This is a genomic window from Streptomyces yerevanensis (assembly GCF_000716805.1).
Taxonomy (GTDB): domain Bacteria; phylum Actinomycetota; class Actinomycetes; order Streptomycetales; family Streptomycetaceae; genus Streptomyces; species Streptomyces flaveus.
In genome coordinates this window covers 1-55221 of the sequence record NZ_JNWJ01000036.1, presented here as the reverse complement: position 1 = coordinate 55221, position 55221 = coordinate 1, and the positions used below count along the sequence as shown (strand labels likewise).

The window sequence follows — 55221 nt, the reverse complement described above, 5'->3', positions numbered from 1 at the left end:
GCGTTTGGGCGGCGGGCAATGCTGTGGGGTTCTCGGAGCAGGTGATCAACGCGGCTGCGTTGGGCTATCGAGCGGGGGCCATGATCAACGGGGACTTGCTGTTCGCAGACATCGTCTCCGGCGGCTGAGCAGGGGCGCCTACCGGGAAGGTGGGTTCGGTTCACGGGCGACTGCGGGTCCGTCGTGGCTGGTCGCGCCCACGCGGCGGAGCCGCAAATCGATACAGCCCCGCGCCCCTAAAAAGCCTGCGGCTCCACCCACTCCCAGCCACAACGAACCCGCAGCTTCCCTCCGGCGGGAGGGGGCGTGGGCCGGTGCGTCGTATGCCCGTCGCTTAGCTCCGGTCTCGGAGAACCCGCACCCTGTACCAGCTAAGGGTCGTATGCCCGCCCTGCGACGGGCTGACGCACCGGCCCACGACCCCGCCACCCCCCACCCACCCAGGGGCGCGGGGAACTGCGCGAGCAACCACAACGAACCCGCAGTCGCCGAACGAACCCAACCCTCCACCCCCGTAGGCGCCCCGCCCAACCGCCGGAGGCACCCCGCGGGGCTGTATCGATGTGCGGCTCCGCCGCGTGGGCGCGACCAGCCACCCACCAACCCGCACCCGAGACACAATGGCTACATGCTGTTCGCCCGGCTCGCGAATGTGTCGCAGGAGGTCGCCGCCACCCCTGCGCGATCCCGGAAGATCGGCTTACTGGCCGAGCTGTTCCGGGACGCGCAGGCCGAGGAAGCGCCGATCGTGATCCCGTACCTGGCGGGACGCCTCCCGCAGGGGCGGATCGGCATCGGCTGGAAGGTGCTCAGCCGACCAGTCGCCCCGGCCGGAGAGCCCACACTCAGCGTCCGGGACGTGGACGCAAGGCTGACCGCGCTCGCGGGCATCTCCGGCACCGGCTCGCAGGCCGAACGCCTGCGACTGGTCGGGGAGTTGATGGCGGCGGCCACCGCGGACGAGCAGCGGTTCCTGCTCGGGCTGCTCAGCGGAGAGGTGCGGCAGGGCGCCCTCGACGCCGTCGCCGTCGAAGGGCTCGCCGAGGCGACCGGGGCGCCCTCCGCGGACGTACGGCGCGCGGTGATGCTGGCCGGTTCGCTGCAGACCGTGGCGCAGCGACTGCTGGCGGACGGCCCGGAGGCGCTCGACGAGTTCCGGCTCACCGTCGGCCGTCCGGTCCTGCCCATGCTGGCGCACAGCGCCGCGTCCGTGGCGGAGGCGATCGGCAAGCTCGGCGCCTGCGCCGTCGAGGAGAAGCTGGACGGCATCCGCGTCCAGGTCCACCGCGACGGCGACGACATACGCCTCTACACGCGCACCCTGGACGACATCACCGACCGTCTGCCCGAACTCACTTCCGCAGCAAGGGAGTTGAAGGGCGAGCGGTTCATTCTGGACGGCGAGGTCATCGCGTTCGACGAGGACGGCCGGCCGAAGTCCTTCCAGGACATCTCCGGGCGGGTGGGCTCCCGTGTGGACGTCGGCACGGCGGCCGAGGCCCTGCCCGTCTCCCCCGTCTTCTTCGACGCACTTTCCGTGAACGGTCACGACCTGCTCGACCTGCCGTTCGCCGACCGCCACGCGGAGCTGGCCCGGCTGGTTCCCGAGCCGATGCGGGTGCGGCGCACGCTCGTGGCGGATCCGGCGGACAGCGAGGCGCGCGAGGCCGCGGAACGGTTCCTCGCGGACACGCTGAAGCGCGGCCATGAGGGCGTCGTACTGAAGGGCCTCGACGCCCCCTACAGCGCGGGCCGGCGCGGTGCCTCCTGGCTGAAGGTCAAACCCGTACACACGCTGGACCTGGTGGTCCTGGCCGCCGAATGGGGGCACGGGCGGCGCACCGGCAAGCTGTCCAACCTGCATCTGGGGGCGCGGAATCCGGACGGCTCGTTCGCCATGCTGGGCAAGACGTTCAAGGGCATGACGGACGCGATGCTGGTCTGGCAGACCGAGCGGCTGCGCGAGATCGCCGTCAAGGACAACGGCCATGTGGTGACCGTACGGCCCGAGCTCGTCGTCGAGATCGCCTACGACGGTCTGCAGAAGTCCACCCGCTACCCGGTCGGCGTCACGCTCCGCTTCGCCCGCGTCGTCCGTTACCGCGAGGACAAGACCCCGGCGGAGGCCGACACCGTCGAGATGCTGCTCGCCGCGCACCCGGAGGTGCCCCGGTGAAAGCCCCTCGCCGCAGCGCGGGCCTGCTGCTGTTCCACCACACCGGCGACGGCCTGGAGGTACTGCTCGGACACATGGGCGGCCCCTTCTGGGAACGTCGCGACGCCGGCGCGTGGACCGTACCGAAGGGTGAGTACGAGCCCGACGAGCCGGCCTGGGACGCGGCCCACCGGGAGTTCCGCGAGGAACTGGGCCTGGAGCCGCCCGACGGCGAGGCCGTGCCGCTCGGCGAGGTCCGGCAGGCGAACGGCAAGATCGTCACCGCGTGGGCGATCGAGGCCGACCTCGACCCGGCGACGGTGGTACCGGGGACGTTCCAGATGGAGTGGCCGAAGGGCTCGGGCCGGCTCAAGGAGTTCCCCGAACTGAGCCGGGTGGAGTGGTTCGGGCTCGACCGGGCGCGAGCCGTGATCGTCAAGGCCCAGGCGGAGTTCCTGGACCGCCTCGAGGAGCACGTCGGCTAAAGCGGCTGCGCGTGGGTACGCGGATCCGACAGACAAGCTCCGGTGCCTGTATTCAGGAGGTCGTCATGCCCATCGCGACGGTGAATCCGGCAAACGGCGAGACGCTCAAGACCTACGACGCTCTCGGCGCCGAGGAGGTCGAGCGCAGGCTCGCGACCGCCGACGCCGCGTTTCGTACGTATCGCACCACCTCGTTCGCCGAGCGCGCACGGCTGATGCGCCGGGCCGCCGATCTGTTGGAGGAGGACGCCCGGGACACCGCCCGCGTGATGACCACGGAGATGGGCAAGCCCATCAAGCAGGCCCGCGCGGAGGTCGCGAAGTGCGCGAAGGCGATGCGCTGGTACGCCGACCACGCCGAGGAACTGCTCGCCGACGAGGAGGCCCCGGAGCCGGAGGCGCGCGACTCCGGTGCCTCCCGGGTGCTCGTGCGCTACCGGCCGCTCGGCCCGGTGCTCGCGGTGATGCCCTGGAACTTCCCGCTCTGGCAGGTGATCCGGTTCGCCGCGCCCGCGCTGATGGCCGGGAACGTCGGACTGCTCAAGCACGCCTCGAACGTGCCGCAGACCGCCCTCTGCCTGGAGGAACTGTTCCACCGGGCGGGCTTCCCGGAAGGCTGTTTCCAGACGTTGCTCATCGGCTCCGGCGAGGTCGAGGGCATCTTGCGCGACGAACGGGTCAAGGCTGCGACGCTCACCGGCAGCGAACCGGCCGGCCGCGCGGTCGCCTCGGTCGCCGGTGACGAGGTCAAGAAGACGGTGCTGGAGCTGGGCGGCAGCGATCCGTACGTGGTGATGCCGTCGGCCGACCTCGACCGGGCGGCGAAGACCGCGGTGACGGCCCGTGTGCAGAACACCGGGCAGTCCTGCATCGCCGCCAAGCGGTTCATCGTGCACACGGACGTGTTCGACGCCTTCGCCGAGCGCTTCACGGCGGGCATGAAGGCGCTGAAGGTCGGCGACCCGCTGGACGAGGACACGGACGTCGGCCCGCTCTCCAGCGAGCAGGGCCGCGACGGTCTGGCGGAGCTGGTGGACGAGGCGGTGGAGAGCGGCGCGACGGTGCTGTGCGGCGGCGAACGGCCCGACCGGCCCGGCTGGTACTACCCGCCGACGGTCCTCACCGACGTCACCCCCGCCATGCGCATCCACCGCGAGGAGACCTTCGGCCCGGTCGCCACGCTCTATCGTGCCGCCGACCTCGACGAGGCGGTGGCGATCGCCAACGACTCGCCGTTCGGGCTGAGTTCCAACGTCTGGACCCGCGACGAGGCCGACATCGACCGCTTCGTACGCGATCTGGAAGCGGGCGGTGTCTATGTCAACGGGATGACGGCGTCCCATCCGGCGTTCCCCTTCGGCGGGGTCAAACGCTCCGGCTACGGACGTGAGCTGTCGGGACACGGAATCCGCGAGTTCTGCAACATCACCACCGTATGGCACGGAGCGTGAGCGTTCCGCAGTTACGATCGCCTGTGTGAACCGCGAAGTGACCCTCCCTCTGATCGTCGACGACCGCGGCACGTTGCAGGTGGCGGCCGCCGACGTCAGCAAGCTGCTGCGCACGGTCGGCGGCCGATGGCTGCATCTGGTCGAGGCCGGTCAGGAGGGCCTCGACGAGGACACGGTGGCGACCCTCACGATCGAACTCGCCAAGCTGGCCGACCGTATCGACGTGGCCTGCATCGCCCACAGCAGCGGGACGTCGTCCGACTAGGGCTCGCTAGGACTCGCCCCGGTCCAGCTCCCACAGGGTGTGCCAGAACATCTCCTCGTAGCGCTGCAACAGGCGTCCGTAGCGATGGACCGCCTCCTCGCTGATCAACTCCGCGTCCAGCCCGGCCTGTACGGCGGCCACCGCCTTCTGCTCCAGGTCGGGCGCGGGCTCGGCGAAGAGGTCGAAGAAACCGCAGGCCTCGTCGTCGAAGCCGTACTGACGGCGCAGCGCCTCGGCGATGGTGGCGCAATAGCCGCCCCAGGCCGAGAAGTTGGCGCTCAACGCGAGCACCACGTCGGCCGGTGCGCCGTTCAGGGCGAGCCAGGCGACGTACGCGGGATACGCCTGGGCCCCCGCCAGCGGCTCGTACGCCGCGATCCGCGCCTCATCGGCTCCACAGGCGGCGAGCAGCGGGCCGAGCCGGTCATGGGCCAGCGCCTCGCCCTCCGCGAGCATGGTGAAGAAGGCGGCACACTCGGGCTCGGCAGCCGAACGTTCCGCCAGATGCAGGAACGCCCGGCGGTCCGCGGCGATCACATGGCGCTGTTCCAGAGCGAGAGTGGCGAGGGTCTCGCGCCGTGCCGCGCCCCGGCCGATCAGTGGCAGCAGCCGGTTGGCACGGGGGTCGGGGGCGAGCTTTCCGGTGATGGTCTCCAGCAGTTCCCTGGCTGTCCGCGTCATCGCCGCACTCCTTCGGCTCGGCTGCGCTGCCTTCCCGTACTCCTCAGGTTCTCACGGCGCCGCCGACCGCTCAGGTGCCGTCAGCGGATCGGCATACCCGCGAGGGTGCGGGCGATCACCAGGCGCTGGATCTCGCTCGTGCCTTCGAAGATCGTGTAGATCGCGGCGTCCCTGTGCATGCGCTCGACCGGGTACTCGCGCGTGTAGCCGTTGCCTCCGAGGATCTGGATCGCCTCCGCCGTCACCTTCTTCGCGGTCTCACTCGCGAACAGCTTCGACATGGACCCCTCAGCCGCGGTGAACGGCTTCCCGTTGACCGCCATCCACGAGGCCCGCCACACCAGCAGCCGGGCCGCGTCGATCGACGTACGCATGTCGGCGAGCTGGAAGGCGACACCCTGGTTGTCGATGATCGGCCGCCCGAACTGCTCCCGCGTCTTGGCGTAGTCGAGAGCGACCTCGTACGCGGCCCGGGCCGTGCCCACGGCCATGGCACCCACGGCGGGGCGGGAGGCCTCGAACGTCGCCATCGCCGCGTTCTTCACGCGCTCACCGTCGCCCGCCTTCGCCCTCTCCCGGGCACGGGCGAGCCGCTCGTCCAGCTTCTCCTTGCCGCCGAGCAGGCAGGAGCCGGGGACGCGGGCGTCCTCCAGGACGACCTCGGCGGTGTGCGAGGCGCGGATGCCGTGCTTCTTGAACTTCTGCCCCTGGGACAGGCCCGGCGTGTTCGGCGGGACGATGAAGGAGGCGTGGCCCTTGGAGCCGAGCTCCGGGTCGACGACGGCGACCACGACGTGGACGTTGGCGATGCCGCCGTTCGTCGCCCAGGTCTTGGTGCCGTTGAGGACCCACTCGTCCTTGGCCTCGTCGTAGACGGCTCGGGTGCGCATGGAGGCCACGTCGGAGCCGGCGTCGGGCTCGGAGGAGCAGAAGGCCGCGACCTTGACGTCGCCCGCGTCGCCGTACATCTGGGGGATCCAGGTGCCGATCTGCTCCTCGGTGCCGTTGGCGAGGACGCCCACGGCGGCGAGGCCGGTGCCGACGATGGACAGGGCGATGCCCGCGTCACCCCAGAACAGTTCTTCCATGGCCATGGGGATGCCGAGGCCGGTGGGGTCGAAGTACTGCTGGGCGTAGAAGTCCAGGGAGTAGATGCCGACTTTCGCGGCCTCCTGGATGACCGGCCAGGGAGTCTCTTCGCGCTCGTCCCATTCGGCTGCCGCGGGACGGATCACATCGGCGGCGAAGCCGTGGAGCCAGTCCCGGACCTCTTTCTGTTCGTCGTTGAGCTCCATGGTGAACTCGGCCATGTCCCCTCCAGCTACAGCACTAGCCTGTTACTTGCGGTAACAGTAACCTGTTACCTGTCGGTAGGAAAAGTCAACTCCCGGTTCCCCTCCGGCAGCCCGTTCGATGCAGAATCACCGCAGGGTGTTACGTTGCGCAGGGTCACCAAATCAGCACGGGTGGGGAGAGCTCATGGACACCACACAGCGGACCGAGCAGCAGCGGTCCGCCGACCGCCGCCGGCGAGAGCTGCTGGAGGCCGCCGACCGGGTGGTGCTCCGCGACGGCCCCGGCGCCTCGATGAACGCCATCGCCGCCGAGGCGGGCATCACCAAGCCCATTCTGTACCGGCACTTCGGTGACAAGGGTGGACTGTACGCGGCCCTCGCCAAGCGCCACACGGACGCCCTGCTCGAAGCGCTGCGGGCCGCCCTGGACGCGCCGGCCGAGCGCCGCGAGCGGGTCGAGGCCACTCTCGACACGTACCTCGCGGCGATCGAGGCACGCCCGCAGGTGTACCGCTTTCTGATGCATCCGTCGGAGGGCGGCCCGCAGAGCGACCAGGGCTTCGACGTCGGCCTTCTCTCCGCTCCCCTGCTGCGCCGTATGGGCGAGGAACTCGGCAAGGTCATCGAGGAACGGGTCGACCTCGGTCCCGACAGCGCGCAGCTCGCGCGGGTGTGGGGACACGGCATCGTCGGCATGATGCACGCGGCCGGCGACTGGTGGCTCGGCGAACGCCCGTGCACACGCGCGGAGTTGGTACGCAGCCTGGCGGACCTGCTGTGGGGGCGCCTGGCGGCGGCGGGCGACAAGGTGGGCGGGCCCAGCTTCTAGCGCCCCCAGGATGCCCGCGCCACCTGCCGCATCACCCGCCGGTGACGCCACCCCGTGAGCCGGTCCACATACACCCCACCCTCAAGGTGATCGCACTCGTGCTGAAGGCATCGGGCAAACCATCCGGTGCCATGCACGCGCACCGGCTCACCGTCCAGCGTGACCCCCTCCACCACCGCATGGTCGTACCGCTCGGTCCCGGCCTCCAGCCCTGGCAACGACAAACACCCCTCGGGCCCTCGCAACACCACCCCGTCCGTCCGGACGAGCCGCGGGTTCACCACATGCCCCACATGCCGCCGGTCCTCGTCATCAGGGCAGTCGTACACAAAGACCCGCAACGACTTACCGACCTGGTTCGCGGCGAGCCCCACGCCCTCCGCCGCATACATCGTCGCGAACATGTCCTCGACGAGACGCGCCAGTTGGGGGCCGAAGTCGGTGACTTCCTCGCATGGTGTGTGCAACACGGGGTCGCCGAGGAGGGACAGAGTGAGGACGCGCCCCTGGGCGCCCGGGATCGAGCCGTGTCGCATGGCGGCAAGGGTACGGTCCTCAATGTCGCGCGGGCGCCGGGGTGGTGCCGCGAATCGGGCCGGTCGTGGATCTCGATAGGCTGAGGGCCACACGTTGCCGGAAGCAGGGCAGAGCGCGGCGTCGTACGCAAGGAGGATCGAGAACTGATGGCAGGCAACTCGGACCCGCTGTCGCCGCGGGCCAAGCTGGCCGTGACGGCGGGCAAGGCGGTCGCGGCTGCGTCGCGGGCCGCGGGCCGCGGCAGCGGATCGGTGATCGGCGGCCGGGTGGCGCTCAAACTCGACCCCGACCTGCTGGCCCGGCTCGCCCAGCACCTGGACGTCATCCTGGTGTCGGCAACCAACGGCAAGACCACCACCACGCGGCTGATCGCGGAGGCGCTGCGCGCCGCGGGCCCCGTCGTCTCGAACGCCCTGGGCGCGAACATGCCCGCCGGCATCACCTCCGCGCTGGCCGGCGGCTCGGACGCGCGGTACGCCGTTATCGAGGTCGACGAGAAGTACCTCTCCGGTGTGGCACGTGACACCGACCCGAAGTGCATCGCGCTCCTCAACCTCTCCCGCGACCAGCTCGACCGCGCCGCCGAGACCCGCATGCTCGCCGAGCACTGGCGTGAGGGCCTGGCCGGTTCGAAGTCCGTCGTGGTCGCCAACGCGGACGATCCGCTGGTCGTGTGGGCCGCCTCCTCCTCGCCGAACGTCGTGTGGGTGGCCGCCGGACAGATGTGGAAGGACGACGCCTGGTCCTGCCCGTCCTGCGGCGGTGTGATGCAGCGGCCCGGCGACGACTGGTACTGCGGCGAGTGCGGTTTCCGCCGCCCGACGCCCACTTGGGCGCTGGACGGTGACCACGTCCTGGACCCGCACGGTTCTGCCTGGCCGATCCACCTCCAGCTGCCGGGCCGCGCCAACAAGGCCAACGCCGCCTCGTCCGCGGCCGTCGCCGCCGTCTTCGGCGTGCCGCCGCAGGTCGCCCTGGAACGCATGTACCAGGTCCAGGCGGTGGCCGGACGGTACGACGTCGTGCAGTTCATGCAGCGTGACCTGCGGCTGCTGCTCGCCAAGAACCCCGCGGGCTGGCTGGAGACGTTCTCACTGATCGACCCGCCGCCGACGCCGGTCATCCTGTCCGTGAACGCGCGCGGGGCCGACGGCACCGACACCTCCTGGCTGTGGGACGTCGACTACACGCGGCTGACCGGGCACCCGATCTTCGTCATCGGCGACCGCAAGCTGGACCTCGCGGTGCGTCTGGAGGTCGCGAACCAGAGCTTCCAGGTCTGCGAGAACCTCGACCAGGCCGTACAGATCTCGCCGCCGGGGCGGATCGAGGTCATCGCGAACTACACCGCGTTCCAGGACCTGCGCCGCCGTGTCGGCAATTGATCCGCGTCGGCAACTGACCACAGAGGACGATCATCGATGAGTGACAACAGCCTGCGGCTGGTGTGGATCTACCCGGACCTGCTGAGCACGTACGGCGACCAGGGCAACGCCCTCGTGGTGGAGCGCCGGGCCCGGCAGCGCGGCCTGGACGTGGCCCGGCTCGACGTACGCAGCGACCAGCCGATCCCCACCTCCGGTGACATCTACCTGATCGGCGGCGGCGAGGACCGGCCGCAGCGGCTCGCGGCCGAGCGGCTGCGCCGCGACGGCGGTCTGTATCGCGCGGTCGGTAACGGCGCGATCGTCTTCTCCGTGTGCGCCGGCTACCAGATCCTCGGCCACGAGTTCATCAACGACCTCGGGCAGCGCGAGCCGGGCCTCGGCCTGCTCGATGTGATCTCCACGCGCGGCGAGGGCGAGCGCTGCGTCGGTGACGTACTCGGGGACATCGACGCACCCCTCGGCCTGCCGCAGCTGACGGGCTTCGAGAACCACCAGGGCATCACCCATCTCGGCCCCACCGCGCGCCCGTTCGCGCAGGTCAGGCTCGGGAAGGGCAACGGCACGGGCGACGGCACGGAGGGCGCGTACAACGACACGGTCTTCGGGACGTACATGCACGGGCCCGTGCTCGCCCGCAACCCACTGATCGCGGACCTGCTGCTCAAGCTCGCGCTGGACGTCAACGCGCTGCCGCCGATCGACGACCGGTGGTACGAGGCGCTGCGCGCCGAGCGCATCTCCGCCGCTCAGCAGCCTGCCTGAGACACTCGAGACACACGCAGCCCACAACCCGCCCGAGACTTGGCACACAGCCCTTCTGGCAGCCCCTCCGCTCACCTGTGCGGGGGCGTCCAGCAGGCGGACGCACGATGCGGAACCGCCCCCTGCCGCCGGTAGGCTGGCCGGGTCCAACCGGACAGCGCGGTCCGGTACCCGGCCCACGTTGAGAAGGTATTTCGGGCTATGCGCATTGGTGTCCTCACGTCCGGCGGCGACTGCCCCGGCCTGAACGCCGTCATCCGGTCCGTCGTACACCGCGCCGTCGTCGACCACGGCGACGAGGTCATCGGCTTCCGGGACGGCTGGAAGGGCCTTCTGGAGTGCGACTACCTCAAGCTCGACCTCGACGCGGTGAGCGGAATCCTGGCTCGCGGCGGCACCATCCTCGGCTCCTCCCGCGTCCAGCCCGCGCATCTGCGGGACGGCGTGGAGCGTGCCAGGGGACATCTCGAGGAGCTCGGGCTCGACGCGATCATCCCGATCGGCGGTGAGGGCACGCTCAAGGCGGCCCGCCTCCTGTCGGACGGCGGCCTGCCGATCGTCGGCGTGCCGAAGACCATCGACAACGACATCGCGGTCACGGACGTCACCTTCGGCTTCGACACCGCCGTCGGTGTCGCGACCGAGGCCCTCGACCGTCTGAAGACCACCGCCGAATCCCACCAGCGCGTGCTGATCGTGGAGGTCATGGGCCGCCACACCGGCTGGATCGCGCTGCACTCGGGCATGGCGGCCGGCGCGCACGCGATCGTCGTGCCGGAGCGCCCCTTCGACATCGAGGAGCTGACCGCCAAGGTCGGCGAACGCTTCTCGGCGGGCAAGAAGTTCGCCATCGTCGTGGCCGCGGAGGGCGCGAAGCCTCGCGAGGGCACGATGGAGTACGACGAGGGCCGCAAGGACGTCTACGGGCACGAGCGCTTCGCGGGCATCGCCCGCCAGCTCTCCCTGGAGCTGGAGCACCGCCTCGGCAAGGAGGCCCGTCCGGTGATCCTCGGGCACGTCCAGCGTGGCGGCACCCCGACCGCGTACGACCGCGTCCTCGCGACCCGGTTCGGCTGGCACGCGGTGGAGGCGGTGCACCGTGGCGAGTTCGGCAGGATGACGGCGCTGCGCGGCACCGACATCGCGATGGTGCCGCTCTCGGAGGCGGTCGAGACGCTGAAGACGGTGCCGGACGAGCGGTACGCCGAAGCGGAGTGCGTCCTTTGATTCGTACGTAACCAGAGCCGCCCCCGGTCGCGACCGTGACCGGGGGCGGTTCTAGTCTGGGTGCGGACAGACAGCGCACAACCATCCCCCAGTGCCTTAAGGGCCTGGGAGGTGCCCCCAGAATCAGGAGCCGGCGGATGGATCACAGCGGGCACGGCACGACCATGGATCTGCCGCCGTTCACGCTGGGACGAGGCCTCGAGTGGTCCGCGGACCCGTTCTTCCTCGTCGCCTGCCTGGTGGGGCTCGCCCTGTATGGGTGGGGTGTCGTGCGGCTGGTGCGGCGCGGTGACAAGTGGCCGGTCGGGCGGACCGTGGCGTTCGTCGTCGGCGTACTGACCGTCCTGCTCGTGATGTGCACCGGGCTCAATGACTACGGCATGGTCATGTTCAGCGTGCACATGGTGCAGCACATGGTGATCAGCATGCTGACGCCGATCCTGATCCTGCTCGGTGCGCCGATCACGCTGGCGCTACGGGCGCTGCCGGTGGCTTCCCGCCGGGGCGACAAGGGGCCGCGTGAGCTGCTGCTGGCGCTGCTGCACAGCCGGTTCATGCGGATGATCTCGCACCCGGCGTTCACGATTCCGCTGTTCATCGCGAGCCTGTACGCGTTGTACTTCACTCCCCTCTTCGACTTCCTGATGGGTTCGAAGACGGGCCACACCGTGATGATGTGCCACTTCCTCGCCGTCGGCCTCGCCTTCTTCTGGCCGATCATGGGCGTGGATCCCGGTCCGCACCGGCCCGGCTATCTGCTGCGGATGCTGGAGCTGTTCGCTGGCATGCCGTTCCACGCGTTCTTCGGCATCGCGCTGATGATGGCGTCCGGCCCGATGGTCGAGACGTACAAGAACCCTCCCGCGTCGCTCGGCATCGACGCCCTCTCCGACCAGAACGCGGCGGGCGGCATCGCCTGGGCGTTCAGCGAGATCCCGTCCGTACTGGTGCTGCTCGCGCTGCTCTTCCAGTGGTACCGCTCCGAACAGCGGCAGGCCCGGCGCAGCGACCGGGCCGCGGACCGCGACGGGGACAAGGAGCTGGAGGCGTACAACGCCTATCTGGCCTCCCTCAACGCACGCACACGCTGAGGCATCTCAGTGCGACTACGGCCCGAGCTGCCACGAAGCGGCGGCCCGGGCCGGGGAGAGCGGCTGGAAACCGGCACCCATTTCGTCGTATGCCCCGTGAAAAGGCAGGACGGGGGCACCATGGAGAGGGACGAACCATGAGGAGGGTGTTGCGATGCCCGGTTCTACGAAGACCATGGGGGTGCTCACCGTTGGCGGCCTGGTAGTGGTCACGGCCTACACGGTGGCGCTCGGCAGCAATGGCTGGCTGTGGTTCGGCTGGGTCGTGCTCGGCCTGATCACCCTGGCGATGGTGGCCTCACGCAGCACCTGATGCACTCCGCGCCTCCTCCCCGGACAGCCGGTCCAACCCGTCCGACCGGTCCGGGGAGCTCTCATTCGCGGGACAGCCGTCCCGCCGAGTGCACGCCGGGCTGGTATTTGGGCAGCCTGGCGGTGATTTTCATGCCGGCGCCGAGGGCGGTCTCGATGACGAGGCCGTAGTCGTCTCCGTAGACCTGGCGCAGCCGGTCGTCGACGTTCGACAGGCCGATGCCGCCCGAGGGGCTGATTTCGCCTGCCAGGATGCGGCGCAGCCAGTCGGGATCCATGCCGGGACCGTCGTCCTCGATGACGACGAGGGCCTCGGCTCCGGCGTCCTGTGCGGTGATGCTGATGTGGCTCTTGTCGACCTGGCCGGTGCCGCCCTCCAGTCCGTGTTTCACGGCGTTCTCGACGAGGGGTTGCAGACACAGGAAGGGCAGGGTCACCGGGAGTACTTCGGGGGCGATCTGCAGGGTGACCGAGAGGCGGTCCCCGAAGCGGGCCCTGACCAGGGTCAAGTAGTGGTCGATGGCATGGAGTTCGTCGGCGAGCGTGGTGAAGTCGCCGTGCCTGCGGAACGAGTAGCGGGTGAAGTCGGCGAATTCCAGCAGGAGTTCGCGGGCACGCTCGGGGTCGGTGCGGACGAACGAGGCGATCACGGCGAGCGAGTTGAAGATGAAGTGCGGGGAGATCTGGGCGCGCAGGGCCTTGATCTCGGCCTCGATCAGCCGCGTACGGGACTGGTCGAGGTCGGCGAGCTCCAGCTGGACCGAGACCCAGCGGGCGACCTCTCCGGTGGCCCTGACCAGGACGGCGGACTCGCGGGGCGCGCAGGCGACGAGCGCGCCGTGTACGCGGTCGTCGACGGTGAGCGGGGCGACGACGGCCCAGCGCACCGGGCAGTCCGGTTCGACGCAGTCGAGGCGGAAGGCCTCGCCGCGGCCGTTCTCCAGCGGGCCGGCGAGCCGGTCCATGATCTGCGTCTTGTGGTGCTCTCCGATGCCCTCCCAGGCCAGGACCGAGTCCTGGTCGGTGAGGCAGAGCGCGTCGGTGCCGAGCAGGGTACGCAGCCGCCCCGCCGACTTGCGGGCCGTCTCCTCGGTCAGGCCCGCCCGCAGCGGCGGTGCGGCGAGCGAGGCGGTGTGCAGGGTCTCGAAGGTGGCGTGCTCGACGGGGGTGCCGAGTCCGCCGAGGCTCCGTGGGCGCGTGGTGCGCCTGCCGAGCCAGAAACCGGCCGCCAGCAGCGGGAGTGCGGCCACGCAGAGCCCGGCCAGGAAACCGCTCATGTCTCCACCACCCAGCTCATGCCTCTACTTCCTTGGCTTCCTTGGCTTCCTTCGCTTCCTTCGCGCTCACGGCCGTTCGCACCTGTCCGCCCGACAACTGCTCCGGCAGATGGAAGCGGGCGAGGATCGCGGCCGTGCCCGCCGGTACCCGCCCGGGCGTGGCCAGCGACACCAGCACCATGGTGAGGAAGCCCAGCGGGACGGACCACAGCGCGGGCCAGGCGAGGAGCGCGTGCAGCGAGCCCGTGCCCGGGAAGCCCGCCATGGTCGCGGCGACCGCGAGCAGCGCCGAGCCGCCGCCGACCAGCATCCCGGCCGCCGCGCCGGGCGGGGTGAGCCGGCGCCACCAGATGCCGAGGACGAGGAGCGGGCAGAACGACGAAGCGGAGACGGCGAAGGCGAGCCCCACAGCGTCCGCGACGGGCAGCCCGCCCACGATCATGCTCGCCGCCAGCGGCACGCTCATCGCGAGCGCCGTGCCCAGCCGGAAGTGCCGTACCCCGCGTGGCGGAAGCACATCCTGGGTGATCACGCCCGCCACCGCCATGGTCAGCCCGGACGCCGTGGACAGGAACGCGGCGAAGGCCCCGCCCGCCACCAGCGCGCCCAGCAGGTCCCCGCCGAGTCCGCCGATCACCCGGTCGGGCAGCAGCAGTACGGCGGCGTCGGCGTCCCCGGTGAGGGTGAGCTCGGGGGCGTACAGGCGGCCCAGTGCGCCGTAGACGGGCGGCAGCAGGTAGAAGGCGCCGATCAGGCCGAGTACGACGACGGTGGTGCGGCGGGCGGCGACGCCGTTCGGGCTGGTGTAGAAGCGGACGACCACGTGCGGCAGGCCCATGGTGCCGAGGAAGGTGGCGAGGATCAGTCCGTACGTGGCGTACAGCGGGCGTTCCTCGCGGCCCTCGGCGAGCGAGGTGGACATGCCGCCGTTGCTGCCGCGGTCGGCGACGGGGACGTGGTCGCCCTTGGTGAAGCCGAGCCGGGTGCCCTGTTCGATGCGGTGGACGCCCTCGGAGAGCCGTACCTTCTCGTCCTCGTACCGCTCGCCGTCCACCGTGCCCGTCGCCGTGACGTTCAGCGGTGCGGCGAGCTTCAGGTCGAGGCCGCTGTCGACGCGGACGACGCGGTGTTCGCGGAAGGTCGCCGGTTCGTCGAAGGCGTTCCGTGGCGATCCGTCGCCCTGCCAGGCGAGGACGAGGAACAGTGCGGGGACGAGCAGGGCGGTGAGTTTCAGCCAGTACTGGAAGGCCTGCACAAACGTGATGCTGCGCATGCCGCCGGCGGCGACGGTCGCGACCACGACGACGGCGACGATGATTCCGCCGAGGGATTTTGGGGCCCCGGTCAGCACGTTCAACGTCAGTCCGGCGCCCTGCAGCTGCGGCAGCAGGTACAGCCAGCCGACCCCGACGACGAAGGCACCGGCCAGCCGCCGCACCGACTGGGAGGCGAGCCGTGCCTCCGCGAAGTCGGGCAGCGTGTAGGCGCCGGAGCGGCGCAGCGGGGCCGCCACGAAGAGCAGCAGGACGAGATAGCCCGCCGTGTAGCCGACGGGGTACCACAGCATGTCGGGGCCCTGGACGAGGACGAGGCCCGCTATGCCGAGGAACGAGGCGGCGGACAGGTACTCGCCGCTGATGGCCGCCGCGTTCAGCCGGGGGCCGACGGTGCGCGAGGCGACGTAGAAGTCCGAGGTGGTGCGTGAGATGCGTAGGCCGAAGGCGCCGACGAAGACGGTCGCGACGACGACGAGGGCGACTGCGGGAACGGCGTAGTTCTCGTTCACGGCTCAGCGGTCCTCGTCCGGGTTCATGGGGCTACGGCTCAACGGTCCTCGACGAGGCGGACGAAGTCCCTCTCGTTGCGGTCGGCCCGGCGTACGTACCAGCGGGCGAGCAGCACCAGCGGCGGGTAGACGCAGAAGCCGAGGACGATCCATTCGAGGTTCGTGCTGTCGTTCATGAAGGTGAACACCAGCGGCAGCGGGCCCACGAGCAGCACGAGCACGGCGAACACCGTGAGTGCGGCGCGCAGCTGGCTGCGGATGAGCGAGCGGACGTAGGTGTGGCCGAGAGTCGTCTGCTCGTCGATCTCGGTGCGGGGGCGGTAGCCGTTCAGCCTGCGGGTGCGGCGGGGCGGCCCCGTGACGACCACGCGGCGATCGGCCGGATCCTGTGCCACGGGAGGCCTCCTCAGCTCGCGGTCCGGCGCATCAGCAGCTCGCGCAGTTCGCGGGCGTGTCTGCGGCTGACCTGCAGTTCGACGGGGCCGACCAGGACGCTTACGGTACCCGCGTCAAGGCGGAGCTCGCTGATGTGGCCGAGGGCGACGAGATGGCGCCGGTGGATGCGCACGAAGCCGCGTGAGCGCCAGCGTTCCTCCAGCGTGGACAGCGGGATACGCAACAGATGGCTGCCCTGCGCGGTGTGCAGCCGTGCGTAGTCGCCCTGGGCCTCGACATGGGTGATGTCCTCGACGGCCACGAAACGGGTGACCCCGCCCAGCTCGACCGGGATGTGGTCCGGGTCGGGCTCGTGCACGGGGATCAGCGGAGCCGCCTCCTTCAGCTCGGCGGCCCGGCGGACGGCCTCGGCCAGCCGTTCCCGGCGTACCGGCTTCAGGACGTAGTCGACCGCCTTGAGGTCGAAGGCCTGCACCGCGAAGCCCTCGTGGGCGGTGACGAACACGACGAGCGGAGGTTTGGCGAGTCCGGCGAGCAGCCGCGCCATGTCCAGTCCGTCGAGCCCGGGCATCTGGATGTCGAGGAAGATCACGTCGATCGCGTCCTCGCCGTCGGGACCGCACTCCAGGGCGCGGTTGATCCGGCGCAATGCCTCGGTCGCGTCGCTCGCGCCCTCGACGCTCTTCACACGTGGATCGGCCTGGAGCAGATAGAGCAGCTCTTCGAGGGACGGCGGTTCGTCGTCGACGGCGAGGGCGCGCAGCATGATGCTGGAGTCTAGGAGCAATCCGGACGTCTGCACATTGTGCGAGACGGGCCTGTGACCTCTGGGCCCCCGGAGCCGTGGGGTGTGGCCGTCACCGCTGGATACAGTGCGCGCATGAGCCCCAAGTCCGCGCCATTCGACGAGCTCGACCGCAAGATCGTCACGGCCCTGATGGCGAACGCCCGCACCAGCTTCGCCGTGATCGGCGAGGCGGTCGGCCTGTCGGCCACCGCGGTCAAGCGCCGTGTGGACCGGATGCGCGAGACCGGTGTGGTCACCGGGTTCACGGCCACGGTGAAGCCGGACGCGCTCGGCTGGCGTACGGAGGCGTATGTGGAGGTGTACTGCGAGGGCGCCGCCCCGCCGCGGCGGCTGGCGGAGGTGGTGCGCAACCATCCGGAGATCACCGCCGCGATGACGGTGACCGGGGGCGCGGACGCGCTGCTGCATGTACGGGCCCGGGACGTGGACCACTTCGAGGAGGTGCTCGAGCGAATCCGTACGGAGCCGTTCATCCGCAAGACGATCAGTTACATGGTCCTCTCGCATCTGCTCCCGGAGAGCCCGGAGGCGGGCGCGAACCAGCCCGCACCGGCCCCGGAGGAGTGAGCGGCCCGACTCGCGCACCGATCATGCGCGGAACCTCCTCAATACGCAGCATTCCTGCGCCGACGCGCAATTGTCGGTGCTTGTCGTCCCTCTCTCCCGCTTCCTACCGTTGACTCACCGCCAGTTGTCACCTCGTCACCGCAGGAAGCGGAGGAACCCCTCTGTGCCCATCAGCCGTGTGTCGCGCCCGAAGCACTTTCTGGTCTGCGAACCCAGACACTTCGCCGTGCAGTACGCCATCAACCCCTGGATGCATGAGGACGCACAGGTCGACGTCGACCTGGCCCGAGGCCAGTGGGCGGAGCTGATCCGCGCCTACCGCGCCCACGGCCACACCGTCGACAGCGTCGAGCCGGTCGCCGGTCTCCCGGACATGGTCTTCGCGGCGAACTCCGCGCTGGTCGTCCAGGGCCGGGTCTTCGGCTCGCTCTTCCACGCGCCGCAGCGGCGGCCTGAATCGACCGCGTACGAGACCTGGTTCAAGAACGCGGGCTTCGACGTCCAGCACCCCGAGTCGGTGTGCGAGGGCGAGGGCGATCTCGTCCCGGTGGGCCCGTACATCCTGGCCGGCACCGGCTTTCGTACGACGCCCGAGGCGCACCGCGAGGTGCAGGAGTTCTTCGGCGTCCCGACGATCGGCCTGCAGCTGGTGGACCCGTACTTCTACCACATGGACACCGCGCTGTTCGTCCTCGACGACGGAGGCGACGGCCCCGAGGCGAACATCGCCTACTACCCCGAGGCCTTCTCCCCGGGAAGCCGCGAGGTGCTCGGGCGGCTGTTCCCTGACGCGGTGATCGCCACGCGCCAGGACGCGATGGCGTTCGGGCTCAACTCCGTCTCGGACGGCCGCCATGTCTTCATCTCGCCCCGCGCCGAGGCCCTCTCCGACCAGCTGACCCGCCACGGCTACGTTCCCGTCCCCGTCGACCTGTCGGAGCTCCACAAGGCCGGCGGCGGCATCAAGTGCTGCACTCAGGAGATCCGTTCATGACCGCTCCCGCGCGTACGCGTACCTCCGCAGACCTGATCCGCGCCGAGGAGCCCGTCCTCGCGCACAACTACCACCCGCTGCCCGTGGTCGTCGCACGCGCCGAGGGCGTCTGGGTCGAGGACGTCGAGGGCCGCCGCTACCTCGACATGCTGGCCGGCTACTCGGCCCTCAACTTCGGCCACCGCCACCCGGCGCTGATCGAGGCCGCGCACCGCCAGCTCGACCAGCTGACGCTCACCTCGCGCGCCTTCCACAACGACAAGCTCGCCCGATTCGCCGAGTCCCTGGCGGAGTTGACCGGCCTGGACATGGTGCTGCCGATGAACACGGGCGCCGAGGCCGTGGAGAGCGGCATCAAGGTCGCCCGCAAATGGGCGTACGAGGTGAAGGGCGTCCCCGCGGACCAGGCGACCATCGTGGTGGCCGCCGACAACTTCCACGGCCGTACGACCACCATCGTCAGCTTCTCCACCGACGAGAGCGCCCGCGCGGGCTTCGGCCCGTTCACGCCCGGCTTCCGCATCGTCCCGTACAACGATCTCGCCGCGCTCGAGGCGGCGGTCGACGAGACGACGGCGGCCGTCCTCATCGAGCCGATCCAGGGCGAGGCGGGCGTCGTCATCCCGGACGACGGCTACCTCACCGGCGTACGCGAACTGACCCGGCGGGCCGGGTGCCTGTTCATCGCGGACGAGATCCAGTCGGGCCTCGGCCGTACGGGCCGCACACTGGCCGTCGAGCACGAGGCGGTCGTCCCGGACATGCTGCTGCTCGGCAAGGCGCTCGGCGGCGGCATCGTCCCCGTCTCCGCGGTCGTCGCGTCCCGCGAGGTGCTCGGGGTACTGCGGCCCGGCGAGCACGGGTCGACGTTCGGCGGCAATCCGCTGGCCGCGGCGGTGGGTTCCGCGGTCGTCGAGCTGCTCGAGACCGGTGAATTCCAGTGCAGGGCCACCGAGTTGGGTGCGACCCTGCGCGAGGGTCTGGCCGCTCTCGAGGGCAGGGGCGTACGCGGCTTCCGTGCGCGTGGTCTGTGGGCGGGCGTCGACATCGACCCTGCCATCGGCACCGGCCGAGAGATCAGCGAACGCCTCATGCGCGAGGGAATTCTCGTCAAGGACACCCACGGCTCGACGATCCGCCTCGCACCGCCGCTGACCATCACCGACGGGGAACTCCGTGCGGCTCTTGGGACACTGGAGAAGGTTCTGGCAGAAGGGGCCTGAGTGACTGGGGCCGGAACCAGGAACTGCTTTATCCTTTACGGTGATTGGTTCCGGCCAGGCGGGCTAGATTGTGCACTGTCCCAGTCAGTGATGAGCGAAAAGAGCCATAGGGATGTCCGATCTCTCGACACCAGGCACCCAGGGCACGATGCGGAATCCCAAGCTCAAGACCAATGTGTCGCACTCCGCGCGCATCTGGAACTACTGGCTGGGCGGCAGGGACAACTACCAGATCGATCAACAGGTCGGCGATCACATCCTGTCCTTCGTGCCGGAACTTTCCCGCTCGGCCGTCGCGGACCGGCAGTTCCTGGCGCGCTCCGTGCGGTTTCTTGCCGGTGAGGCGGGAATCCAGCAGTTCTTGGACATCGGCACGGGCCTGCCGATCGTCGACAACACCCACGAAGTGGCCCAACGCGTCGACCCCGGCTGCCGGATCGTCTATGTGGACAACGACCCCATCGTGCTGAGCCACGCCCGCGCCCTGCTCACCAGCACGCCGGAGGGTGCCACCGACTACATCGACGCCGACGTCCACGCCCCCGAATCGATTCTCCAGGGCGCCGCCCGGACACTGGACTTCAGCCGGCCCGTGGGGATCACGATGCTGGGCATCCTCAATTTCGTCATGGACAACGACGAGGCCCGCTCCATCGTGCGGCGGCTCATGGACGCCGTGCCCTCCGGCAGCCACCTGGTCGTCTCCCACCCGACCACGGAGGTCGACGGCCTGGCGATGGCTCAGGCGGTCCACTACTGGAACGCCCAGGGATCGGCGCCGATGACGCTGCGTACCCGCGAAGAACTCCTGGGCCTTTTCGACGGGCTGGATCTCCTCGAGCCGGGAGTCGTCTCCTGCCCGCGCTGGCGACCGGACTGCCCGCAGGAAGAGACCGTCGAGGTGACCCACTTCTGCGGAGTCGCCCGAAAGCCGTAGCGGACCCGGTTGACACTATGTCCCACCCGGTTAACACAGGCCCGCGCCTGCACATACACTGGCGTCTCTCCCGCGTACCTATTGACCTGCTAGAACACGGCGGTTGAGCCGATCCGGCGGAGTGAGGAGCGACAACCCCATGTTCTACTACGTGCTCAAGTACGTGATCCTGGGACCATTGCTGAGACTGGTCTTCCGTCCCAAGATCGAAGGGCTCGAGCACGTACCGGAGTCGGGCGCGGCCATTGTCGCCGGTAATCATCTGTCGTTCTCGGACCATTTCCTGATGCCCGCGATCCTCAAGCGGCGGATCACGTTCCTGGCGAAGGCGGAGTACTTCACGGGCCCCGGTATCAAGGGCCGTCTGACGGCCTACTTCTTCCGCAGCGCCGGGCAGATCCCGGTGGACCGCTCCGGCAAGGAAGCAGGTCAGGCGGCCATCCGCGAAGGGCTCGGCGTGCTGAGCAAGGACGAGCTCCTCGGCATCTATCCGGAGGGCACGCGCTCGCACGACGGCCGCCTCTACAAGGGAAAGGTCGGCGTCGCGGTCATGGCCCTCAAGGCCCAGGTCCCCGTCATTCCCTGCGCGATGATCGGCACCTTCGAGGCCCAGCCGCCCGGAAAGAAGATCCCGAACATCCACCCCGTGGTGATCCGCTTCGGCAAGCCCCTCGACTTCTCCCGCTACGCCGGCATGGAGAACGAGAAGGCGATCCTGCGCGCCATCACCGACGAGATCATGTACGCCATCCTCACCCTCTCCGAGCAGGAGTACGTCGACCAGTACGCGGCTGTCGTCAAGGCCGAGGAAGCCGAGAAGAAGGCGGCTGAGAAGGGGCGCAAGTTCCCGCGTATGCCGCTGAGTTGAGACTGAGAGCACGAGGAGGGGGCGGCCGGGGTTCCGGCCGCCCCCTCCTCGTGTCTGTCGTGCTTACGGACTACGGCGTGGGCGTGGCGTGCGGGGCGCACGTCACGTCGGCCGCGTCGACCTTGCCGGTGAGCAGGTAGGCGTCCACCCGCTCGTTGATGCAGGGGTTGGCGAGCCCGGTGACGCCGTGCGAGCCCGCGTTCTTCTCGGTGATCAGACGGGAGCCCTTGAACCGCTTGTGCAGCTCGACGGCGCCCTCGTACGGAGTGGCGGCGTCACGCGTGGCCTGCACGATCAGCACGGGCGGCAGGCCCTTGCCGGTCTTCACGTTCGGCGGGGTCTGCTGCTTGGCCGGCCAGGTGGCGCAGGGCAGGTTCAGCCAGGCGTTGGCCCACGTCATGAACGGGTAGTTCTTGTGCAGCTCGGTGTTGTCGCGGTCCCACTTCTTCCAGCTGGTGGGCCACTTGGCGTCGGTGCACTCGACGGCGGTGTAGACGGCGTTGCCGTTCTCCGAGGCGGCGTTGCCCGCGGTGTCCGTCAGGTCCGGAGCGGCGGCGTCGACGAGCGCCTGGGTGTCACCGGCGACGTACTTGCTCCACACCTGGGCGGTGGGCGCCCACGCGGAGTCGTAGTACGGAGCGCTCTGGAAGAAACCGACGAGCTCGGCAGGACCGACGAGTCCGCCGATCGGGTTCTTCTTGGCCGTGGCGCGCAACTTCAGCCACTGGGCCTGGACTTCGGCCCGCGTGTCGCCCAGGTGGTAGGTCGCGTCGTTCTTGGCGACCCAGTCCTGCCAGTCCTTCCAGCGCATCTCGAAGGCGACGTCCTGGTCGAGGTTGGCCTCGTACCAGATCTTCTCGCGCGACGGGTTGACGACGCTGTCGGCGACCATGCGGCGCACATGGGTCGGGAACATCGTGCCGTAGACGGCGGCGATGTACGTGCCGTACGAGACGCCGAGGAAGTTGAGCTTCTTCTCGCCGAGGGCGGCCCGGATGACGTCCAGGTCGCGCGCGGTGTTGGGCGTCGTCATGTGCGGCAGCATCTCGCCGCTGCGCTCGGCACAGCCGGCCGCGTACTCGGCGGCGAGCTTGCGCTGGGCGCGCTTGTCGGCCTCGGAGTCCGGCACCGGGTCCATCTTCGGCGCCTTCACGAACTCCTGAGGATCGGCGCAGGAGATGGGCGCCGAGTGCCCGACACCACGCGGGTCGAAGCCCACGAAGTCGTACGCCTTCGCCGTGTTGACCCACAGCGGGGCCTTGGTGGTGACCCGGCGCGGGAAGCGCAGGCCCGAGCCACCGGGGCCGCCGGGGTTGTAGATGAGGGCACCCTGGCGCTCCGCCTTGGTGCCCGTGTTGCCGATGCGGTCGACGGCGAGCTTGATCTGCTTGCCGTTCGGCTTGGCGTAGTCGAGCGGCACCGTGACCCAGCCGCACTGAATGGGCTTCTCAAGTCCCCAGTCGGCCGGACAGTCCTGCCAGTTGACGCCTGCCTTGGCGGCACGTGCCGCCGCGATCGCGGTGCCACGTGCCTCGCGGTCCTGACCGTGGCGGGTGTCCGCACTGGCGGACGGCGCCGCGACAGCGCCTGCTATCAGTGTCGCCGTGACGAACACTCCGGCCGAGCCGAGTGCTGCCGCCTTCTTCTTCGGCGGTCTCATACCCGTCAAGTGGGCCTCCCCGTACGTAGTTGTGGTCGTACGGGATCTTTCCGCCTGTGACCTCCCTGAGAACAGGGGTGACTTGGCTTCTTTGCCAATCCGATAACCGGTACATGCCTGCTCGTTGAGCGGATACGTCCGTTACTGGCCGAGTTTCTGACCGAGTGTGAGCAGGGCGTCGTCGAGGGTTCGGCGCAGGCGCAGTGCATCCGGGGCGAGTGCGGTCACGAGGACACCGGGGCCGGCGAGCGGGGTGAGCGCGGCGTGCTCACCCAGTAGCCGCGGGCCGACCGGCGCCTCGGCGAACTCTGGCCGCACGACGACGAGTTGCCCCACCGCGCGATGTCCCGCCAGCACCGCCGGACCGTCCCAGCCACCGGGTGCGCCGGGCCCGCAGGACAGTTCCTGGTCGAGCAGCGGACGCCCGCCGATACGGACGGTGAGACGGCTGGTGAGACGGCCGGGCTCCTCGTTGGCACGCCCGAGCACCTGTTCCTCACGCAGCACCAGCCGGGCACCCGTCGCGAGGTCGACGTGTGTGGTGACGTACAGATCACTGCCGTTCGCGGAGATCAACTGCTCGGGCAGCCAGCGCAGTTCGGCGTCCTGGTCGACGGTGAGGCGTACGTCGTAACGCGCCTCGCCCTTGGCCTGCCCCGGCAGGGCGATGGTGGCGGCGGCGGACCCGATGTGCAGCTCGGCGCCCTCGGCGACCGCCGCCTCGACGGTGAAGTGGTCGCCGCCCAGCGGACCGCTCATCGCCCCGACGAGCATCACGCGCGCCTCGGAGCCGCTCGCCCGTACGCGGCGCAGCGCGAGCGGACCCTCGCCGGCCAGGGTCGGCAACGCGGTGCCGCCCCGGCCGTCGGAGCGGGCGGTGATGCGTGCGGTGGCCCGTACCCCCGCTGCGCCGCCCGTCATGCCGTCCACGCAGCGAGCTGCCCCCGCACCCAGTCGGCGACGTCCGCGACCCCGCGCTCGGCCCTCAAGGACTGGAAGACGACCGGCAGTTCGCCCCGCTGAGCCTTCGCGTCGGCGGCCATCCGACCGAGGTCGGAGCCGACGAACGGCGCGAGATCCGTCTTGTTTACGACCAGCAGATCAGCTGTGGTGACACCGGGCCCGCCCTTGCGCGGAATGTCATCACCACCGGCCACGTCGATCACAAAGATCTGCGCATCGACAAGCCCCTTGGAGAAGGTCGCGGTGAGGTTGTCGCCTCCCGACTCGACGAGAACGAGATCCAACGGCCCGACCTCGTCCTCCAGATCCTCGACGGCTTCGAGGTTCGCGGAAATGTCGTCCCGGATCGCGGTGTGCGGGCATGCCCCCGTCTCGACGGCGGTGATCCGCTCGGGCGGCAACACAGCCTCGCGGAGGAGGAATTCGGCGTCTTCGCGGGTGTAGATGTCGTTGGTGACGACGGCGAGGGAGAGTTCGTCGCGAAGCTCTTGGCAGAGGGCGGCGACGGTGGCGGTCTTGCCGGAGCCTACGGGGCCGCCGAGTCCGATACGGAGGGCACGGCGGGCGCCGTCGGGGCGGTGCGCGTCGGCGCTTACGGCTCCGCCGTCGTGGGAGTGGTCGAGGTGCATGCGGGTTGCTCCTGTGGCTTTCGTGTCGGTCGGTGGTTGTTGTGCTGCCGCCGGGTCCGCGGCGGGGTTGTTTCGCCCCCTCCTACGACGCGAACAACCGAACCGCCCACGCGGCATGCACCTCCGCACTGATCTCCAGCAGCGGCGCGGAAGCCGCAGGCAGCGCGTCGACGCCCTCCTCCACGGCACAACGCGCCGCTTCGGCCGCCCGGTCGGCGACGCGGTCGAGGTCCGGGGCCAGGCGAGCCAACACCCCGGTGGCGTCGAAGGGGTCAAGACTCAGCAACCGCACCGTCGCGGAGGCAGCCCCACTGACACTCTCGTACGCGGAGCAGTACGCGGCATCCACCGCCCCCAGCCCCGCAGCCCGAGCAGCGACCCCCAGCACAACCGGCTGATGAGCCCCCTTGGGAAACTCCCGCGCCAGCGCGTCGAGCTCGGCCGACGGCCACGTGGCCCGAGCCGCCCGCATCAACTGCCGCCCGAGCTTCCGCGCGGCGACCCGCAGCGCGACCGACGGCGTACGGGCGTCCGCGCCCGCGTCGAGCACCACCGGATCAACCCCGAGCGCGGCCGCCGCGGCCAACGAGGCCGACACCAGTCCCGCCGTGTTCAACCGCCCGCGGCAGAACTCCTCCAGACTCTCCGCCCCAGTGATCCGCCCGGCCTTGACGGCAGCCTCGGCCCCGCCGGAGTGCGCGTGCCCACCGGCGGGAAAGCGGCCATCGGCCAGAACGAGAAGCGCGGCTCGCGACATGGTGACGCGTCCTTAGAAGAGGAAGTACCGCTGAGCCATGGGCAGTTCAGCAGCAGGCGTGGCCTCGACGAGTTCCCCGTCGATGTGCACGGCGAAGCTGTCCGGATCGACCCGCACCTGGGGCCGCGCATCGTTCTCCCGCATGTCCGCCTTGGTCACCCCCCGCGTCGACTCGATCGCCACGAACCGCTTCCCGAGCCCGAGCCGCTCCGGCAGCCCGCCCTCGATCGCGAGCGGCGCCACGAAGTTGAACGAGTTCGAAGCGGGCGCCCGCCCGATCGCCCCGAACATCGGCCGCGGCAGGATCGGCTGCGGCGTCGGAATGGACGCGTTGGCGTCGCCCATCTGCGCGTACGCGATCTGCCCGCCCTTGACGACAAGCTGCGGCTTGACGCCGAAGAAGGCGGGCTCCCACAGCACGAGGTCGGCGAGCTTGCCGGTCTCGACGGAACCGATCTCGCGGGCGAGCCCCTGCGCGAGGGCCGGGTTGATCGTGTACTTGGCGACATAGCGACGTACGCGGTGATTGTCGGCGCGCCCGTCACCGGGCAGCGCACCCCGCCGACGCTTCATCACATGCGCGGTCTGCCAGGTCCGCATGATGACCTCGCCCACCCGACCCATGGCCTGGGAATCGGACGAGATGATCGAGATGGCACCGAGGTCGTGCAGGATGTCCTCGGCCCCGATGGTGGAGGGCCGGATCCGGGACTCGGCGAACGCCAGGTCCTCGGGCACGGACGGGTTGAGGTGGTGGCACACCATCAGCATGTCGAGGTGTTCCTCGGCGGTGTTGACGGTGTACGGCCGGGTCGGGTTGGTGGAGCTGGGCAGGACGTGCGGCTCGGAGACCACGGTCATGATGTCCGGCGCGTGCCCGCCACCCGCGCCCTCCGTGTGGTACGCGTGGATGCCGCGCCCTGCGATCGCGGCGAGTGTGTCGCCCACGAAGCCCGCTTCGTTCAGGGTGTCCGTGTGGATCGCCACCTGGATGCCCGTCCGGTCGGCGACCGTCAGCGCGGCATCGATGGCCGCGGGCGTCGAGCCCCAGTCCTCGTGGATCTTCAGGCCCAGCGCGCCCCCTCGGATCTGCGAGAGCATCGCCTCGTGCGAGACGGTGTTGCCCTTGCCGAGCAGCCCGAAGTTGAGCGGGTACTCCTCCATCGCCTCCAGCATCCGCGCCAGATGCCAGGGACCGGGCGTGACGGTGGTGGCCTTCGAGCCCTCTGCCGGACCGGTGCCGCCGCCGACGAGGGTCGTAATGCCCGAGGCCAGTGCCTCATCGGCGATCTGCGGACAGATCAGATGGACGTGCGCATCGATGGCACCGGCCGTCAGGATGCGGCCGTTACCCGCGATGATCTCGGTCTCGGGGCCGATCACCAGATCCGGGTGCACCCCGTCCATGGTGTCCGGGTTGCCCGCCTTGCCGATGCCGGTGATCCGGCCGTCGCGGATGCCGACGTCGGCCTTGACGATGCCCCAGTGGTCGATGATCACGGCGCCGGTGATGACGGTGTCCGGGGTGCCGTCTGCGCGCGTAGCACGCGACTGGCCCATGGACTCGCGGATGACCTTGCCGCCGCCGAACACCGCCTCGTCACCGGCGAGTCCGGGCCCGCCTGAACGATCCTCCTCGATCTCGATCAGCAGATCGGTGTCGGCGAGCCTGATCCGGTCGCCGGTCGTGGGGCCGAACAGATCGGCGTACGCGGCACGCGAGAGCTCAGCCATCGAGGGCACCTCCGGTCTCACCGCGCAGTCCGGGCACCACACGGGCGCCGGCGAGCGGAACGAGTTCGACGTCTACGGGGATCCCGGGCTCGAAGCGCACGGCGGTACCGGCGGCGACGTTCAGCCGCTTGCCGCGCGCGGCGGCGCGATCGAAGTCCAGACCGGGGTTGGCCTCGGCGAAGTGGTAGTGGGAGCCGACCTGGACGGGCCGGTCGGCAGCGTTGAGGACGGTGAGACGGGTGACCTCGCGGCCTTCGTTGAAGGCGACGGGCCCGTCGGCGAACAGGAACTCTCCGGGAATCATGGTGGCCGCTCCCCCGTCAGACGATCGGGTCGTGGACGGTGACGAGCTTGGTGCCGTCCGGGAAGGTGGCCTCCACCTGGACGTCGTGGATCATCTCGGGGATGCCCTCCATGACGTCCTCGCGGGTGAGGATCTTGCGCCCGGAGTTCATGAGTTCGGCCACGGTACGGCCGTCACGCGCGCCTTCGAGGATGTGCGACGTGATGAGCGCGACGGCTTCGGGATGGTTCAGTTTCAGTCCGCGGGCCCGGCGCTTCTCGGCCACGTCGGCGGCCACATGAATGAGCAGCCTCTCCTGCTCGTGCGGGGTCAGTTGCACGGCGTCCCACCTCACAGTCCTCGCTCCGGACCGTGCGGGGTCCGGTTTCCGCAGCCGCCGGGCAAAATCCCAGGTGGCGTGGAGGCGCAGGCTAATTGGGCGGCGTTTCAGCGAAGTTAACCAGCCCTCGGCCGACTCAGGTACGCGTGTCGGGGTTCCCCATGCTCATCAGGCCCCGCAGCCCCTCCTGCAACACCTCCACGGGCGCGGTGCCGAAGATCGCCATCTGCGCCACGAAGCCCTGGGCCGTCGCGATCATGGTCCGGGCGACGCTTTCGGCCGGTACGTCGTCCCGCATCATCCCCGCGTCCTGATAGCCCTGGACGACTTTCACCCAGGCCCCCCGCACGCTGCTGTAGCCGTCGTGGATCACGGCCGAGAGCTCTTTGTTGCGCAGGACCTCCGTCCAGACCTGAATGATCAGCCGGGGGTACACGGACTCCCCGTTGTGGACCATCCCGGACCTCCCTCCGAGGACTGAGCCCATGACGCGCCCCACCAGCTCGTCGGGCGGCGGGGGCGGGCTCTGCCGGGCGGCGGCCTCGAAGCCTTCGCGAATCTCCCCCAGCACCTCGGTGACGATCGCACTGATCAGCTCGTCCTTGCCGCTGAAGTAGCGGTAGACGGCGCCCGCCGAGAGATCCACTTCCTTCAGCACGTCCTGCATGGACGTGGCGTGGAAGCCGTTGCGGGCGAAGCAGAGGGCCGCACCGTCGAGGATCTGACGGCGACGGGCGTCGAGGTGTTCCTGAGTTACGCGGGCCATGGGCAGGAACGTAAAACGAATATTCCTTCTTGACAAGCTCGCAGAGCTCGCAGGATGGTGGCATCGAACCTAAAACGAACGATCCTTCTTTTTGAGCGTCGAACTTCGAGCTGAGGGGAAACCCATGTCCGCCACCTCCGCTACCGCCCCCAGGACCGCTTCACCGCCGCCGACAGCACCCTCGCCGTCGCACGGCCGCCGTATGGTCGCCGTCGTCGTGCTGGTCCCCGTCCTGGTCGCCCTCGCACTGTGGGCGTTCGCCTGGCCCGCGGCCCGTACCGCGCCGCACGACCTGCCGCTCGGCGTGGCGGGTTCCGCCACCGCGACGGCCCAGGTGGAGCAGCGGCTCGAGGCGCGCGAAGGTGCCTTCGAGATCCACCGTTACGCCGACGAGAGTGCCGCCCGGGACGCCATCGAGGACCGGACCGTATACGGAGCGGTCGTCGCCACCGAGCGGGGGCCGAAGCTGCTCACCGCCTCGGCCGCAAGTCCGGTCGTCGCCCAGATGCTCCAGCAAGCGGTGACCCAGCAGGTGGGCGGCACCCAGGTGCAGACCGTCGATGTGGTGCCGGCCTCCGCGGACGACCCGCGCGGCGCGGCCCTGACGTCGAGCGTGCTGCCGATGGCGCTGGCCGGCATCGGCGCGGGAGCCGTCGTGACCCTGCTGGGGCTGCGTGGCCGGCGTGCGGTCGGCGCGCTGATCGGCGCGGCTGCCCTGGTCGGCGCGGTGGCCGCCGCGATCGCCGACAGCTGGTTGGGTGCGCTCACCGGGAACTGGTGGGCCGAGGCGGGCACTCTCGGGCTGTCGACGCTGGCCGTGAGCGCCGCCGTCGCGGGTCTCGCGGCCCTGTTCGGCACACCGGGCATCGGACTCGGAGCGTTCGTCATGATGCTGCTCGGCAACCCGTTCTCCGGTGCGAGCTCGGCTCCCGAGATGCTGCCGGAGCCGGTCGGCGTGATCGGCCAGTGGCTGCCGCCGGGGGCGGGTGCCTCGCTGCTGCGCTCGGTGTCGTTCTTCGACGGTGCCGCCGCGGCCGGCCCCGCGCTCACCCTGACCTGGTGGGCGGCGCTCGGCCTGGGCGCGGTCATGCTGGGCAGCGTGCTCCGGCGACGTAGGGCACCCGCCGAGCCGGTCACCGAGCGGGAACCCGCCCGGGTCGACTGACCAGCGCAACAGAACGGACCGTGCGTCCCCGCTGTAGCGGACGGGGGCGCACGGTCTTTCGCGTGCCTGAAGCTTTCGCGTGCCCGAAGTCCGGTACTCGAAGTGCCGTACGCCTACGAAGCGTTGGGCCCCCGGTGCTCCGCCGCGATACCGAAGCGCTGCTGTTCGCGGGGAGCGGACGTGACCTCGCGGACGCTGGAGACGGCGCTGATCACCTGCTCCTCGGCCGGGTCCTGAAGGTCCTCGAGTCGTTCCAGGTCAGCGGCGGAGACAAGGGCGACGAGGGGCTTTCCGTGCCGCGTCACGACGACGCGCTCGCCGCCGTACACCACTTTGTTGATCAGGTCGGCGAGCTCAGCCCTGGCTTGCGTCACCGGAATCTCATAGGCCATGCTCCCCATCGTAACGTCTGTACGTCCTGTACATTTTTTACAGGATCTCATCCAGAGGAGGCGTGTGTCATGACCCGACCGTCCGCCCGCTACGTCCTGCCCGAGTTCACCGAACGCACCAGCGCGGGGCAGCGGACCATGGATCCGTACTCGAAGCTGCTGGAGGAGCGGATCGTCTTCCTGGGAACGCCGATCGACGACACGTCGGCGAACGATGTGATGGCGCAGTTCATGCACCTCGAGTACCAGTCGCCGGACCGGGACATCTCGCTGTACATCAACTCCCCCGGCGGCTCGTTCAGCGCGATGACCGCGATCTACGACACGATGCGGTTCATCACCTGTGAGGTGGAGACGGTCTGCATGGGGCAGGCGGGGGCGTCCGCGGCGGTGCTGCTGGCGGCCGGCGCGCCGGGCAAGCGGTCCGCGCTGCCTGGCGCGCGCGTGCTGATCCACCAGCCGGCGCTGCCCGAGCCGGTGCAGGGCCAGGCGTCCGATCTGGCCATCCAGGCCGAGGAGCTGATGCGTACGCGCCGGCTCCTTGAGGAGATGCTCGCCCGGCACTCCGGCCAGAGCCAGGAGCGGATCAGCGAGGACATCGAGCGGGACAAGATCCTGGAAGCACCGCAGGCGCTGGAGTACGGGCTGATCGACCGCATCATCCCGAGCCGCAAGGCCTCACTCACCGCACCCGGCGCGAGGTGAACGGCGGATGCTCCCACCCGAATTGCCCCCGCTGCCGGCGCTGACCCGGGCGGAGGGTGAACTGATCGACCGTTATCTGGAGGTGCTCGATCTTCTCGGCCGGATCAATCCGGCGAACCGTGGCGACACCTACGGCGGGCTGCGCGCGGCACAGGCACTGGTCGCCAAGGCCGCCGCGCTGCGCGACGCGCTGACCCTGATGCACCAGCGGGGCGAGCACGAGCTGCACACACCGACCCTGACGCGGGCACTGCGGGTGCTCGACGGTGAACGCCGGGCGGCCCGCGTCACCCTGCCTCCGGGACCCTCCGGCATCTGACGCACCAACCGGTCCGGGCGTCTCGCGGACAACTGACGAGGCGTCCGGACAAGGTTGAAACGGGCCAAATGACGTACCCCTGAACGGCGTAGACAGAGCTACGTTCAAAGACCCGAATGACTTGCGCAACGCGCGTACTCCAATACCGGAATCAGACATTCCGGCGCTGGTGCGAGGCTCCTCGCCCCCTCAACTCTCGTTCGAAAGCAGGCCCGTCCACCCGAACGGCTGAGGGGTGAGTAAGCCCACAAACCACCGATTCCGTTCGGACTTTCCGACGTTCGTGCGTAAAGATCCCTTCCGACGACAAGCCCCCGCCGCAGCGGCGGGGCGGTCCGGGCGGACGCCGAGTCCTGCCGCCGCCCGGATGACGGGTCGACAGAAGTGGATCGGCAGGAGTGGAGGACCCAGGCACGACGGGCCGCCGGAGAACTTCCGAGTGGTCCTTGGGGTGAAGCCGCACACCGCGGCCGGGCAACTTCGCCAGCCCGAATCCGACAGGTCATCCTTCACAGGCGGCTGACGAAGGGTTGCGCATGTCTGCGCTCAATCGTGTCCCGTCGCTGTTGACCAGAGCCGGTACCGCATCGGCTCTCACCGTCGCCGTTGTCGGCGGCAGTGTTGTGGCCCCCGGCGTCGCATCTGACGCCGAAGCAGTCACCCCAGCGAAGAAGGCGCTTCAGGTGGCGGCCTCCAAGAAGGGCTCCCCGTACAAGTGGGGAGCCGAGGGGCCCAGGCGCTTCGACTGCTCCGGGCTGACGCTCTACGCGTTCAAGAAGGTGGGGAAGAAGCTGCCCCGCACGGCCGCGCAGCAGTACAACAAGACGCGCCATATCTCGGCTTCGAGCCGCAAGCAGGGAGACCTGGTGTTCTTCCACTCGGGCCGGAACGTGTACCACGTCGGCATCTACGCCGGGAAGGGACGGATCTGGCACTCCCCGAAGACCGGGGACGTGGTGAAGCTGCAGAAGATCTGGACGAAGAGCGTCTGGTACGGCCGGGTCAGGTGACACGCCTGGGGTGGCGGCGGTCATCGCCGCCACCCCACGGGCGTGATTCGGGCGGCTGACGGGTTACTCATTCATCCATGGCCCACCAACCGCCCAGAGACCGCGAGCCCGACGAGCGACGTCCAGGCGCCGAGCGTCCGGGCGCCGAAAGCCCGCTCGCGCGGCGCGAGACGCCGCTCGAGCGCGCCGACCGCAACTTCATCGAACTGCTCCAGGAGCTGAGGGTCACCCAGACAGGTGTGCAGATCCTCTTCGCGTTCCTGCTCAGTCTCGCGTTCACCCCGCGCTTCCCGGACCTCGACTCGGTGCAGCGCGCCACGTACATCACGACGCTGCTGCTCGCCGTGCTGTCCTCCGTACTCCTCACGGCACCGGCCGCCCTGCACCGCCGGCTGTTCCAGCAGGGCGCCAAGCCGCAGATCGTGGCGGTCTCCTCGCATCTCGCCCAGATCGGGATGGGTGTGCTGGCGTTCGCGCTCACCGGGTCGGTCCTGCTGGTCGTGGATGTGACGGCGGGCCGGCTGGAAGGGATCCTGTCCGGCGCGGCCACCATGGTGATCTGCCTCGGCCTGTGGGGGCTCGTGCCGTTCTTGATGAAACGGGCCGGCGGCAGGAACCCGAACGATTCCTGAGCCCTGCCGGCCGGCTCTCCGGCTCAGGTCGGCAGCGGTTCGAGCACGAGCCCCAGTCCCAGCGCCGTCAGTGCGGTTCCGGTGACGGCCTCGATGACCCGGGCGGTACGCGGCCTGCGCAGCCACCGGCCGAGCCGGTCCACGAGCAGCGCGAGGACCGGCGTCCGCGGCATCGCGGGACTTCCGGCCGGTACGAACTGCGGCAGCAGGCACCCGCGGCCGACGCCTTCCGTGCTCTGCTGCGCGGCGCCTTCGGCCGCGCGTCCCCACCGGGCTGACGGTCAGCGGCCCTCAGTCGGCAGGCACCGGCTGGACCGGAGTCGTCCAAGGCAGCATGACCGAGACCGTCTTGCCGCCCTCACGGGTGGGCCGGACCGTCAGCTTCCCGCCGCACTCGGCGGTGAGGAAGCGAATGATCACCATCCCCCGGCCGTTGTCCTGCTGGACGGCCGCGGGAAGCCGTTTCGGGAAGCGCGGGTGGCTGTCGGTCACGCCGATGCACAGCTGTTCGTCACGGTCGAGAGCGAGGTCCACCGTGAAGGTGGGCGACTGCCCGAGGGTGTGCTGCACGACGTTGGTGGCGAGTTCGGAGACGATGAGCCGGACGGTGTCGGCGACTTCCGTGTCCGGCGGAAGGCCCCATTCGGCAAGGACGTCGACGACGTAGGTACGAGCGGTGGAGACCGAGGCGGGATCGCTCGGCAGAGTGACGGATGCTTCCAGGTGGTCTGCCATGGCGCGGTCGTCCCTTTCCCACGGGACCGGAGTCCGACACGGAGCGGAGGTTCGAGTACGGTCCCGGACTGGTGCTGCGCGCCAGACTGCCACTACCGCGCCGGTCTCGGTGCCGATCCACCGAGATATGCATATATCTGTCCCTCGAAGCGGTGAACTCTCCGACGACCGACCGTATTTGGGTGAGGCCCAGGGTGGTCATTCGGACGAGTGACCGGGTCGTCTTCTGCCGTCGCCGTGACGCCCGACGCTATAGCGTCGGCGCGACGGTCGGAAGGAGACGACCATGCAACATGGACCCGCGGTACACCGCCGCAAGCTCGGCGCCGAGCTGCGCGCCCTGCGCACCCGCGCGGGCCTCACAAGCGGCGAGGCCGCCCGGCGTGTCGGCTGGCACCAGTCGAAGGTGAGCCGGATCGAGACCGGCCGCAGCGGGGTCAGACCTGCGGACGTACGGCGGCTCCTCGACGCGTACGACGTCCGGGACCCGGAACTGCTGGAGTTGCTCGTCGTACTCGCGGGCTCCGACGGCGACGGCCGGCACCGCTGGTGGAATGCCTACCGGGGTCTGCTGCCGCCCACGTACCGCGACTTCATCAGCCTGGAGTCGCAGGCGAGCGCGATGCGCACCCTGGAGAACTCCGTGGTCCCCGGACTGTTGCAGACCCCGGAGTACGCCCGCGAGGTGACCCGGGCCGCCCTGGACGGGCTGCCGGACGACAAGGTCGACGCGCTCGTGGAGGTGCGCCTCGCCCGCCAGGACGTGCTGCGCTCGAAAACGCCGCTGCGGCTGAGCGCGGTCCTGGATGAGGGGGTGCTACGGCGGTCGGTCGGCGGACCGGGGGTGATGGCACGGCAGTTGAGGCGTCTGCGGGACGCCGCCCGACTGCCTCATGTGCGGATCCAGGTGCTGCCGTTCGGAGTGGGGGCCCATGTCGGGGTGACCGGACCCTTCGTTATGTTTTCATTTTTGACCACTTCTGATCTGGATGTGGTTGTTCTCGACCACTTGACGAATAGCCTCTATCTCGAAAGGGAAGAGGACCTTCAGGCCTACACCGAGGCCTTCAACTCCCTTCAGATCCACGCCCTTTCGCCCAAGGAATCGTTGGATTTCATCGCCGGTCTGGCTGACGGCGAGTAAGGAGGCACCATGCCCACCCCCCTGCCTCGGTACGTACCTTCCAGCACCCGTCTGCACGGAGTGCGGTGGCAGCGCAGCAGTCGCAGCACGGGAATGAACAACTGCGTCGAGACAGCCCGTCCGGGCTCCGGCCCGTGGGCCGGACTTCTTGCGGTGCGCGACTCGAAGAACATCTCGGGTCCCGCCCTGCTCTTCGCCCCTTCGGCCTGGGAGGGCTTTATCGACGCGCTGCGCTGATCACCCGTACGGCATGGTCGAGTTGCCCGTCGGTGAGGTCCGCACGGGCGGTGAGCCGCAGCCGTGAGATGCCGTCCGGCACCGACGGGGGACGGAAGCAGCCGACGGCCAGTCCCGCCTCGCGGCAGTCCGCCGCCCAGCGCACGGCCTGCTCCGGCGAGGCTGCGCGCACGGAGACGACGGCGGCGTCCGGCCGTACCGCTTCGAGCCCCTCGGCGGTCAGGCGGGAGTGCAGGGTCGTGGCCACGGCACGCGCGCGTGCCGCTCGTTCCGGTTCCCGGCGCAGCAGGCGCAGGGCCGCGAGGGCTGCGCCCGCGGCTGCCGGGGCCAGACCGGTGTCGAAGATGAAGGTGCGGGCCGCGTTGACCAGATGGTCGATCACGCGGGCCGGGCCGAGGACGGCGCCGCCCTGGCTGCCGAACGACTTCGACAGCGTCACGGTGGTGACGACGTCGGCCGCGCCCGCGAGCCCGGCCGCGTGCGGTGTGCCCCGGCCGCCGTCGCCGAGTACGCCGAGCCCGTGCGCGTCGTCGACGAGCAGACCGGCGCCGAACTCCCGGCAGGCACCGGCGAGTTCGGCGAGCGGGGCCGCGTCGCCGTCCACCGAGAAGACCGTGTCGGACACGACGACGGCGGGTCCGGAGTGGGTGCCGAGCACCTTGCGTACGGCCTCGGGGTCGGCGTGCGCGACGACCTGCGTGGTGCCGCGCGCGAGACGGCAACCGTCGATCAGCGAGGCGTGGTTGCCCGCGTCCGACACGACGAGGGAGCCGTGCGGCGCCAGCGCGGTGACGGCCGCGAGGTTGGCGGCGTAACCCGAGGAGAAGACGAGCGCGGACTCGAAGCCACAGAACTCGGCCAGCTCACGCTCGAGTTCGGCGTGCAGCTCCGTGGAGCCGGTGACGAGCCGGGAGCCGGTGGCGCCGCCGCCCCACACCTTCGCAGCGTGCGCGGCGGCCTCGGTGATCTCGGGGTGCCGGGCCAGGCCCAGATAGTCGTTGCTCGCGAGATCGAGCAGCGGGGAGTCCGCAGGGCGGGGGCGCAGGGTGCGGACGAGTCCGGCCCGGCGCCGCGTACGCGCCTGTTCGTCGATCCATTCGAACGGCGATCCGGCCATGTGTCCTCCGGGCCTTGAAGCTCTTGCGTGAGAGTGCCTCGTACAGGCAGCGCTTGGCAGGCGTTGCTTTGTAGGCAGTCCACAGACCCTAGCCGCCCGGCCCGCCACCCATGATGTGGAAAAAACCACACCTCGAACTGACTGTGTTGTACGAACTCTCCTTGGCCCGGCCCCCTCGGATAGGCCAGGATCTGACCCCATGGACCTGCTGAACACGCTGGTGGACAAGGGGCTTCGGCGCGAACTGCCGACCCGCGACGAGGCACTGGCCGTGCTGGCCACCTCCGACGACGAACTCCTCGATGTGGTGGCCGCGGCCGGCAAGGTACGGCGACAGTGGTTCGGCCGACGGGTGAAACTCAACTATCTGGTCAACCTCAAGTCGGGCCTGTGCCCCGAGGACTGCTCCTACTGCTCCCAACGCCTCGGCTCCAAGGCGGAGATCCTCAAGTACACCTGGCTCAAGCCCGACCAGGCCTCCGAGGCGGCGGCTGCCGGGCTCGCGGGCGGCGCCAAGCGGGTCTGTCTGGTGGCGAGCGGGCGCGGGCCGACGGACCGTGACGTCGACCGGGTCTCGGACACCATCAAGGCGATCAAGGACCAGAACGAGGGCGTCGAGGTGTGCGCCTGCCTCGGTCTGCTCTCCGACGGCCAGGCCGAGCGGCTGCACGCGGCGGGCGCGGACGCCTACAACCACAACCTCAACACGTCCGAGAGTACGTACGGGGACATCACGACCACCCACACGTACGCCGACCGCGTGGACACAGTCCAGAAGGCGCACGCGGCGGGCCTGTCGGCCTGCTCCGGTCTGATCGCGGGCATGGGCGAGAGCGACGAGGACCTGGTCGACGTCGTCTACGCGCTGCGTGAGCTGGACGCGGACTCCGTGCCGGTGAACTTCCTGATCCCCTTCGAGGGCACCCCACTGGCCAAGGAGTGGCATCTCACCCCGCAGCGCTGTCTGCGCATCCTCGCGATGGTCCGCTTCGTCTGCCCGGACGTGGAGGTGCGCATCGCGGGCGGCCGCGAGGTCCATCTCCGTACGATGCAGCCGCTCGCGCTGCACCTCGCCAACTCGATCTTCCTCGGCGACTACCTCACCAGCGAGGGCCAGGCGGGCCGGGCGGACCTGGACATGATCGCGGACGCCGGCTTCGAGGTGGAGGGCACGGACGAGGTCACGCTGCCGGAGCACCGGGCGTCCGGCGGATGCGGCTCGCGGGGCGCCTGCGGTTCCGCCGACTCGGACGCGGTCCCCGAGGCGCGTACGGATCTGGTCGCCGTACGCCGTCGGGGTGCCGGAACGGATCTCGCACCCAATGCCTGACCTGCCCGTGAGCGAGCTGCTCGACCTGGACCGTCGGCACGTATGGCATCCGTACGGGCCGATGCCCGGCCGACAGGAACCGCTCGTCGTGGAGTCGGCGAGCGGAGTACGGCTGACGATCGCCGGTGAGCCGGACGAGCTGGTGGACGGCATGTCCTCCTGGTGGTCCGCCATCCACGGCTACAACCACCCCGTGCTCAACGACGCGGTGCGCGACCAGCTCGGGCGGATGAGCCACGTCATGTTCGGCGGGCTCACGCATGAGCCCGCCGTACGGCTGGCGAAGCGCCTTGTCGACATGTCACCCGAGGGCCTGGAGCATGTCTTCCTCGCCGACTCCGGGTCGGTCTCGGTCGAGGTCGCGGTCAAGATGTGCCTGCAGTACTGGCGTTCGCTCGGCCGCCCGCGCAAGCAGCGCCTGCTGACCTGGCGCGGCGGCTATCACGGCGACACCTGGCAGCCGATGTCGGTGTGCGATCCCGAGGGCGGGATGCACGAGTTGTGGCAGGGGGTACTGCCCCGGCAGGTGTTCGCGGATCCGCCTCCGGTCGCGTACGAGGAGTCGTACGCCGACCATCTGCGCTCGCTGATCGAGCGCCACGCCGACGAACTGGCCGCGGTGATCGTGGAGCCGGTGGTGCAGGGCGCGGGCGGGATGCGGTTCCACTCCCCCGGCTGTCTGCGGGTGCTGCGCGAGGCGTGCGACGCGTACGGCGTGCTGCTCGTGTTCGACGAGATCGCGACCGGGTTCGGGCGTACGGGTGCGCTGTTCGCGGCGGACCATGCGGGGGTGACGCCGGATGTGATGTGCGTGGGCAAGGCGCTGACCGGCGGCTACATGACGATGGCGGCGACGCTGTGCACGTCGCGGATCGCCGAGGGGATCTCGCGGGGCGAGGTCCCGGTGCTCGCCCATGGCCCGACTTTCATGGGCAATCCGCTCGCCGCCGCGGTGGCCTGCGCCTCCATCGACCTGCTCCTCGGCCAGGACTGGCAGACGGAGATCAAGCGCATCGAGACGGGGCTGCGGGAGGGGCTGGCACCGGCTTCGGAGCTTCCGGGAGTGCGGGACGTACGCGTGCTCGGTGCCATCGGTGTCGTGCAGTTGGATCATGCCATCGACATGACGGCGGCGACGCGGGCGGCGGTGCGCGAGGGCGTGTGGCTGCGGCCGTTCCGCGACCTCGTCTACACGATGCCGCCGTACGTGACGGGCGACGCGGACGTGGCTCGGATCGCGCGCGCGGTGTGTGCGGCGGCGCGGGAAGGGTGAGCAGGTGAGAGTGAGCGGGGAGGTGCCATGCCGGTACTGGTGATCACGGGGACGGGCACGGAGGTCGGCAAGACGGTCACGACGGCGGCCGTCGCGGCGACTGCCGTCGCCGCCGGACGGTCCGTGGCCGTGCTCAAGCCCGCGCAGACGGGCGTACGGCCGGACGAGCGCGGTGACGCCGACGAGGTGGCCCGGCTCGCGGGCTCGGTGACCACGCTCGAACTCGCCCGTTATCCCGAGCCGTTGGCGCCCGCGACGGCTGCCCGCAGAGCGGGGCTCCCGCCCGTGCGGGCACCCGAAGTGGCGGAGGCGGCGGGCAAGCTGGCCGCCGAACACGAGATCGTGCTGGTCGAGGGGGCGGGCGGGCTGCTCGTACGTTTCGACGACTCGGGCGGCACGCTGGCGGACGTGGCCCGCCTGCTGGACGCATCTGTGCTGGTGGTGGCGTCCGCCGGGCTCGGCACCCTCAACACGACGGAACTGACCGCCCGCGAACTACGCGCCCGGCAGCTCGACTTGCTCGGGGTCGTGGTGGGCAGCTGGCCGAACGAGCCGGATCTCGCGTCGCGTTGCAACCTCGCGGATCTGCCGATGGTGGCGGAGGCTCCGCTGCTGGGGGCGGTTCCCGAGGGGGTGGGGCTGCTGCGGCCCGCCGACTTCCGTGCCTCCGCGCCGAGTTGGCTGGCCCGGCCGCTGGGCGGGACATGGGATGCGGAGGAGTTCGCTGTGGCGCAGGCGGCGGAGTAGGCCGCCGGACAGCAGCTCCGTACGGGCGCGTTCGAAGTCTCGGGTGCCGTCGGCGTGTGGTGCGGGTGCGGGACGGCGGGCGCGGGCGGGTGGTGCGGATCACAGGCTTAGCGAGGCGCACGAGTGGAGACGATACGCATCGTCTTGCTACAGTGCACGCATGGCTTTCTTCTACTTTCTCTGAGTCCGGGTACGGCCGACGCCGCCGTTTCTGCTGCCCGTAGACATGTCGCATCCCCAGGGAAAGTCACATGCACGAACGCGCCCATACAGCTGTGCCCGCCGCCGTGGCACAGCTGTCCGTCAAGAACGTCACCAAGTCCTACGGCACCCGGACCGTCCTCGACCAGGTCACCTTCACCGTCCGCCCGGGTGAGAAGGCCGCCGTCATCGGCGAGAACGGCTCCGGCAAGTCGACCCTGCTGCGGCTGCTTGCCGCGGCCGAGATGCCGGACGCCGGGGAGATCACCGTCGGCTTCCCCGGCGGCACCGGCCATCTCACCCAGACCCTCGACCTCGACCCGGTCTGCACCGTGCAGGACGCCGTCGACCTCGCCCTCACCGAACTGCGCGACATGGAGCGCCGGCTGCGCGTGGCGGAAGAACGCCTCGGCGAGGCGTCGGAGGACGAACTCGCCGTATACGGCGAGCTGTTGATCGCGTACCAGGAACGCGGTGGATACGAGGCGGACGCCCGTGTGGATGCCGCCGTGCACGGGCTCGGGCTCGCCGGGATCACCCGCGACCGCGTGCTCGGCTCGCTCTCCGGCGGCGAGCAGTCCCGGCTCGCGCTCGCCTGTGTGCTGGCCGCCGCCCCCCGAACTGCTGCTCCTCGACGAGCCGACGAACCACCTCGACGCGGCGGCCGTGCGCTGGCTCGAGGAGCATCTGCGCGCGCACCGCGGCACCGTTGTCGCGGTCACCCACGACCGCGGCTTCCTGGAGCGCATCGCCACCACGATCCTGGAGGTCGACCGGGATGCGCGCACGGTGCACCGGTACGGCGACGGCTGGGCCGGCTACCGCGCCGCGAAGGCCGCTGCCCGGCGCCGCGCGGAGCAGGAGTACGCGGACTGGCTCGAGGAGGTGGCCCGTACCGAGGAGCTGCTCGAGGCCGCCGGGAAGCGGCTGGCCACCACCGGCAAGGACCCGCGGCAGGGCTTCGGCAAGCACCGCCGCTCGCACGAGGCGAAGCTCGGCGGACAAGTGCGGGCGGCCCGGGAGCGGCTGGCCCACCTGCGACGCAACCCGGTGGCGCCGCCGCCGGAACCGTTGCGGTTCACGGCGGCACTGACGGCGGCGGACGGGGAGCATCCCGTCGACCGCCCGCTCGTCGAGCTCGACAGCGTGGCCGTCGGTGAACGGCTGCGTCTGGACGGGCTGTTGACGATCACGCCCGGGCAGCGGCTGCTGGTCACGGGCGAGAACGGGGCGGGCAAGACGACGCTGCTGCGCGTCCTGGCGGGCGACCTGGAGCCGGACACGGGCGCGGTACGCCGCTCCGCCCGGATCGGGTACCTGGCGCAGGAGCTGCCCGCGCGCTCCACTCGGCTCCCGCTGCTCGCCGCCTTCGCGGCCGGACGGCCCGGGCTGCCGGAGGAGTACGCCGAACAGCTGCTGGCGCTGGGCCTGTTCCGTGAGGAGGACCTGCACGTCCCGGTCGCGGCGCTGTCCGCGGGGCAGCAGCGGCGGCTGCAGATCGCGAGCCTGGTGACCCGGCCCGCGGACCTTCTCGTACTCGACGAGCCGACGAACCACATCGCGCTCGACCTGGTCGAGGACCTGGAGGCGGCGCTCGCGGCGTACCCGGGGGCGGTGGTCGTGGTCTCGCACGACCGCGGCTTCCGCGAGCGCTTCCCAGGGGAGCGGCTGGAGCTGCGCGGCGGCCGCAGATGCTGACCTTGGCCGGGAAACCGGCTGCACGCCTCGACCTGCCCGACAGTCAGAAATTCACCTGCAACGAAACGATGGGAACGACTGAGCCATGACCGATTTCGTGACACCACAACACGTCGCCCACCGCACCTCCGCCGCAGTCGACGCGGCTGTCGGAGCAGGGCGTGATCTCGGACTCACCGTGGCTGATGCCACGGTGCTCCATGACGTCTTCTCCGTCGTTGTCCATCTTGCGCCCTCACCGGTCGTGGCCCGGATTCCCACCGTCCTGCCGCACCACGAAGGCCTCGATTCCCTTGCGCGCCGCCAGCGGGCGGAACTGGACGTGGCACGGTGGCTCGCCGACCAGGGAACCCCCGTGATCCCTCCCAGCTCTTTAGTGCCACGGGAACCCGTTCAGCGCGACGGGTTCTCGATGACGTTCTGGCAGTTCGTCGAGGAGGACCGGGACAAAGAACCCGACTACGTGGCGAACTCCGAAAGCGTTGCCGACCTGCACGCCGCTATGCGTGCATACCCGGGCCGTCTGTCGTTTCTGTCCGCGGCCGATCCGCAGTTCATTGCGGAAAGCCTTGCTCTGCTCGAAGAGCTTCCCGGCCTCATCGGTGCGAGCGAGCTGGACCGCGCACGCCGCGAGTGGCAGATCCTGGAGCCTCTCGTGCGCTCACGCACGGCGTTCGAAGAAGCGTTCCCGGGGATCGACCTCCAGCCCATCCACGGCGACTCCCCGCCCGCGAACATCTTCTACGGCGTGGAAAGGGACCTCTACTCCGACTTCGAGCTGGTTACGTTGGGCCCCGTCGAGTGGGACCTGGCCGCTCTCGGGCCCGTCCACGAATCCGCCTACAACCGCGGCGCGCAGCGAGGCGGCATGAGGCCGTTGAACGAGGATGTCCTGAGCTTCGTGAACGCCGTGGGGATGCTGCGGGCCATCGCCACCCTCACGCTCGCGCCGCAACTGCCCGAGCTGGTGGAGTACATCAAGCCGGCCGTCGACCAATGGCAGACGATGCCGTTCGCCGGCGGCATGGCCGACTGACGCCGATCCCCACACCGGCGGACCATCCGCGAACCGAGCGCCCGGCAGCTCGACTTGCTCGGCGTCGTCGGCAGCCGGCCGAACGAGCCGGATCTCGCGTCGCGTTGCAACCTCGCGGATCTGCCGATGGTGGCAGGAGCTCCGCTGCTGGGGGCGGTTCCCGAGGGGGTGGGGCTGCTGCGGCCCGCCGACTTCCGTGCCTCCGCGCCGAGTCGGTTGGCCCGGCCGCTGGGCGGGACATGGGATGCGGAGGAGTTCGCTGTGGCCCAGGCGGCGGAGTAGGCGCGCGGGCGGGACCGACACAGGGCGACCGACGGATGAAGGGGCACGTACGGGGGGACAATCGCCGTGACGCCAGTCGCCCAGGGGAGGTCTCCATGCGACCACGCGGTTCCCGGACCACCAAGTCCGGCCGGATGGCCCCGGCCCCGGTGCACCACCCGTTGTTCGCCCGCTTCTACGCCAGAATCAGTGTCGCCTCCGAGCCCGCCATCGGCCCGCACCGCGACGAGCTGCTCGCCGGGCTCTCCGGCCGGGTCATCGAGATCGGCGCCGGCAACGGACTGAACTTCGCCCACTATCCGAGCACCGTCTCGGAGGTCGTCGCCATCGAACCCGAGCGCAGCCTGCGGCAGTTGGCGGTGACCGCGGCCCTGCGCTCCGGGGTGCCCGTCGACGTGGTGCCGGGCGTCGCGGAGGGGCTGCCGGTCAAGAGCGAGGCGTTCGACGCGGCGGTCCTGTCACTGGTGCTGTGCAGCGTACGGGACGTGCCGAGGGCCCTGGCCGAGGTACGCCGCGTCCTGCGTCCGGGCGGCGAGCTGCGGTTCTTCGAGCACGGCAAGGGCGGCGGCGCGGCGATGGGCGTCACGCAGCGCGCCCTGGACCGTACCGTGTGGCCGCTGCTGTTCGGCGGCTGCCATGTGAGCCGGGACGTCCTCGGAGCGCTCCGGGACGCCGGGTACGAACTGGGGCCGTTCCGGCGGGTGTTGGTGCCCGAGAAGGGGCTGCGTATGCCGAGCTCTTACTGCGTGCTCGGCACGGCTCGCTCCGCGGGTTAGGCCGTTTGAAAGTGCGGGTTCGTTGTGGCTGGTCGCTCCCCCACTCTCGGCTCCGCTCGAGCGGGGGGACCCCCATCGCGGCGGAGCCGCAAATCGATACAGCCCCGCGCCCCTAAGGATGCCTGCGGCCTCCCAGGGGCGCGGGGCCGCACCGGACTTCGGCGAGTCCGCTCAGGGACGTGTCGAGGCCGGGACGTGTCGGGCCCGGGACTGCTCACGGTTCGAGGCTCCACTGGCGCAGCTCCTGCGTGATGTCCTGCACCGTCGCCTCGCCCGTCTTGACCAGGCGGGCCAGGTCGCGGACCTGCTCGGGTGAGGTGACGACCTTCAGGCCGCTGGCGACGAGATAGGCGTACGCGACGGCCATGGCGAACATCGCGTTGGAGCGTTCGAGCGCCGGTACGTGCAGCAGGAGCTGGAGCAGTGCGGCGGCGCGGGCGTGCGGACTGTCGTAGACGGGGACGCCGAAGATCTCCGCCTCGTGCCGGCTGACGGCGGCGACGAGGGCTCCCCAGTCCGTGACCTGGGGATCTCCCGGAGTGTTCTGTTCGGCGACCATGAGCAGCCAGGCAAGGTCGACATGGACGTTCAAGGGTTCAGCGACGGCCTTCTCGCTCCGGGCCGAACTCCTCGGCGAACACGGACTCGTACTGCTTCATGAAGTCGGCGGCGGCCTCCACGAAGGTGTGGCCCACTTCCCCGGTGTCCTGTCTGACCAGCTCTTCGATGTAGCGGTTGACGCTCATGCCGCGGGCCAGGGCTCGCTCCCGCGCGGCCCGCGCGGTGCCCTCGTCCACGCGCACGTTCAGTTGGGTCTTCGCCATGCTTCGAAGCTAGCGCCTGGGTGCTAGCAGGGGCAAGAGCGCATCCATCGGGAATCCACTAAGGGTGCCCCTTACATCGAACTCAGGGGCACCGACCTGCGCAGGAGACCGGCTCGACCTTCTGGTGGATACCAAGTGTGCGCGGGATCACACTAGGCTCGCCCGCGGGCACCGAAGTCCGACCTAGGAGGCGGCCTTGTCCACAGCAGCTGCGGAGCACGCCCTCGGGCGCACGGATGCCGAGGGGATCGCGGCCCGCGCCCGTGGTCTGACCAAGGCGTACGGCACGGGTGAGACGACCGTGCTCGCCCTCGACTCGGTCGACGTGGACATCGCGCGCGGTCGCTTCACCGCGGTCATGGGTCCTTCGGGCTCGGGGAAATCCACGCTGATGCACTGTCTGGCGGGGCTCGACACCGTGTCGGCCGGCCAGGTGTGGCTCGGTGACACCGAGATCACCGGGCTCAGGGAACGCGAGCTGACGCGGTTGCGCCGGGACCGGATCGGCTTCATGTTCCAGTCGTTCAACCTGATCCCGACGCTGAACGCGATCGAGAACATCACGCTGCCCATGGACATCGCGGGCAAGAAGCCCGACGAGAAGTGGCTGGACCAGGTCATCGACACGCTCGGACTGCGCGACCGTCTCAAGCACCGGCCCTCGCAGCTGTCCGGCGGGCAGCAGCAGCGCGTCGCCTGCGCCCGCGCGCTGGCCTCACGCCCCGAGCTGATCTTCGCCGACGAGCCGACGGGCAACCTCGACTCACGGGCCGGACTCGAAGTCCTCGGCTTTCTGCGCGAGGCCGTCGACGAGCTGGGCCAGACCGTCGTCATGGTCACGCACGACCCGGGCGCGGCGGCCCACTCCGACCTGGTGCTCTTCCTCGGCGACGGGCGGATCGTGGACGAGATGGCGCGGCCCTCGGCGGAGGCGGTGCTGGAACGCATGAAGAGGTTCGACACCATCCGCGGGACGTCAGAGGACGGCACCGCCCGCGATCAGGGCGTAGCACTCGACAAGGCCATCGCTCCCGATCAAGGCATCGCTCCCGACCAGGGCATCGCCCCCGACCAGGACTGAGGCAGACCGTCGTGCTGAAGGCGACACTGAGGAGTTTCCTCGCGCACAAGGGGCGGCTGCTGCTCTCGGCGCTGGCCGTCCTGCTGTCCGTGGCGTTCGTCGCGGGCAGCCTGATCTTCTCGGACACGGTCACCCGTACCTTCGACCGGCTCTTCGCGTCCACGTCGGCCGATGTGACCGTGCTGCCGCGCGAGGATCTGGACTCGCAGCTGCCCTCCGGGGCCGTCCAGACCGTGGACGCGAGCATCGAGGACCGTATCGCCCGGGTCGACGGCGTCGCCGACACGCATCTGGACGTCTCCGTCGAGGGTGTCACCGTCGTCAACAGCGAGAACGAGTCCGTGGGCCCGACCACCGGCGCGCCCACCATCGCCGCCGGCTGGTACGTCACCGACCGCAGCCCCGTGGAGCTGACGTCCGGCCACGAGCCGCGCGGGCCCGGCGAGGCGCTGATCGACGCGGACACGGCCGACAACAAGGACGTACGCATCGGTGACACGCTCACCGTGATCGCGCAGCCGGGTTCGTTCAAGGTGGAGATCGTCGGCATCGCGACCTTCACCACCACCAACCCCGGCGCGGCGCTCGTCTTCCTCGACATCCCGACCGCGCAGACCGAGCTGCTGGGCAAGAGGGGTGTTGCCACCAGCGTCGCGGTGACCGCGCAGGAGGGCGTGAGCGACGCCGCTCTCAAGGAGCGCATCTCGCGCGCGATCGGCACCGAGACCTACGAGGTGGAGACCGCCGACGAGCAGGCCGAGTCCGCCGCCGCCGAACTCGGCGGCTTCCTCGACGTGATCAAGTACGTGATGCTCGGCTTCGCAGGGATCGCCGTACTGGTCGGCGTGTTCCTGATCGTCAACACGTTCTCCATGCTGATCGCCCAACGCACCCGCGAACTGGGCCTGTTGCGCGCCCTGGGCGCCGACCGGCGGCAGGTGCGCCGGTCCGTGCTCCTGGAAGCGGCCCTGCTGGGCCTGGTGGGCTCCACGCTCGGCCTGGCCACGGGGATCGGGCTCGCGTTCGGGCTGATCGAGCTGATGGGCCTGCTCGGCATGAACCTCAAGTCCACCGAGATGGTCATCGGCTGGGCGACCCCTGTCTCGGCGTACGTCGTCGGCGTCGGCGTCACCTTCGTCGCCGCGTATCTGCCGGCGCGACGGGCCGCCGGGGTGTCGCCGATGGCCGCGCTCGCCGACGCCGAAATCGCCGGTGTGGGTCGGCCGTTGCGGGTACGGGCCGTGGTGGGGACGGTCGTCGGAGCACTCGGCGCCGCCGCGCTCGTGGGGTGTGTGACCGCGACGGAGACGGGCTCCGCGGCTTCCCTACTGGCGCTCGGCGTCGTCCTGACCCTCATCGCGACCGTGATCGCCGGACCGCTTCTCGTACGGCCCGTGATCCGTGTCCTCGGTGGAGCGTTCCCGGCCCTGTTCGGCTCGGTCGGGCGGATGAGCCAGCGCAACGCGCTGCGCAATCCGCGACGTACGGGTGCCACCGCGGCGGCGCTGATGGTCGGTCTCGCCCTGGTCGGCGGGATGTCCGTGGCGAGCGCGTCCATGACCGAGTCCTTCGACCAGCAGATCGACGAGACGCTCGGCGCCGACTTCGTGATCCAGAACAACAACTTCCAGCCGTTCCCGCAGGAGATCACCGAGAAGGTGAACGAAACGGACGGCGTCGGAACCGTCGTACGCCAGCGGTTCGCAGCCATCGCGGCACGGCTGCCCAACGGCGACCGCGTCGAGACGGGCGCGGCAGGCTACGGCGACCAGCTCGACGAGGTCGCCAACATCACGTACGCGCAGGGCGGCACGGCGGCGGCGCTGGCGCCCGGGAACATGGCCATGGACGTCGACTACGCCAAGGACCACGACGTACGCATCGGCAGTGTCATCCCCGTCGAGTTCCCGGCCGGCCGGCAGACCGAACTGCGGGTGGCCGCGCTCACCGACCAGGAGGGCGGCGAGGGCTTCGGCGCGCAGGGAGCGATGTACTTCGGACTCGAGACGCTGGAGCGGTACGTGCCCGGCGGTCAGGACTCGACGCTGTACGTGAACGCGGCCTCGGGCACCTCCGCCGACACGCTGCGCGAGCGCCTGGAGCAGACGCTCGACCCGTATCCGCAGGTGCAGGTGCGCGACCAGGCCGACTACAAGCAGCTGGTCCGCGACCAGATCGCCGTACTGCTCTATCTCGTCTACGCCCTGTTGGGCCTGGCGATCGTCATCGCGGTGCTCGGCGTGGTCAACACCCTTGCCCTGTCGGTCGTGGAGCGCACGCGCGAGATCGGGCTGCTGCGCGCGATCGGGCTTGCCCGGCGGCAGTTGCGGCGGATGATCCGCCTGGAGTCGGTGGTGATCGCCGTGTTCGGCGCGGTCCTCGGGCTCGCGCTGGGTCTTGTGTGGGGCGTGTGCGTGCAGCAGGTCCTGGCGCTCCAGGGCATGACGGCGCTGGCGATTCCGTGGGTCACCATCGTCGCGGTCGTGGTGGGCTCGGCGATCGTGGGCATCGTGGCGGCGCTGCTGCCGGCGTTGCGTGCCTCGCGGATGAACGTGCTGGCGGCGATCGCGCACGAGTGAGTCACTCGCTTTCCTTTCAAGTGGCCTCTGAGCCAAGAGAGTTCGCTTCGGGGCTGGCGGCCGGTCGTCCTCGGGAGTCCCTTGGACGGCCGGTCCATCCGTATGACGCACTGCGCGTGCCAGGGAACGCAAAGTACGCAAGTACCTCGGATCGTTGCCGTTCACGCCCTTGTCGGCCCCGTGATCACTGCGGCACGGTTGGCGCCGATGAAGCGAGGACGCCGGATGGGGCTGACACGGCTCGGTCGGTGAACCGAGCGCATCGTTCGCGGCAGGTCCGGTCCGTTTCGGTGTCATTCCCTGTCGAGCGTCTTCGTCACTGACACCGGCCCTCCATCAGCGGGCCCGGAGAACGCGTGCGGCCACAAGCCCTCGTATGCCGCGCTCTCCTCCCTTCCACGCCACTCCTTGCCGAGGTGGACTCATGGATTCCCGCACGCCTTTCACGGATCAAGACCCTCCCGCCGCTGCCGCCCTCTACCTCAGTGCTCTCGACCACGAGAACCTCTACTCCGATGCGGAGTTGCGGCATGTCGTCTCCCGGGCCTACGAGTCCGTCGGCCGGCCGGCCACACTCCTGGACCTGTACCGGCGGTCCGTGCAGGGGGCACCTGTCACCGCTCAGGGTGTCCGGGACCGACGAAGATCCTGGGCGCTTCAGCAGGCCCGGCACCTGGGCCTGGACGACGGCCGGCCCATGGCGCCGCCTCCGGCGTGGGCGGCCTGGGAAGAGCCGGTCACAGCCACCATCGAGCTGTCCCCGCACAGGCATGAGACCTCACCGTCCGATCCGGCAGCCCCGCTGACGCCGGGTCGCCGTCAGACCGTGACGCTGCGCGAACTGCGTGCCGCACGCCGCCGCCCGGCACGGGTCGCCGCTTCGGTCCTCGGAGCCCAGATGACCGGCGTCGTCCTGGCCAACGAGGCGCCCGGTGTCATGGCGGTCTCCCTGGCGGGTCCGCTGAACATCGGACTCACGCTGGTCCTGGTCCAGTTGGTGATCACCGGCTGGGCGGTCCTGTGGTACTCGCGGTATGCGAGGAACACGCTCGAGCCGCTGGCCGAGCGCCACAACGCCCCCCTCGCACACCTGGAGAGCCACCGGTGAACTACGTCCTCGCGCTCTCCGGTTCCGGCAGCGCCTTCCCCGTCCTCGCCGCCTTCGGCCTCTGCGTCGTCCTGACGCTGTTCCTCTCGATCGGGTCGATGCTCCCCGAGGAGAACGAACTCAGCGGGTTCTATCTCGGTCAACGGCGGCTGTCGTCGCTGGTCAACGGGCTGGCGATCTTCGGCAGTTACATGTCCGCGGCGGGGATGCTGGGCAATCCCGGCCTGATCTCCCTCACCGGTTACGACGGCATCGCCTACGTACTGGCGCCGATGGTGGCGTGGTCCGTACTGGTACTGCTGGTCGCCCAGCCCTACCACAGCACCTCCAAGTTCACCATCGGCGACTCGCTCGCCCGGCGGCTGCACGCCCGGCCCGTGCACCTGGCGGCCGGCATCGCCGGCGTGGTCGTCTGCCTGCTGTATCTGACCGCCCAGCTCATCGGCGCCGGAGCGCTCGCCGGCACCGTCCTGGGCCTGGACAAAGACGGCGCCCAACGAGCCGTCGTGGCCGGCCTCGGCCTGCTGATGGTCCTCTACGTCATCATCGGCGGCATGCGGGCGGCGACCCTGGTGCAGAACATCAAGGCCGTGCTCCTCCTCGCCACGGGGCTGTTCGTCGTCCTGGCCGTCCTGGCGGAGTTCGGCTGGAATCCGTCGCGCCTGCTGGACGCGGCCGTCGACAAGAGCGGCTTCGGCGGACGTTTCCTGGAACCCGGCATCCGGTTCCACGACCGCACCACCAAGATCGACCAGATCAGCCTGCAACTGGCGTTCATCCTCGGGGCGGCCGCCCTGCCGCATGTCCTGATGCGCATCGGAACGGTCTCCAGCGGACGCAGAGCCCGCAAATCGGCGGCGTGGGCGGCCGCACTGGTCATCGCCTTCACCTTCTTCGAGGTGGTGCTGGGCCTGGGCGCCGCGGCACTCATCGGTACGAAGGCCGTCGCCGCGGACGCCGCCTCCGGCAACACGGCCGTGCTTTTGCTGTCGGAGCGCCTGGGCGGATCGGTCCTGCTGACCGTGGTCTCCTGCGTCGCCTTCATCACGATCGTGGCCGTCGTCGCCGCTCTCACACTCACCGCGGCGGCGTCCCTGGCCCACGACATCTACGGCAAGACGATCATGCGGGGCCAAGCGTCCGAGAAGAACGAACTCCTCGTGGCTCGGCTGGGCGTGGGCGCGGTCGGTGTGGCGGCGATCGCCCTCTCGATGATCGCCCAGCACCTCAACATCGCCTTCCTGGTCAGCCTCGCCTTCGCCATCGCGGCCTCCGCGATCCTGCCGTCTCTGCTGTTCAACCTGTGGTGGAAGGGCTTCACGACCAGGGGCGCGGTCTGGAGCATGTACGGCGGCCTGATCGTCGCCATCCTGCTCACGGCGCTGTCCCCGGCGGTCTCGGGCAACCCGACGGCGCTGCTGCCGGACATGGACTTCGCGTTGTTCCCCTTGCGCAACCCCGGTCTCATCTCCATTCCCTTGGGATTCCTGCTCGCCTGGGCCGGCTCGGCACTCGACCGGAGCCAGCCGGACGGGGCCGACTACACGGAAACCGAAATCCGCGTCCTCACCGGCGCAGGCACGGGACCTCACGACAACTGACCCAGTGGACGGGCCGGGGCCCGGGTTTCCCGGGCTCCTCGGCACGGAAACCGTTCGCCAGACAGGCCGGCGCTCTGCTTGGCTCGCCCCATGAGTGATCTCCACATCCGTTGTGCCACCTCTGACGACCTCGACACCGTCCTCGCCTTCTGGAAGGTGGCCGCCGAGGGCACGAGCATCAGTGACGACCGGGAGGGCGTGGAGCGGCTCGTCGCCCGTGATCCCGAGGCGCTCGTCCTCGCCGAGTACGACGGGGAGCTGGTGGGCACGGTCATCGCCGGCTTCGACGGGTCACCATGTCAACTCCGAGCCGAGTGAAAGCAGTTCGTACGACACCTCACCGTCCTGCGAGGAGTCACAACTACTGGTACGGCACCTGGCACCACAGCCAGACCGCAGTCCTCATCGACTCTCCGAGGGGTCACAGCTGGAAGCGGCCCTGTGATCCTCACCTGCGAGGGTGTTCCGCCAGCCCCGCGGTTGGTGACGATGCGGGTGGTGTGCTCCCCACACCGACCACGATTCCCCGGTGTGTCCCCCCGCACCCCGGAGGACAGCGCTGCGGTCTACCCACCACCGCCCTCGACGAGCGCGTGACCGGGACCTACGGGAGTCGGCCCGAGGGACGGGCGGGCAGACCATCCCGCCGGCCGCCAGCCTGGGCCGGCAGCGACCAGGTGTAGACCTCCGGGTCGAAGGCGTGCAGGCGCTTGACGAGCCTGGCGGTCGACCAGGGCCAGCAGAAGGTGTTGATGCCTGGGAGACCGAAGTAGTAACCGGTGCCGTCGGCGGCGTTGTAGACGGTGTCGCGTAGCGCCTCGCGCAGGGCCTGCTGGTGGGCTGCTTCGGCATCGGGCTTGACATCCAGTGCGGACGACCCGCCAGCACGCAGCTGGTCGAGGGCGGCGGTGACGTAGCGGAGTTGGGCTTCGAGGACGGTGGGGACGGCGGTGGTGCCGGTGAGCAGATTCGGGCCGATGAGCAGGAAGAGGTTGGGGAATTTGCTGACGCTGGTGCCCAGGTAGGCACGGCGGCTGTCGGCCCAGGACTGGGCCAATGTGCCCTCGGTGCCGTGCAGATGGGGGGCCAGCGGGATGTCCCCGATGTGATACCCGGTCGCGAGGACGATGATGTCGGCGCGGGTGCGGGTGCCGTCGGCGCCGATGACGTCGGTGCCCTCCACAGCGGTCACGCGCGTGGGGTGCAGCCGCACGTTGGGCCGGGTGAGGGCAGCGTAGTAGGTACCGGATGTGATCAGGCGGCGGCCGCCGAAGCGGTAGTCAGGAGTAAGGGCCCGGCGCAGGGCGGGGTCCCGTACCGAGGTACGCAGATGGAAGCGGGCCAGGGCCTCCAAGGGCCGCAGCAGGCGGGGGTGACGCAGGGGTACTCCGATGGCTTCCTGAGTCCAGTGGTGCAGGCCGCGTAGTCCGCGGCGCACTGCCGGGTGGTGCTCGAAGAAGCGGTGGAGCCCCGGCGGGAGCGGGTAGTCAGGTTTCGGAAGTACCCACTGCGGTGTGCTCTGGAAAACGTCGACATGAGCCGCCTTCGGCTGGATCTCGGGCAGGAACTGGACGGTGGACGCTCCGGTGCCCACCACTGCCACGCGCTGTCCGGTCAGGTCGGCTTCGTGGTTCCAGCGGGCGGAGTGGAAGGCGGTGCCGGGGAAGGTGCCGAGGCCGGGGATGTCGGGATGTCGGGGCCGGTGCCAGGGGCCGGTGGCGACGATCACCGCGCGGGCGGTGTACGTGCCCGACGTGGTCCGCAGGTTCCAGCGGTGCGCTGCCGGCTCCCAGCGGCCGCTCAGTACCTCGGTGTCGTAGCGGATCGCTTTGTGCGCGCCGTGCGTTGCCGCGGTGGTGTCGAGGTAGTCGAGGATTTCGGACCGGTCAGCGAAGCCCCGGCTCCACGTGTGGGGTGCGAAGGAGTATTCGTACAGCACCGACGGTACGTCGCAGCCGCATCCTGGGTAGGTGTTGTCGCGCCAAGTCCCGCCGAGGCGACCGGACTTCTCCAACACGACGACGTCGTCGAAGCCGGCACGGCGCAGCGCGATCACTGCGGCCACACCGGAGAGGCCAGCCCCGATGACGACGACTTCCGCTTCATGACGATGGTTGTCGATACTGTCGTCGGCCACCAGCGCCGCCCCCTGTCTGCCTCGTGGGCATCCCGGCGCTGATGCCGAACCGCCCCTGACCACTTACTCAGAGCGACCGATCGTAGGATCACCCGCGATCACCTGTGGTGATATGGCCGGTAGATACCTCATAAGGGTGATCTTGCTGGGTGGGCTGCATGCGGTGCGTTTCCCTGTGTTTGGCTGCCAGTCATGACGACGAGGGACGAACTGCCCAGGTCTCCCGGTCCGCACGCCGCCGTCGACGAGCCGGGGCGGCATCTTCCCTACCCCAGTGGCTGGTTCTGCCTGGCGCGTTCACGAGAACTGGCCCCCGGCAATGTCCTGACCCGCCGTTTCATGGACGAGGACATCGTCCTCTACCGCACCCGCGACGGCCGGCCCCTCGCGGTGCATCCCTACTGCCCGCACCTGGGCGCTCATCTGGGGGCGGGCGGCACCGTGGAGGGACAGAACCTGGTATGCCCCTTCCATCGCTTCGCCTTCGCCCCCGACGGCACCTGCGTCGGCACGCCCGCTGGCCCGCCCCCGCGCGCCCGCCTGCAGCACCACACCATCAGCGAGCGCAACGGCTTCCTCTTCGCCTGGTACGAACCGGATGGTGCTCCACCCGCCTGGGAAGTCCCCGGCACCGCCCAGGCGGGGGTCGTTCCGACGGCCGCCTGGAGCACGGAAGTGCACACCTACGCCCAGGAGATCATCGAGAACACCCTCGACTACCGGCATCTCCCGGTCCTGCACCAGGTGTCCGTGCAGGAACTCGGCCCGCCGACGGCCCATGGCCCGCTCCTGCGCATGCGTCTGCGCCTTGGGCCGGACCGGCCTCCCGCCCTCAAGCAGAAGATCCAGGCCGACCATACGTTCCTCCTGGCCGGGCTGGGATATCTCCGCGTCGAGCTCCCGCTGCCCTCGCTCGGACTCGTCAGCTACCTGTGGGCGATGCACACACCGACCGGCCCGCGACGCAGCCACATGCTGGTCGCGACGGCCTGTGCAGACATCCACAAGCAGGACGCCACTGAAGCGTCGCTCCCACGGCGTGGCCTGCACCGGGCCTTCGCCCACGCGATGCTGCGCACCGCGGTCAGCAAGGTCCATCAGGACCTGAGGATCTGGAACACCAAACGCTACGAGCCACGCCCCCGCCTCGCCGCGAGCGACGAGGCCATCGGCTTGTTCCGCCACTGGGCCCGCCAGTTCTACCCGGCGCCCTGAGGAAACGTGATGGTGCTGCTGATCCCGCCGAGAGTGACCGCGCAGCCCAGGAGAGGCGAGTTACTCCGATGCGGGTCGGCGGCGGGTGGCGCGCTTCGTGGGGGCTTTGGTCGGCGAGAAGTAGCCCGCCAGGAGCGACTCCCCAGCGGTTGGGGCCCTTCGGTGTGCGTGATGCAGCCGACCCGTCTCAAGGGTGATTGACGTCCTCGCACACGGCGAGCAACCCGCACACCGCCCCGCCGACGTGCGTCATTTCAGCGTCAAAACATCGCTCGTAACGCCCACACCGGGCATCGCCTAGATGATCTATTCCAAGGGGTCAGTGATCGTAGGCGATCAGTGAGCGTAGGACGGTTTGTCCGGTGGCGTCGTTGTGCCAGATCGCGGCGGTCAGCGCGAGGACGCGTTGCATGACGCGGGCTATGGCACCTCCGGGTGTGCGCCCTCGGTGCCGTTCGAGGTCAAGCTGCCCCTTGAAGGTCTCGTTGATCGATTCGATGACCTGCCGCAGCGGCTTGAACAGGGCTGCGCCAGGCCGTTCCCGTTCACCTTTACGGGCAGGCCGCAGCAACTGGACTCCATGCTCGGACAGTTCGCGTTCGAAACCACGGCCGAAGTAGTTCTTGTCGCCGATGAGAGTCTGTCGGGGGCGCTCTCGCAGAAGCTCGCATTCGGCGGCCAGGAGGTCGAGGAGGGTCTCGCGTTCGTCGGCCTTGGCCCCGGTCAGGACGAAGGCGATGGGCAGGCCCTGAAGGGTGCACACCAGGTGCAGGCCCCAGAAGAAGCGGCTGTGGCTGGTGCAGTAGCCGTATTCGGCCCAGCCTGCCAGGCCGGAGCGTTTGACGGTCTCGCGGGAGCGGCCGCATTCCACCGGGGTGGAGTCCACGATCCATACGTCGTCGCTCCACACCGAGGTGGTGGCGGCCAGGACCCGGTTGACGCTTCGCATCAGACCGGCGGCCTTGCGCAGCCGCTTGGTGTAGCTGGGCTTCTGGGGCAGGTAGGGAAAGAGGTGGCGCAGGTGGGCACGGGCATGGCGGAGCCATTTGGCCTCGGAGGTGAAGCCGAGTATGGCCTGCATCGTGGCGAGGGTGACCAGTTCGGCATCGCTCAGGCGGGGCGTAATGCCGACCGGCGGGCGCCACGGCGCCAGCTCGGGATGCTCCTTCAGCATGTCGTCGGTCGGCGCATAGAGTGCTGTCGCGAGGATGTCCACGTCGTTCGTCACAAAACGATCTTGGACACCCTCGTTTTCGTCTCCGCAGGCACCCCTTGGACCACACCACCAGGAGGAACCAGTGTCATACCCGCAACTAGGACTTGTCCGGTCGATCATGTGACGACTCCGTTCCCAAGTCGTTGATATGGACATGGGACGGGGTGATCTGACGGATGCCGAGTGGGAACGACT

Annotated in this window: 55 protein-coding genes, 4 pseudogenes and 1 riboswitch (1 of these 60 only partly in view); of the genes and pseudogenes, 36 read left to right on the top strand and 23 right to left on the bottom strand. The window is 69.7% G+C overall.

Features of this window, described 5'->3' with window-relative positions:
- From OP79_RS31390 to OP79_RS31370, 5 genes are all read left to right on the top strand, one after another.
- Positions 1 to 128: the end of an NAD(P)/FAD-dependent oxidoreductase gene (locus tag OP79_RS31390; RefSeq protein ID WP_033325025.1), read on the top strand. The gene continues 802 nt to the left of window position 1, outside the view; 128 of the gene's 930 nt are visible here — the last part of the coding sequence; the start codon falls outside the window, past its left edge; it ends in the stop codon at positions 126 to 128.
- A 500-nt stretch (positions 129 to 628) separates the two neighbouring features.
- Positions 629 to 2176 (top strand): ATP-dependent DNA ligase, encoded by a 1548-nt coding sequence (locus OP79_RS31385; protein WP_033325023.1) that lies wholly within the window; start codon positions 629 to 631, stop codon positions 2174 to 2176.
- Positions 2173 to 2640 carry an NUDIX hydrolase gene (locus tag OP79_RS31380; protein WP_033325022.1) on the top strand — a complete coding sequence of 156 codons (468 nt, stop codon included), beginning with the start codon at positions 2173 to 2175 and terminating at the stop codon, positions 2638 to 2640. The genes OP79_RS31385 and OP79_RS31380 overlap by 4 nt, the downstream gene beginning before the upstream one ends.
- Positions 2641 to 2705: 65 nt before the next feature.
- Positions 2706 to 4091, top strand: a complete 1386-nt coding sequence (locus tag OP79_RS31375) for an NADP-dependent succinic semialdehyde dehydrogenase (RefSeq protein WP_033325020.1) — start codon at positions 2706 to 2708, stop codon at positions 4089 to 4091.
- Positions 4092 to 4116: 25 nt separating this feature from the next.
- The gene (locus OP79_RS31370) at positions 4117 to 4356 is read left to right on the top strand and encodes a DUF6213 family protein (protein ID WP_033325019.1); all 240 of its coding nucleotides are present in this window, start codon (positions 4117 to 4119) and stop codon (positions 4354 to 4356) included.
- 6 nt (positions 4357 to 4362) lie between these two features.
- On the opposite strand, the gene OP79_RS31365 is transcribed toward OP79_RS31370, so the two are convergent.
- Positions 4363 to 5037, bottom strand: a complete 675-nt coding sequence (locus tag OP79_RS31365; RefSeq protein WP_033325018.1) for a transcriptional regulator — start codon at positions 5035 to 5037, stop codon at positions 4363 to 4365.
- Positions 5038 to 5117: 80 nt separating this feature from the next.
- Entirely contained in the window at positions 5118 to 6347 is a 1230-nt protein-coding gene (locus OP79_RS31360) for an acyl-CoA dehydrogenase family protein (RefSeq protein WP_033325017.1), read from the bottom strand.
- Between the two features lie 169 nt (positions 6348 to 6516).
- Between OP79_RS31360 and OP79_RS31355 the strand changes: the two genes are divergently transcribed.
- Positions 6517 to 7161: a TetR/AcrR family transcriptional regulator gene (locus OP79_RS31355; protein WP_033325016.1), complete on the top strand. Its 645-nt coding sequence runs from the start codon at positions 6517 to 6519 to the stop codon at positions 7159 to 7161.
- Here OP79_RS31355 and def read toward each other — a convergent pair.
- Entirely contained in the window at positions 7158 to 7697 is a 540-nt protein-coding gene (gene def / locus OP79_RS31350) for a peptide deformylase (RefSeq protein WP_033325015.1), read from the bottom strand. The two genes, OP79_RS31355 and def, sit on opposite strands and share 4 nt — an antisense overlap.
- 147 nt (positions 7698 to 7844) lie before the next feature.
- On the opposite strand from def, the gene OP79_RS31345 reads away from it, so the two are divergent.
- The 5 genes from OP79_RS31345 (at position 7845) to OP79_RS54275 (ending at position 12479) form a co-directional block, all read left to right on the top strand.
- Complete coding sequence (locus OP79_RS31345; protein ID WP_033325013.1) at positions 7845 to 9083, top strand: MurT ligase domain-containing protein; 1239 nt, start codon at positions 7845 to 7847, stop codon at positions 9081 to 9083.
- A 36-nt stretch (positions 9084 to 9119) separates the two neighbouring features.
- Positions 9120 to 9848 (top strand): type 1 glutamine amidotransferase, encoded by a 729-nt coding sequence (locus tag OP79_RS31340; RefSeq protein ID WP_033325011.1) that lies wholly within the window; start codon positions 9120 to 9122, stop codon positions 9846 to 9848.
- Positions 9849 to 10049: 201 nt separating this feature from the next.
- Positions 10050 to 11075, top strand: coding sequence for a 6-phosphofructokinase (locus OP79_RS31335; RefSeq protein WP_033325009.1), 1026 nt, complete (start codon positions 10050 to 10052; stop codon positions 11073 to 11075).
- Positions 11076 to 11212: 137 nt separating this feature from the next.
- On the top strand, positions 11213 to 12166 hold the full coding sequence (locus tag OP79_RS31330; RefSeq protein WP_033325008.1) for a cytochrome c oxidase assembly protein: 954 nt from the start codon (positions 11213 to 11215) through the stop codon (positions 12164 to 12166).
- A 154-nt stretch (positions 12167 to 12320) separates the two neighbouring features.
- On the top strand, positions 12321 to 12479 hold the full coding sequence (locus OP79_RS54275; RefSeq protein WP_033325007.1) for a hypothetical protein: 159 nt from the start codon (positions 12321 to 12323) through the stop codon (positions 12477 to 12479).
- 61 nt (positions 12480 to 12540) lie between these two features.
- Here OP79_RS54275 and OP79_RS31320 read toward each other — a convergent pair whose 3' ends face one another.
- From OP79_RS31320 to OP79_RS31305, 4 genes are read right to left on the bottom strand one after another with little or no spacing between them, the layout of a single operon-like run.
- On the bottom strand, positions 12541 to 13755 hold the full coding sequence (locus OP79_RS31320; RefSeq protein ID WP_033325006.1) for a sensor histidine kinase: 1215 nt from the start codon (positions 13753 to 13755) through the stop codon (positions 12541 to 12543).
- A gap of 16 nt (positions 13756 to 13771) precedes the next feature.
- Positions 13772 to 15541, bottom strand: coding sequence for a sodium/solute symporter (locus OP79_RS31315; protein WP_033325005.1), 1770 nt, complete (start codon positions 15539 to 15541; stop codon positions 13772 to 13774).
- 38 nt (positions 15542 to 15579) lie between these two features.
- Positions 15580 to 15936, bottom strand: a complete 357-nt coding sequence (locus tag OP79_RS31310; RefSeq protein ID WP_033325004.1) for a hypothetical protein — start codon at positions 15934 to 15936, stop codon at positions 15580 to 15582.
- An 11-nt stretch (positions 15937 to 15947) separates the two neighbouring features.
- A complete protein-coding gene (locus tag OP79_RS31305; RefSeq protein ID WP_033325002.1) occupies positions 15948 to 16703 on the bottom strand; it encodes a LytR/AlgR family response regulator transcription factor in 756 nt (251 codons plus the stop codon).
- A 114-nt stretch (positions 16704 to 16817) separates the two neighbouring features.
- On the opposite strand from OP79_RS31305, the gene OP79_RS31300 reads away from it, so the two are divergent.
- From OP79_RS31300 to OP79_RS31280, 5 genes are all read left to right on the top strand, one after another.
- Positions 16818 to 17312, top strand: a complete 495-nt coding sequence (locus OP79_RS31300; RefSeq protein WP_033325001.1) for an Lrp/AsnC family transcriptional regulator — start codon at positions 16818 to 16820, stop codon at positions 17310 to 17312.
- Between the two features lie 163 nt (positions 17313 to 17475).
- A complete protein-coding gene (gene ddaH, locus OP79_RS31295; RefSeq protein WP_033325000.1) occupies positions 17476 to 18306 on the top strand; it encodes a dimethylargininase in 831 nt (276 codons plus the stop codon).
- Positions 18303 to 19529, top strand: a complete 1227-nt coding sequence (gene rocD, locus OP79_RS31290; RefSeq protein WP_033324999.1) for an ornithine--oxo-acid transaminase — start codon at positions 18303 to 18305, stop codon at positions 19527 to 19529. The genes ddaH and rocD overlap by 4 nt, the downstream gene beginning before the upstream one ends.
- Positions 19530 to 19641: 112 nt before the next feature.
- Positions 19642 to 20466 (top strand): SAM-dependent methyltransferase, encoded by an 825-nt coding sequence (locus OP79_RS31285; protein WP_033324998.1) that lies wholly within the window; start codon positions 19642 to 19644, stop codon positions 20464 to 20466.
- Positions 20467 to 20605: 139 nt separating this feature from the next.
- The gene (locus tag OP79_RS31280; RefSeq protein ID WP_033324996.1) at positions 20606 to 21334 is read left to right on the top strand and encodes a lysophospholipid acyltransferase family protein; all 729 of its coding nucleotides are present in this window, start codon (positions 20606 to 20608) and stop codon (positions 21332 to 21334) included.
- A gap of 70 nt (positions 21335 to 21404) precedes the next feature.
- On the opposite strand, the gene OP79_RS31275 is transcribed toward OP79_RS31280, so the two are convergent.
- The 8 genes from OP79_RS31275 to OP79_RS31240 all read right to left on the bottom strand — a co-directional run bounded on the left by OP79_RS31275 (position 21405) and on the right by OP79_RS31240 (position 28466).
- Positions 21405 to 22994, bottom strand: coding sequence for an alpha/beta hydrolase (locus tag OP79_RS31275; RefSeq protein ID WP_033324995.1), 1590 nt, complete (start codon positions 22992 to 22994; stop codon positions 21405 to 21407).
- A gap of 141 nt (positions 22995 to 23135) precedes the next feature.
- The gene (locus OP79_RS31270; RefSeq protein WP_051745068.1) at positions 23136 to 23915 is read right to left on the bottom strand and encodes an urease accessory protein UreD; all 780 of its coding nucleotides are present in this window, start codon (positions 23913 to 23915) and stop codon (positions 23136 to 23138) included.
- The gene (gene ureG / locus OP79_RS31265) at positions 23912 to 24586 is read right to left on the bottom strand and encodes an urease accessory protein UreG (protein ID WP_033324991.1); all 675 of its coding nucleotides are present in this window, start codon (positions 24584 to 24586) and stop codon (positions 23912 to 23914) included. The genes OP79_RS31270 and ureG overlap by 4 nt, the downstream gene beginning before the upstream one ends.
- Positions 24587 to 24668: 82 nt before the next feature.
- Positions 24669 to 25343, bottom strand: a complete 675-nt coding sequence (locus OP79_RS31260; protein WP_033324990.1) for an urease accessory protein UreF — start codon at positions 25341 to 25343, stop codon at positions 24669 to 24671.
- Positions 25344 to 25355: 12 nt separating this feature from the next.
- On the bottom strand, positions 25356 to 27077 hold the full coding sequence (locus OP79_RS31255) for an urease subunit alpha (protein WP_033324989.1): 1722 nt from the start codon (positions 27075 to 27077) through the stop codon (positions 25356 to 25358).
- Positions 27070 to 27381 (bottom strand): urease subunit beta, encoded by a 312-nt coding sequence (locus OP79_RS31250; RefSeq protein ID WP_033324988.1) that lies wholly within the window; start codon positions 27379 to 27381, stop codon positions 27070 to 27072. Before OP79_RS31250 ends, OP79_RS31255 begins: the two co-directional genes overlap by 8 nt.
- A gap of 16 nt (positions 27382 to 27397) precedes the next feature.
- On the bottom strand, positions 27398 to 27700 hold the full coding sequence (locus tag OP79_RS31245; RefSeq protein ID WP_033325080.1) for an urease subunit gamma: 303 nt from the start codon (positions 27698 to 27700) through the stop codon (positions 27398 to 27400).
- Positions 27701 to 27836: 136 nt separating this feature from the next.
- Entirely contained in the window at positions 27837 to 28466 is a 630-nt protein-coding gene (locus OP79_RS31240) for a TetR/AcrR family transcriptional regulator (protein WP_033324986.1), read from the bottom strand.
- Positions 28467 to 28668: 202 nt separating this feature from the next.
- Between OP79_RS31240 and OP79_RS31235 the strand changes: the two genes are divergently transcribed.
- Positions 28669 to 29631: an ABC transporter permease gene (locus tag OP79_RS31235; protein WP_033324985.1), complete on the top strand. Its 963-nt coding sequence runs from the start codon at positions 28669 to 28671 to the stop codon at positions 29629 to 29631.
- 113 nt (positions 29632 to 29744) lie between these two features.
- On the opposite strand, the gene OP79_RS31230 is transcribed toward OP79_RS31235, so the two are convergent.
- Positions 29745 to 30023 (bottom strand): type II toxin-antitoxin system Phd/YefM family antitoxin, encoded by a 279-nt coding sequence (locus OP79_RS31230; protein WP_033324984.1) that lies wholly within the window; start codon positions 30021 to 30023, stop codon positions 29745 to 29747.
- 69 nt (positions 30024 to 30092) lie between these two features.
- On the opposite strand from OP79_RS31230, the gene OP79_RS31225 reads away from it, so the two are divergent.
- The 4 genes from OP79_RS31225 (at position 30093) to OP79_RS31210 (ending at position 32689) form a co-directional block, all read left to right on the top strand.
- Entirely contained in the window at positions 30093 to 30728 is a 636-nt protein-coding gene (locus OP79_RS31225; RefSeq protein WP_033324983.1) for an ATP-dependent Clp protease proteolytic subunit, read from the top strand.
- Positions 30729 to 30735: 7 nt separating this feature from the next.
- Complete coding sequence (locus tag OP79_RS31220) at positions 30736 to 31047, top strand: hypothetical protein (protein WP_033324982.1); 312 nt, start codon at positions 30736 to 30738, stop codon at positions 31045 to 31047.
- Positions 31048 to 31413: 366 nt separating this feature from the next.
- Positions 31414 to 31580: riboswitch (cyclic di-AMP (ydaO/yuaA leader) on the top strand.
- A gap of 3 nt (positions 31581 to 31583) precedes the next feature.
- A complete protein-coding gene (locus OP79_RS31215) occupies positions 31584 to 32057 on the top strand; it encodes a C40 family peptidase (RefSeq protein WP_033324981.1) in 474 nt (157 codons plus the stop codon).
- Positions 32058 to 32134: 77 nt separating this feature from the next.
- Positions 32135 to 32689, top strand: coding sequence for a DUF6328 family protein (locus OP79_RS31210; protein ID WP_281193271.1), 555 nt, complete (start codon positions 32135 to 32137; stop codon positions 32687 to 32689).
- Positions 32690 to 32712: 23 nt separating this feature from the next.
- Here the strand turns inward: OP79_RS31210 and OP79_RS52330 are convergent.
- Together OP79_RS52330 and OP79_RS31205 are read right to left on the bottom strand one after the other, a co-directional pair.
- Positions 32713 to 32898: pseudogene (locus tag OP79_RS52330) on the bottom strand (LysE family translocator); the annotation flags it as partial.
- 82 nt (positions 32899 to 32980) lie between these two features.
- Positions 32981 to 33424, bottom strand: coding sequence for an ATP-binding protein (locus OP79_RS31205; protein WP_033324979.1), 444 nt, complete (start codon positions 33422 to 33424; stop codon positions 32981 to 32983).
- A gap of 286 nt (positions 33425 to 33710) precedes the next feature.
- Here OP79_RS31205 and OP79_RS31200 point away from each other — a divergent pair, with 286 nt between their 5' ends.
- Complete coding sequence (locus OP79_RS31200; protein WP_033324977.1) at positions 33711 to 34568, top strand: helix-turn-helix domain-containing protein; 858 nt, start codon at positions 33711 to 33713, stop codon at positions 34566 to 34568.
- Between the two features lie 9 nt (positions 34569 to 34577).
- Positions 34578 to 34805 carry a DUF397 domain-containing protein gene (locus OP79_RS31195; protein ID WP_033324976.1) on the top strand — a complete coding sequence of 76 codons (228 nt, stop codon included), beginning with the start codon at positions 34578 to 34580 and terminating at the stop codon, positions 34803 to 34805.
- On the opposite strand, the gene OP79_RS31190 is transcribed toward OP79_RS31195, so the two are convergent.
- Positions 34786 to 35922, bottom strand: a complete 1137-nt coding sequence (locus tag OP79_RS31190; RefSeq protein ID WP_033324975.1) for an 8-amino-7-oxononanoate synthase — start codon at positions 35920 to 35922, stop codon at positions 34786 to 34788. The two genes, OP79_RS31195 and OP79_RS31190, sit on opposite strands and share 20 nt — an antisense overlap.
- A 199-nt stretch (positions 35923 to 36121) precedes the next feature.
- Here OP79_RS31190 and bioB point away from each other — a divergent pair, with 199 nt between their 5' ends.
- The 7 genes and pseudogenes from bioB to OP79_RS31155 all read left to right on the top strand — a co-directional run bounded on the left by bioB (position 36122) and on the right by OP79_RS31155 (position 43265).
- A complete protein-coding gene (gene bioB, locus OP79_RS31185; RefSeq protein WP_033324974.1) occupies positions 36122 to 37252 on the top strand; it encodes a biotin synthase BioB in 1131 nt (376 codons plus the stop codon).
- Positions 37245 to 38525 (top strand): adenosylmethionine--8-amino-7-oxononanoate transaminase, encoded by a 1281-nt coding sequence (locus tag OP79_RS31180; RefSeq protein WP_033324973.1) that lies wholly within the window; start codon positions 37245 to 37247, stop codon positions 38523 to 38525. Before bioB ends, OP79_RS31180 begins: the two co-directional genes overlap by 8 nt.
- A 27-nt stretch (positions 38526 to 38552) precedes the next feature.
- Positions 38553 to 39272: a dethiobiotin synthase gene (gene bioD / locus OP79_RS31175; protein WP_033324972.1), complete on the top strand. Its 720-nt coding sequence runs from the start codon at positions 38553 to 38555 to the stop codon at positions 39270 to 39272.
- Positions 39273 to 39523: 251 nt separating this feature from the next.
- Positions 39524 to 41171 (top strand): annotated as a pseudogene (gene abc-f, locus OP79_RS49925) (ribosomal protection-like ABC-F family protein).
- Between the two features lie 85 nt (positions 41172 to 41256).
- On the top strand, positions 41257 to 42207 hold the full coding sequence (locus OP79_RS31165) for a phosphotransferase (RefSeq protein ID WP_033324970.1): 951 nt from the start codon (positions 41257 to 41259) through the stop codon (positions 42205 to 42207).
- Between the two features lie 21 nt (positions 42208 to 42228).
- Positions 42229 to 42489 (top strand): annotated as a pseudogene (locus OP79_RS31160) (dethiobiotin synthase); the annotation flags it as partial.
- Between the two features lie 95 nt (positions 42490 to 42584).
- Positions 42585 to 43265, top strand: a complete 681-nt coding sequence (locus OP79_RS31155; RefSeq protein ID WP_051745056.1) for a class I SAM-dependent methyltransferase — start codon at positions 42585 to 42587, stop codon at positions 43263 to 43265.
- A gap of 214 nt (positions 43266 to 43479) precedes the next feature.
- Here the strand turns inward: OP79_RS31155 and OP79_RS31150 are convergent, their stop codons facing one another.
- Together OP79_RS31150 and OP79_RS31145 are read right to left on the bottom strand one after the other, a co-directional pair.
- On the bottom strand, positions 43480 to 43824 hold the full coding sequence (locus OP79_RS31150) for a hypothetical protein (protein WP_051745066.1): 345 nt from the start codon (positions 43822 to 43824) through the stop codon (positions 43480 to 43482).
- Positions 43825 to 43861: 37 nt separating this feature from the next.
- Complete coding sequence (locus OP79_RS31145; protein ID WP_033324966.1) at positions 43862 to 44089, bottom strand: hypothetical protein; 228 nt, start codon at positions 44087 to 44089, stop codon at positions 43862 to 43864.
- A 196-nt stretch (positions 44090 to 44285) separates the two neighbouring features.
- Here OP79_RS31145 and OP79_RS31140 point away from each other — a divergent pair, with 196 nt between their 5' ends.
- The 5 genes and pseudogenes from OP79_RS31140 to OP79_RS31120 form a co-directional block, all read left to right on the top strand.
- Positions 44286 to 45170: an ABC transporter ATP-binding protein gene (locus OP79_RS31140; RefSeq protein ID WP_245685512.1), complete on the top strand. Its 885-nt coding sequence runs from the start codon at positions 44286 to 44288 to the stop codon at positions 45168 to 45170.
- 11 nt (positions 45171 to 45181) lie between these two features.
- Positions 45182 to 47749: an ABC transporter permease gene (locus OP79_RS31135; RefSeq protein ID WP_033324965.1), complete on the top strand. Its 2568-nt coding sequence runs from the start codon at positions 45182 to 45184 to the stop codon at positions 47747 to 47749.
- Between the two features lie 424 nt (positions 47750 to 48173).
- Positions 48174 to 48857, top strand: coding sequence for a DUF485 domain-containing protein (locus tag OP79_RS50645; RefSeq protein ID WP_051745055.1), 684 nt, complete (start codon positions 48174 to 48176; stop codon positions 48855 to 48857).
- The gene (locus OP79_RS31125) at positions 48854 to 50458 is read left to right on the top strand and encodes a solute symporter family protein (RefSeq protein WP_033324964.1); all 1605 of its coding nucleotides are present in this window, start codon (positions 48854 to 48856) and stop codon (positions 50456 to 50458) included. The genes OP79_RS50645 and OP79_RS31125 overlap by 4 nt, the downstream gene beginning before the upstream one ends.
- Positions 50459 to 50548: 90 nt before the next feature.
- Positions 50549 to 50764, top strand: a pseudogene (locus tag OP79_RS31120) (GNAT family N-acetyltransferase); the annotation flags it as partial.
- Between the two features lie 298 nt (positions 50765 to 51062).
- On the opposite strand, the gene OP79_RS31115 reads toward OP79_RS31120, so the two are convergent.
- Positions 51063 to 52595, bottom strand: coding sequence for a flavin-containing monooxygenase (locus tag OP79_RS31115; RefSeq protein ID WP_245685511.1), 1533 nt, complete (start codon positions 52593 to 52595; stop codon positions 51063 to 51065).
- A gap of 192 nt (positions 52596 to 52787) precedes the next feature.
- On the opposite strand from OP79_RS31115, the gene OP79_RS31110 reads away from it, so the two are divergent.
- Positions 52788 to 53810: a Rieske 2Fe-2S domain-containing protein gene (locus OP79_RS31110; RefSeq protein WP_063742031.1), complete on the top strand. Its 1023-nt coding sequence runs from the start codon at positions 52788 to 52790 to the stop codon at positions 53808 to 53810.
- A 319-nt stretch (positions 53811 to 54129) separates the two neighbouring features.
- Here OP79_RS31110 and OP79_RS31105 read toward each other — a convergent pair whose 3' ends face one another.
- Positions 54130 to 55038 carry an IS982 family transposase gene (locus tag OP79_RS31105; protein WP_033324963.1) on the bottom strand — a complete coding sequence of 303 codons (909 nt, stop codon included), beginning with the start codon at positions 55036 to 55038 and terminating at the stop codon, positions 54130 to 54132.
- Positions 55039 to 55221: the final 183 nt, after the last annotated feature.

What these genes read in the sequence shown, in the direction of transcription:
- OP79_RS31385 (WP_033325023.1), top strand. Translation starts at nt 629, where the DNA reads ATGCTGTTCGCCCGGCTCGCGAATGTGTCGCAGGAGGTCGCCGCCACC.
- OP79_RS31375 (WP_033325020.1), top strand. Translation starts at nt 2,706, where the DNA reads ATGCCCATCGCGACGGTGAATCCGGCAAACGGCGAGACGCTCAAGACC.
- OP79_RS31365 (WP_033325018.1), bottom strand. Translation starts at nt 5,037, where the DNA reads ATGACGCGGACAGCCAGGGAACTGCTGGAGACCATCACCGGAAAGCTC.
- OP79_RS31360 (WP_033325017.1), bottom strand. Translation starts at nt 6,347, where the DNA reads ATGGCCGAGTTCACCATGGAGCTCAACGACGAACAGAAAGAGGTCCGG.
- OP79_RS31355 (WP_033325016.1), top strand. Translation starts at nt 6,517, where the DNA reads ATGGACACCACACAGCGGACCGAGCAGCAGCGGTCCGCCGACCGCCGC.
- def (WP_033325015.1), bottom strand. Translation starts at nt 7,697, where the DNA reads ATGCGACACGGCTCGATCCCGGGCGCCCAGGGGCGCGTCCTCACTCTG.
- OP79_RS31345 (WP_033325013.1), top strand. Translation starts at nt 7,845, where the DNA reads ATGGCAGGCAACTCGGACCCGCTGTCGCCGCGGGCCAAGCTGGCCGTG.
- OP79_RS31340 (WP_033325011.1), top strand. Translation starts at nt 9,120, where the DNA reads ATGAGTGACAACAGCCTGCGGCTGGTGTGGATCTACCCGGACCTGCTG.
- OP79_RS31335 (WP_033325009.1), top strand. Translation starts at nt 10,050, where the DNA reads ATGCGCATTGGTGTCCTCACGTCCGGCGGCGACTGCCCCGGCCTGAAC.
- OP79_RS31330 (WP_033325008.1), top strand. Translation starts at nt 11,213, where the DNA reads ATGGATCACAGCGGGCACGGCACGACCATGGATCTGCCGCCGTTCACG.
- OP79_RS54275 (WP_033325007.1), top strand. Translation starts at nt 12,321, where the DNA reads ATGCCCGGTTCTACGAAGACCATGGGGGTGCTCACCGTTGGCGGCCTG.
- OP79_RS31320 (WP_033325006.1), bottom strand. Translation starts at nt 13,755, where the DNA reads ATGAGCGGTTTCCTGGCCGGGCTCTGCGTGGCCGCACTCCCGCTGCTG.
- OP79_RS31305 (WP_033325002.1), bottom strand. Translation starts at nt 16,703, where the DNA reads ATGCTGCGCGCCCTCGCCGTCGACGACGAACCGCCGTCCCTCGAAGAG.
- OP79_RS31300 (WP_033325001.1), top strand. Translation starts at nt 16,818, where the DNA reads ATGAGCCCCAAGTCCGCGCCATTCGACGAGCTCGACCGCAAGATCGTC.
- rocD (WP_033324999.1), top strand. Translation starts at nt 18,303, where the DNA reads ATGACCGCTCCCGCGCGTACGCGTACCTCCGCAGACCTGATCCGCGCC.
- OP79_RS31285 (WP_033324998.1), top strand. Translation starts at nt 19,642, where the DNA reads ATGTCCGATCTCTCGACACCAGGCACCCAGGGCACGATGCGGAATCCC.
- OP79_RS31280 (WP_033324996.1), top strand. Translation starts at nt 20,606, where the DNA reads ATGTTCTACTACGTGCTCAAGTACGTGATCCTGGGACCATTGCTGAGA.
- OP79_RS31275 (WP_033324995.1), bottom strand. Translation starts at nt 22,994, where the DNA reads ATGAGACCGCCGAAGAAGAAGGCGGCAGCACTCGGCTCGGCCGGAGTG.
- OP79_RS31270 (WP_051745068.1), bottom strand. Translation starts at nt 23,915, where the DNA reads ATGACGGGCGGCGCAGCGGGGGTACGGGCCACCGCACGCATCACCGCC.
- ureG (WP_033324991.1), bottom strand. Translation starts at nt 24,586, where the DNA reads ATGCACCTCGACCACTCCCACGACGGCGGAGCCGTAAGCGCCGACGCG.
- OP79_RS31260 (WP_033324990.1), bottom strand. Translation starts at nt 25,343, where the DNA reads ATGTCGCGAGCCGCGCTTCTCGTTCTGGCCGATGGCCGCTTTCCCGCC.
- OP79_RS31255 (WP_033324989.1), bottom strand. Translation starts at nt 27,077, where the DNA reads ATGGCTGAGCTCTCGCGTGCCGCGTACGCCGATCTGTTCGGCCCCACG.
- OP79_RS31250 (WP_033324988.1), bottom strand. Translation starts at nt 27,381, where the DNA reads ATGATTCCCGGAGAGTTCCTGTTCGCCGACGGGCCCGTCGCCTTCAAC.
- OP79_RS31240 (WP_033324986.1), bottom strand. Translation starts at nt 28,466, where the DNA reads ATGGCCCGCGTAACTCAGGAACACCTCGACGCCCGTCGCCGTCAGATC.
- OP79_RS31235 (WP_033324985.1), top strand. Translation starts at nt 28,669, where the DNA reads ATGGTCGCCGTCGTCGTGCTGGTCCCCGTCCTGGTCGCCCTCGCACTG.
- OP79_RS31230 (WP_033324984.1), bottom strand. Translation starts at nt 30,023, where the DNA reads ATGGCCTATGAGATTCCGGTGACGCAAGCCAGGGCTGAGCTCGCCGAC.
- OP79_RS31225 (WP_033324983.1), top strand. Translation starts at nt 30,093, where the DNA reads ATGACCCGACCGTCCGCCCGCTACGTCCTGCCCGAGTTCACCGAACGC.
- OP79_RS31220 (WP_033324982.1), top strand. Translation starts at nt 30,736, where the DNA reads ATGCTCCCACCCGAATTGCCCCCGCTGCCGGCGCTGACCCGGGCGGAG.
- OP79_RS31215 (WP_033324981.1), top strand. Translation starts at nt 31,584, where the DNA reads ATGTCTGCGCTCAATCGTGTCCCGTCGCTGTTGACCAGAGCCGGTACC.
- OP79_RS31210 (WP_281193271.1), top strand. Translation starts at nt 32,135, where the DNA reads ATGGCCCACCAACCGCCCAGAGACCGCGAGCCCGACGAGCGACGTCCA.
- OP79_RS31205 (WP_033324979.1), bottom strand. Translation starts at nt 33,424, where the DNA reads ATGGCAGACCACCTGGAAGCATCCGTCACTCTGCCGAGCGATCCCGCC.
- OP79_RS31200 (WP_033324977.1), top strand. Translation starts at nt 33,711, where the DNA reads ATGCAACATGGACCCGCGGTACACCGCCGCAAGCTCGGCGCCGAGCTG.
- OP79_RS31195 (WP_033324976.1), top strand. Translation starts at nt 34,578, where the DNA reads ATGCCCACCCCCCTGCCTCGGTACGTACCTTCCAGCACCCGTCTGCAC.
- OP79_RS31190 (WP_033324975.1), bottom strand. Translation starts at nt 35,922, where the DNA reads ATGGCCGGATCGCCGTTCGAATGGATCGACGAACAGGCGCGTACGCGG.
- bioB (WP_033324974.1), top strand. Translation starts at nt 36,122, where the DNA reads ATGGACCTGCTGAACACGCTGGTGGACAAGGGGCTTCGGCGCGAACTG.
- OP79_RS31180 (WP_033324973.1), top strand. Translation starts at nt 37,245, where the DNA reads ATGCCTGACCTGCCCGTGAGCGAGCTGCTCGACCTGGACCGTCGGCAC.
- bioD (WP_033324972.1), top strand. Translation starts at nt 38,553, where the DNA reads ATGCCGGTACTGGTGATCACGGGGACGGGCACGGAGGTCGGCAAGACG.
- OP79_RS31165 (WP_033324970.1), top strand. Translation starts at nt 41,257, where the DNA reads ATGACCGATTTCGTGACACCACAACACGTCGCCCACCGCACCTCCGCC.
- OP79_RS31155 (WP_051745056.1), top strand. Translation starts at nt 42,585, where the DNA reads ATGCGACCACGCGGTTCCCGGACCACCAAGTCCGGCCGGATGGCCCCG.
- OP79_RS31150 (WP_051745066.1), bottom strand. Translation starts at nt 43,824, where the DNA reads ATGGTCGCCGAACAGAACACTCCGGGAGATCCCCAGGTCACGGACTGG.
- OP79_RS31145 (WP_033324966.1), bottom strand. Translation starts at nt 44,089, where the DNA reads ATGGCGAAGACCCAACTGAACGTGCGCGTGGACGAGGGCACCGCGCGG.
- OP79_RS50645 (WP_051745055.1), top strand. Translation starts at nt 48,174, where the DNA reads ATGGATTCCCGCACGCCTTTCACGGATCAAGACCCTCCCGCCGCTGCC.
- OP79_RS31110 (WP_063742031.1), top strand. Translation starts at nt 52,788, where the DNA reads ATGACGACGAGGGACGAACTGCCCAGGTCTCCCGGTCCGCACGCCGCC.